The organism is Nocardiopsis sp. CC223A, assembly GCF_030766825.1.
Classification (GTDB): domain Bacteria; phylum Actinomycetota; class Actinomycetes; order Streptosporangiales; family Streptosporangiaceae; genus Nocardiopsis.
Map to the genome: position 1 here is coordinate 1 of NZ_JASFDV010000064.1, position 42,373 is coordinate 42,373.

Here is a 42,373-nt window from a genome sequence, read left to right on the forward strand (position 1 = left end):
CTCGGCTCGGACCTGCCCGGCGACGCCTCCCTGGGGTACTCCGGGGCGGTGGGCGCGGCGGTGGCGCTGGCCCTGGCCGACCTTGCCGGGGGCCCGCCGCCGGAGGGCGACACCGTGGACCAGCGGGTGTCCCTGGCCGCCCGCCCCGGCTGCGCGGTCCGGGTCAACCTGCGCACCCGCGGCACCACCGTGCTGCCCTTCGACCCGGCCGCCGAGGGCCTGTGCCTGCTGGTGGTGGACACCGGGGCGCTGCCCCGCCGCGACCCCCGGCCCGGGTACGCCGCCGACCTGGAGCGCGCCGAGAAGGCCCTGGGCCCGCTGCGGTCCGTCCGCGACCTGCCCGCCGCGCTGTCCCGGCTGCCCTCCCCCGCCCAGCGCCGCCGGGTGGAGTACGCGGTGACCGAGGTGCACCGGCTGAACGCGGTGGTGGGCCTGTTGCGCGCCGAGCGGTTCGGGGAGGTCGGCGTGATCCTCACGGCCTCGCACCTGTCGCTGCGCCGGTTCGGGCTGCCGCTGCCCGAGGTGGAGCTGGCGGTGGAGACCGCCGGGCGGGCGGGGGCGCGCGGGGTGCGGATGAGCGGCTGGGCGGGCACCTCCCTGGCCCTGACCGCCGACGACCGGGTGGCGGGCATCGGCGCCGCGCTGGAGGAGGCGTTCACCGGCCGGGGCCTGGCGGCGCCGCGGGTGCGTTCGGCGCTCCCGGCCGCGGGGGCGCACCGGCTGCGCTGACCCGCCGTTCGGGCACGGGACGGCCCGCGGCCGCCGTCCCCGCCCCCGAATCCCCTCCGGGACGTCCCCCGGTCCAGGATCGGGGGCGATTCATCGAACCCCGCTACTCTTTCTGCGATCCCACACAGTGGAGGCCGTGATCACGGACCTTCTGCGTCGCGGAGGAGATGGGCGGTTCGATGGCAGACCGACGGCACCCGGAGGGCTCAGACCCGACCGGTGAGCACGACAGACCGGGCGTCTTCCGGCGCAAGGGCGCCGGGGACGGGGCCGACGCGTTCGAGAAGCTGTACCGGGGCCGGGAGTCGGAGCAGCGGGTCGTCGGCGAGACCCGGCGGATGCCCGCCGCCGACGACGACGTCCCCCCGCTGCGGTCCGAGCGCCCGAAGCGGCGCACCCACCACGCCGGACGCGAGTACGACGGCACCGGCCGCACCCGGCGCCGCCGCGAGAGGACGGCCCGCAAAGCCCGCAACGTGACCGTGGTGACCCTGGTGGTGCTGCTGGCCGCGGTGCTGGTGCTGCCCACCTGGTTCTACCTGTGGGCCAACGCGCGCCTGCAACGGGTCGACGCCCTCCAGGACTACGAGGGCCGCCCCGACCGCCAGGACGGCGAGGTGTACATGATCGTCGGCTCCGACAGCCGCGAGGGGCTGGACGACGACCAGATCCAGGAGCTGTCCACCGGCCGGGCCGAGGGCCGCCGCACGGACACGATCATGCTGCTGTACATCCCCGACACCGACGACGCCGAGCCCACCATCGTCAGCGTCCCCCGCGACTCCTACGTGGAGTTGGCCATCCCCGGCTACGCGCCCAACAAGATCAACACGGCCTTCGCCGACGCCGTCTGCGGCACCGACGACGAGGGCGAGGAGGTCTGCGGCGGTCCGGCGCCGCTGGTGCGGACCTTCGAGCAGGCCTCGGGCGTGCGGGTGGACCACTACGTGGAGATCGGCATGGGCGGGTTCGTCGGCCTGGTCGACGCCGTCGGCGGCGTGGAGCTGTGCCCCGAGGAGCCGATGGAGGACCCCAAGGCGGGCCTGGACATCGAGGCGGGCTGCCAGACGATGGACGGCGGCACCGCGCTCGGCTACGTGCGCACCCGCGCCACTCCGCGCGCCGACCTGGACCGGATCGCCCGTCAGCGGGAGTTCTTCTCCGCGCTGGTGGAGAAGACCAGTGCGCCGGGCACGCTGTTCAACCCCTTCCGGTCGGTGCCGCTGGTGCTGGAGGGCACGGACATGTTCATGGTCGACGAGGACGACAGGCTGCGCCACCTGGCCACGCTGCTGCTGGCCATGCGGGGCGGCACGCGGACGACCGCGATCCCGGTGGACGCCACCCCGACGCTGCCGGACGTGGGCTCGGTGGTCCAGTGGGACGAGGCCCTCTCCCAGGAGATGTTCGCGGCGATGCAGGAGGGCGAGCCGATCCCCGAGAGCGCCTTCCAGGACTGACCCCCCTCGGGCGCCCCGGGACCCGGGGTGCAGGGCCCGGCTTCGCACGGTCGACGGCGGGGCCTTCGCGTCGGGCGGGCAGGGCCGTCGCAGGCACCGCCGGACGGAGGGCGCCCGGCCTCCCCGGTGGGGAAAGGCGAAGGGCCCGGTGCCGAAGCACCGGGCCCTTCTTCGTGACGTTCCGTACTGTGCGCGCCTACCCCCCAGCGGGCGCACGGCCGGCACGTCGGCTCGTGGGGCCTGAGCGGTGAAACCCGCTCTGGCCTGCCGGTTCTCACCGGCGTGACTCCACTGTAAGTCAAAGTTCGCACAAGGTGCGAATCGAGTTCACGTGTCCTATGTCGCACCGGCTCCGTGACCCGATGCGTTCATCATTCCACCCCGGGGAGCCCGATGTCCGCAGAATCGGGGAAACACGCCGAGGAATTTCATCGAGAGTGCCGGTGCTGTCACACAAAGCGTCCGGCCGCCCCTCGCGGGGGCGGCCGGACGTGGCGGAGATCACCGGCGGCGTCGGCTCAGGACGCCCGGCTCAGGCGCCCGGCGGGGTTCCGGAGGCTCCGTGGGAGATGTCAGAGGAACGAGGACATTAACGAAGGAGCCGAGGTTTCCCGCCCATGGGGGCGTCCGAGCCCCGGCCCGAAGCGAAGCGGAGGGCCAGGGTGAGCGCTGCCCCTAGGCCAGGCGCTTGGACAGGTTCTCGTCCAGGGCGGCGAGGAACTGCTCGGTGGTCAGCCACTCCTGGTCGGCCCCGACCAGGATGGCGAGGTCCTTGGTCATCTGGCCGCCCTCGACGGTCTTGATGACGACGTCCTCAAGGGTGTTGGCGAACTCCAGCAGCTTGGGGGTGTTGTCCAGCTTGGCCCGGTGCTCCAGACCGCGGGTCCACGCGAAGATGGAGGCGATCGGGTTGGTGGAGGTGGGCTTGCCCTGCTGGTGCTGCCGGTAGTGGCGGGTGACGGTGCCGTGCGCGGCCTCCGCCTCGACGGTGCGGCCGTCCGCGGTGCGCAGCACGGAGGTCATCAGGCCCAGGGAGCCGAAGCCCTGCGCGACGGTGTCGGACTGGACGTCGCCGTCGTAGTTCTTGCAGGCCCAGACGTAGCCGCCCTCCCACTTGAGCGCGGAGGCGACCATGTCGTCGATGAGGCGGTGCTCGTAGGTGAGACCGGCCTTGTCGAACTGCTCCTTGAACTCGGCCTCGAAGATCTCCTGGAACACGTCCTTGAACATGCCGTCGTAGGCCTTGAGGATCGTGTTCTTGGTGGACATGTAGACCGGGTAGTTCCGGTCCAGGCCGTAGTTGAGGCTGGCCCGCGCGAAGTCCTCGATGGACTTGCGGAAGTTGTACATGCCCATGGCCACGCCGCCGGCCTCGGGGAAGTTGGCGACCTCGAACTCGACCGGCTCGCTGCCGTCGGCCGGGGTGTAGGTCATGGTGACGGTGCCGGGGCCGGGGACCTTGAAGTCGGTGGCCTTGTACTGGTCGCCGTGGGCGTGGCGGCCGATGATGATCGGCTTGGTCCAGCCCGGGACCAGGCGCGGCACGTTCTCACAGATGATCGGCTCGCGGAAGACGACGCCGCCGAGGATGTTGCGGATGGTGCCGTTGGGCGACCGCCACATCTTCTTCAGGCCGAACTCCTCCACCCGGGCCTCGTCCGGGGTGATGGTGGCGCACTTGACGCCGACGCCGTGCTCCTTGATGGCGTTGGCGGCGTCGACGGTGATCTGGTCATCGGTGCGGTCGCGCTCCTCGATGCCCAGGTCGTAGTACTTCAGGTCGATGTCGAGGTACGGCAGGATCAGGCGGTCCTTGATGAAGGACCAGATGATCCGGGTCATCTCGTCGCCATCGAGCTCGACTACGGGGTTCTCGACCTTGATCTTGGCCATGGCTGTGTGGCTGTCCCTTCAGTCTTCGCCACCACCTCGTGCGGCGGTGGGCGGTACCCGGCTCGTGGCCGGGCGCCGGCGTCCGCGCGCGCGGCGATCCCCTGATCCCGCCCGGTCCGTGCTCTCCGGGGAGGGGGTGGCTCGTCGGTGTCGCGGTATCTCGATATCAAGCTTATTAGACGCCTACGATGACAATTGCGGCGCCACCCACGCGAGCACGATGAGCAGCACCGCCATGGTGATCAGCGTGACGAGATCGACCCAGCGGCGGCGGACGGCGAGCATGCCGATCCACTCGGCGGGCAGGAAGGCCCGGAAGGCGGCGGCCAGCAGCAGGGCTCCCGCGATGACCGCCGGCCCCCGCTTGAAGTAGGCCGCGGCCACGATGACGATCCCCGCGGCCAGTGCGGACAGCACGAGGACGTAGGGCACCTGGACGAGCCAGGTCGGGACCGCGCGCTCCTGCGGTGCGGGCGTCCCCTCGTCCGTGTCCGACAACTCCGCCAGCTCCACCCTGTTCACCGCGCTCCGTATCGCCTGGTCCACGATCTCCCACCCGGAACTGGCACAGACCGGCCACGCGTCGACGCGCGGATGTCCGAAACGGAGCACCCTGACGGAACGGCTCATGTTCCAGGTGGCTCCGGTCGCCGACCGTGCTTTCGGACCGGGAGAGTCAGGGCCATTGTAGTGATCCGTGTCGCCGCCGCCTCAGGGCTCACGGTAACGGCCGGTGCCCGCCGGAAGTCCGTAGGGGCCGTTTCCCGCTTCCGGTTCGGCCACATGGCCGTATTTCCGCGCCTTATCCGCCTAACTCCGGAGTAAGCGCGTAGAACGCCCGGCACCCGGGTAACCAACCTGGAGACGAGTGCACCGGTGAGCGAGGTCCACCCCCATGAAGCCCACCCCACGAACCACGACCCCTCGGCCCCACCGTCGTCCGCACACCCACCGGCAGCGTTGTCCGAGTCCGGGAGGAGCCACCGTGGACGGGCCCTATCTCCGGGTCGAAGAGTCCGGGGAGATCTGTGAACTCGCGGGCGAGGTCACCACGGTCGGCCGCGGTGAGGGCGCCGACATCCGCCTCGACGACCCCAGCGTCTCGCTCCTGCACGCCGAGCTGGTCCGGCGCGGCCCCTACGTGTACGTGGTGGACATGGGCCTGTCCCGCAACGGCACCCGGGTGAACGGCCGGCCCATCGCCCGCCGTGTCCTGGAGGAGGGCGACGTGGTGAGTTTCGGCACCGCCCGCTGCCGGGTCGGCGGCCTGCCCCAGGAGCAGATCAGCCCGGACGTGGAACTGCGCCGCAGCGCCTCCCCCGAGCTGACCCGCCGGGAGCTGGACGTGCTGACGGCACTGTGCCAGCCCGCACTGTCGGAGGAGGCGTTCGTCGCCCCGGCGACCGCCCGCGACATCGCCGAGGCCCTGGTGGTGACCGAGGCGGCGGTCAAGCAGCACCTGTTGCGGCTGTACCAGAAGTTCCGCATCCCCGAGGGCCAGAACCGGCGCACCCGGCTGGCCAACGAGGTGGTCGCCCTGGGCCTGGTGCGCCCGCTGCCGGTCGGCCACCGCACCCAGCGCGCCGCGGGCTGAAGGCACGGCGAGGGTCCCCGACCGTGGGGGCGCCCGAAGCCCGGTCCGAAGCAGACCGCGGCCACAGGCCGCCCGTTGGGTCATGTCCCCTGAAGCGGCGTGACTTTCGCGCGGGTGCGTCTTTACGGTTCGCCGCGATGGTCGGTCGGTGCCGGACGGCCATCGTGCCCTGTCGGCACGGTGACCCGGGTGGAAGCGCCGCCGCCGCGTATCCGTGGGAACGGGGCCGGAAGGAGTCACACCACCCGGCGAGGCACCATCATCCGTTGAGGGCGGTGGCGGGCGACGGGAGAGCGGTGGCGGACGACGGCCCGGGAGGAGCAAGGGCCCGCAAAGGCACGGGGCGGCGGTCCCTCCGGACCACCGCCCCGTACCGGTACCTCCGCGGCTACCGCGCGGCGGCCTGGCGTTCGGCGGCCTCGACCACGTTGACCAGCAGCATCGCGCGGGTCATCGGGCCCACCCCGCCGGGGTTGGGCGAGAGGTGCCCGGCGACCTCGGCCACGTCCGGGACCACGTCGCCGACCAGACCGTTCTCGGTGCGCGAGACACCGACGTCCAGCACGGCCGCGCCGGGGCGCACCATGTCCTTGGTGATGAGCCCGGGCACCCCGGCGCCGGCGACGATGATGTCGGCGCGGCGGGTGTGCTCGGCGAGGTCGCGGGTGCCGGTGTGGCACAGGGTGACGGTGGCGTTCTCCGACCGGCGGGTCAGCAGCAGCCCCAGCGGCCGGCCCACGGTGACCCCGCGGCCGATCACGACCACCTCGGCGCCCTTGAGCGGGACGTCGTAGCGGTTGAGCAGCTCGACGATGCCGCGCGGGGTGCAGGGCAGCGGCGCCTCCTGCATCAGCACCAGTTTGCCGAGGTTGGAGGGCTGGAGCCCGTCGGCGTCCTTGGCGGGGTCGATCAGCCCCAGCACCCGGTTCTCGTCCAGGCCCCGCGGCAGCGGCAGCTGCACGATGTATCCGGTGCAGGCCGGGTCCTCGTTGAGTTCGCGGACGGCCTGCTCCACCTCCTCCTGGGTGGCGTTCTCGGGCAGGTCGCGGCGGATGCTCGCGATGCCCACCTGCGCGCAGTCGCGGTGCTTGCCGCGCACGTAGGAGTGGCTGCCCGGGTCGTCGCCGACCAGGACGGTGCCCAGCCCGGGGGTGATGCCCCGGGCGTGCAGGCGCGCCACCCGCTCGGTGAGGTCCTCACGGATGGACGTGGCGACGGCCTTGCCGTCCAGAACGATCGCGCTCATGCCTGGGTCTCCTAGTGGAAGAAGTGCCGGGTGCCGGTCAGGTACATGGTGACCCCGGCCGCCTTGGCGGCCGCGATGACCTCCTCGTCGCGGACCGAGCCGCCGGGCTGCACGACCGCGCGCACCCCGGCCTCGGTGAGGATCTCCAGACCGTCGGGGAAGGGGAAGAACGCGTCGCTGGCCGCGACCGACCCCGCCACCCGCGCTCCGGCCCGGGACACCGCCAGGCGCGCGGAGTCGACCCGGTTGACCTGGCCCATGCCGACGCCGACGGTGGCGCCGTCGGTGGCGAGCAGGATGGCGTTGGACTTGACCGCGCGCACCGCGCGCCAGGCGAAGACCAGGTCGGCCAGGGTCGCCTCGTCGGCGGGCTCGCCGGTGGCCAGGGTCCAGCCGGCCGGGTCGTCGCCCGGGGCGTCGATGCGGTCGACCGACTGGGCGAGCAGGCCGCCGCTGATCTGCCGGGTCTCCACCGCGGGGCCGGTGGCCGCCCCGACCTTGAGCAGGCGGATGTTCTTCTTGCGGGTGAGGATGTCCAGGGCGGCGGGCTCGAACCCGGGGGCGGCCACGACCTCGGTGAAGATCTCCGAGACCTGCGCGGCCAGTTCCTCGCCCACCGGGCGGTTGGTGGCGATGACCCCGCCGAACGCCGACACCGGGTCGGCGGCGTGCGCCTTGCGGTGGGCCTCGGCGTTGTCGGCGCCCACGGCGATGCCGCACGGGTTGGCGTGCTTGATGATGGCGACGCAGGGGTCGTCGAAGTCGTGGGCGGCGCGCACGGCGGCGTCGGTGTCCACGTAGTTGTTGAACGACATGGCCTTGCCGTGCAGCTGCTCGGCACCGGCCAGGCCGTGCTCGGGCACGCCCGCCGGAACGTACAGGGCGGCGTCCTGGTGCGGGTTCTCCCCGTAGCGCAGGACGGCCTTGCGGGTGTGGACGGCGGCGCGGAAGTCCGGCCAGGAGGTCCGGGCGGCCTCGGCGTCGGGGGCGTAGGTGTCGGAGAACCACCCGGCGACGGCCGCGTCGTAGGCGGCGGTGTGCTGGAACGCCAGCCCGGCCAGGCGCTTGCGCTGCTCCAGGGTGAACCCGCCGCCGTGGACCGCCTCCAGGACGGAGCCGTAGGACGCGGGGTCGACGACGATGGCGACGCTGGAGTGGTTCTTGGCGGAGGCGCGCACCATCGCGGGGCCGCCGATGTCGATCTGCTCGACGCACTCCGCCTCGGAGGCGCCCGAGGCGACGGTCTCGCGGAACGGGTAGAGGTTGACCACGACCAGGTCGAAGGGGGCGATGCCCAGGTCCTCGATCTGGGACACGTGGTCGGGGTTGTTCTGGTCGGCGAGGAGTCCGGCGTGCACGGACGGGTGGAGGGTCTTGACGCGGCCGCCCATGATCTCGGGGAAGCCGGTGACGTCCTCGACACGGGTGACGGGGACGCCCGCGTCGCTCAGCCGCGCGGCGGTGGAGCCGGTGGAGACGATCTCCACCCCGGCCGCGGCCAGGCCCGCGCCCAGCGCCTCCAGACCGGTCTTGTCGTACACGCTGATCAACGCACGCCGGATGGCCTGCTGGGTCACCGGTCCTCCTTCGGTTCGGTCGCCTCCGCGACGCTCTGCTCGGTACGGTCGGCCCGGCCGAACCGCACCTTCCTGCCGTCGATGGTCCAGCCCTCGCGGGACAGGCGGCCGACCGTGTCGACCAGCATGCGCCGCTCCACGGCCTTGATGCGCTCGTGGAGGCTGGACTCGTCATCGTCGTCCTCGACGGGGACCGCCACCTGGTCGATGATCGGCCCGGAGTCGACGCCCTCGTCGAGGAAGTGGATGGTGGTGCCGGTGATGCGGACACCGTGGGCGAGCGCGTCACGCACCGCGTGAGCGCCGGGGAAGGAGGGCAGGAGCGCCGGGTGGATGTTCACGGCGGCGTGCTCGCCGACGACCTCGGGCCCGAGGATGCGCATGAACCCGGCGGAGACCACCAGGTCGGGGCGGTACTCCCCGATGCGTTCGGCGAGGTCGGCGTTCCAGCGGGCGCGGTCGGCGTAGTCGCGGAAGGGGACGGTGAACACGGGCACGCCGGCCTCGTGGGCCAGTTCGATGCCCCGGGTCCCCTCGCGGTCGGCACCGACGGCGACGATCTCGGCCCCGTAGGCCGGGTCCTTCGCCGCGTCCAGGAGGGCGGCCATGTTGCTGCCCGTACCCGATATGAGTACCACCACTCGCGCGGACAATGCTTCTCCCATGTACTAGAGAACGGTGCGGGAGTCCTCTCCCGTACTCCGGGGGCACCGGGGGACGGCGCAGCATCCGGAAAACGCGTACGCCCGGTACAGATCCCGGGCCTGGGCCGTGCGAGGGCCCGTCCGCACCGACACCCTATCGGGCCGGGTAGCGTCGGACCCACGAGAGGTGTCCTTGGGAGCGGCGTGTGACGTGGACCTCCGACCGGCCCCGACCCGTCCGGGCGTCGGCGGCGGCCGATACCCTCCGCTTCAAGGCGCAGTGTGACGCGGGCCCCCGTCGGGGGTGCCCCTCGAAGGAGTGGAACCTTGACCGACAATCGCCCGGAGCCGCTTTCCGAGGACGACCGCCCCGGCTTCGAACGTGGTGGGCTGTGGGGCCTGATCTTCGGGGTGGCCGGGTTGTTCCTGCCGCCCTACGGCGGGGTGCTGTCCGCGTTCGGCCTGGTCCAGGGCATCCAGGCGCGGCGGGCCGCCCGGCGCAACCGCTCCCAGGCCCCGATGGCGCTGGCCAGCATGGCGGTGGGTGTGGCGGGGATCGTGGTGTCCGTCGCGATGATCGCGGTCTCGGTGGTGTTCAACGACCAGTTGATCCGGTACCGGGACTGCTCGGCGCGGGCGCACACGGTCTCCACCCAGCAGGCGTGCGAGGAGGAGTGGATCTCCGGGACCGAGCTGCCCTCGTGGGTGACCGGGGCCTGAGCACGGTCCAGCGGTAGGGAAGGTCCCGGAGGGGGCGGCGGACAGGGGTCCGCCGCCCCCTCCGGCGTTCTTTTCCGGTCACTTTTCCCTGGGGAAACGGACCTTTCCCCAACCGGCGCGCACGCCCCAAGGGACTACACTTAGTATCCAATCGTTCACTAAAAGTGTTGCCAGATAGACACGGAAAGGTCTCGATGGACACCGTCGTCCCCGGATCCCCCGGACCGGAACTCAAGGAGTACACCGCCCTGCTCCGCCGCCGCTGGCGGGTGGTGGCCGCCGGGGTGTTCGGCGGCGCGGCCCTGGCGCTGGCCGGTGTGCTCGCGGTCCCCGCCTCCTACACCTCCACGGCCGCCGTCCAGGTGCTGCCGACCGGGATGGCCGAGTTCACCGGGGAGCGGTCCGGCCGCCTGGCGGGTGATGTGAACCTCGACACGGAGGCGCAGGTGCTGCGTTCGGAGGAGGTGTCCGCCGCCGCGGCCGCGCTGGTCACCGACGCCACCGGAGCCCCCGCCACCGCGGCAGACCTGCGCGAGAACGTCGACGTCACCGTCCCCCCCAACAGCAACGTGCTGGAGATCCACTACACCGCGGGCTCCCCCGAGGCCGCCCGCGTCGGCGCCGCCGCCTACTCCGAGGCCTACCTCGGCCGGCGGGCGGAACGGGTGGACGGCCTCATCGGCGCCCACCTGGAGGCGCTGGGCGGCGAGCGCGAACGCCTGGAGGAGGAGTTGGGCCGGGTGATCGGTGCGGCGGGGGCCGCCGACCCCCGCGCCGAGGCGCTGCGCCAGGACATCACCTCCGTGAGCGGCGACGTCGCCCCGCTGACCGCGCTGCGCGAGACCGTCGAGGCCGGGCGGACCATCACCCCCGCGGACCTGCCCGAGCAGGCCTCCTCCCCCAACCCGCCGCTGTGGCTGGCCGCGGGCACCGCCCTGGGCCTGCTGGCCGGGCTGGGAGCGGCCGTGCTCCGCGACCGCACCGACCGGCGCCTGCACGACGTCGAGGAGACCGAGCGCCTGGGCGGCCTGCCGGTCCTGCTCGACCTGTCCTCGTGCCGACCCGAACGCGGCGGACGCACCCCGGGGCTGCTGGACGCGGACCGGGCGGAGGGCCAGCGGGTCCAGTCCCTGGTCCACCTGATCCGCGCCCGCGCCGCCGGGGACACCGCGCCGACCCCGCTCGCCGAGGTCGGCGAGGACGGACTGGCGCCGGGAGAGGAGGGCCCGCGCGCGGGCCGCGTGCTCGTGGTCGCGGCCACCACTCCCGGCCGCTCCGGCACCGCCGCGGCCGTGAACGTGGCGGCGGCCCTGGCCCGGACGGGTTCGGAGACACTGCTGGTCTGCGCCGACCCGCGGTCGGACACCGTGGGCGAGCTGCTGGGCCTGCCCGAGGGCCCCGGGCTGGCCGAGGCGCTGGTGGACGGCGAGGACCCGTCCGGACTGGAGGTGCGCCCCGAGGCCGCGCCGCGGCTGCGGGTGCTGCGGCACGGGCGGCCGGGGGCGGCGGCGCCGGTGCAGGACACCGCGATGGCGGACCTGCTGGGGCTGCTGCGCGAGCACGCCGACCACGTGGTGGTGGCGGTCTCGCCGCCGAGCGAGCGCGCCGACGTCCACGCCGTGGCCGGGGCGGCCGACCTCCTGCTGCCCGTCGTCGAGTTGGGCCGCACCCCGCGTGCCGGGCTGGTCGAGCTGACGGCCGTCGCCGACCGGTTCTCCGTGGACGCCCCGGGCGTGATCGTGCTGCCCCGCCAGCCGCTGCCGGGCCCGCTGCCCGAGCCGGCCCCGGCGGACACGGACCGGGGCGCGGAACAGGATGACGCCGGACGGGACGGCACCGGGCGGTCCACGTCCGGAGCCGTCCGGGTGGACGAGCCCCCGCAGTCCCCCGAGACGCCGGAGGAGGGGACCGAGGACGAGGAGACCGTCGTCGTGCCCGCCGACTCCGCCGGGGCCCGGCGCTGATGGCGCGGGTCCCCTCGGCGACCGGGGCCGGTGCGGCCGCGTTCACCCCCCTCGCCCAGGGGCCGCCGGCCGCGACCGGGCGCCCGCTGCTGTGGCTGCTGGCCGGGTACCCGCTGTGGTGGGCGCTCGGTCTGGGCCAGTTCGCCTACTGGGTGTTCGCCGTCCCGATGGCCCTGGAGCTGGTGCGCCGCCACCGGACCGTCGGCCTGCGCGTCCCCCCGGCCTTCTGGCTGTGGGCGCTGTTCCTGGTGTGGTCGGTGCTGGGCCTGGCCCTGGTCCCGATGGACATGCCGGGCACCGTCCCGGGCAGCGGCGGCTACGGCGGGGCCCTGCTGCGGGTCGCCAACTACGCGGTGCTCACGGTGCTGCTGCTGTACGTCGGCAACCTCACCGAGCGCGAGCTGCCCACCCGCGCCGTGGTGGCGGCGCTCACCGTGCTGGGCCTGACCACGATCGCGGGCGGGTACCTGGGGATGCTGGCGCCCCGGTTCGAGTTCACCGCCCCGCTGGAGTACCTGCTGCCCGGCGGGCTGGCCGCCGACCCCTTCATGCGAACCCTGATCCATCCGGCGTCCGCGCAGGTCATGGACATCTTCGGCTACGACTCGGCGCGCCCCAAGGCGCCGTGGGAGTACACCAACGTGTGGGGGTACATGATGTCCCTGCTGCTGGTGTGGGCCGCCGTCCTCCTGCTCGACCGCCGGAGCGCACCGCTGTGGGTGCGTTGGGGGACGCCGGTGGCCATGGTGCTGTCGGTCGTACCGATCGTGCACTCGCTCAACCGGGCGCTGTGGGCGGGACTGGCGCTGTCGCTGCTCTACGCCGGGTTCGTCGCGCTGCGCCGGGGCCGGGTGCTGCCGGTGGCGGTCTGCGCGCTGGCGGCGGTGCTGGCCCTGGGGGTGTTGGCGCTGTCGCCGCTGGCCGACGTGGTGCGGGCGCGGGCCGACGCCCCGCACAGCGACGACGGCCGGGCCGCGACCAACGCGGCGTCGGTGGCCGCGGCCGACCTGTCCCCGGTGCTGGGCTGGGGCACCACCCGGGAGACCCTGGGCAGCTCCGACTCCATCGCGATCGGCCCCTCGGCCGGGTGCCCCGGTTGCGGGCACCACGTGATCGGCAACGCGGGCCAGCTGTGGATGACGCTGATCGCGAGCGGTTGGGTGGGCACGGCCCTGTTCCTGGGCTTCTTCGCCGCGGTGGCCTGGCGGTACCGGTCCGCGGCGACGACCGCGGGCCAGGGCGCCCTGCTCACCGTGCTGCTGCTGTTCTGGTACATGTTCTTCTACGTCGCGCTCATGTCTCCGCTGGCCGTGACCATGGTGGCCGTCGCCCTGCTGTGGCGGGACGAGGAGCCCCTGCTCCGCCGCGGGACCGCGCACGGGCGGGGGTCCCGGTGAACGGTGAGACGACCTATCTGACCGACCTCGCGGCCGTACTGTGGCCGTGCGGCGGACTGCTCGGCCACGGCGACGGCACCGCGCACGGCCGGGGCCGCGGCAACCAGTACCTGCCGGTGCCCAACGCCTACGACCCGCGGGTGATCCTGCCCGCGCACAACCGGTCGGCGGCCACCCGGGGCATCGCGTCCTTCTCCCAGGGGCATTCGTTCCGGGAAAAGCTGCGCCGGCTGCTGCTGACCGGCGCGTTCGCCACCGGGATCGCCCCGCTGCTGCTGCGCGACCGCCTGTACGTGGGCGCCGGGCCGGGCATCGAGCACGCGCTGGCCGCCGCGCTGGACCGCGAGCTGGCCATCGCCATCCACGTGGGGCCGCCGCGGGCCAACCGCAAACCCGTCCTGCTGCTGCTCACCCCGGGCGGACGCACCATCGGCTACGCGAAGGTCGCCGTCAACGACCTGACCGGGCGGCTGGTGGTGGCCGAGGCGCGGGCGCTGCGCCTGCTCGCCGACTCCCGGCTGCGCGACGTCACCGTGCCGCGCCTGATGTACCGGGGCGAGTGGAACGGCCGACCGCTGCTGGTGCAGGAGGCGCTGCCGGTCGGCGACCAGACCGACCGGCCCACCCGCCGCCAACTGCTGCGCTGCGTCTCCCAGATCACCTCGCTGGTGGAGGTGCGGCGGCGGCGTCTGTCGGAGAGCGCCTACCGGCGCGCCCTGGAGGAGCGGATCGTCGGCCTGGGCGCCCGCCCGGAGGCGGGTCCGCTGATGGCGGCGCTGTACGGCCTGCCCGATGTGGTGCTGCCCTTCGGGGCCTGGCACGGCGACCTGACCCGGTGGAACATCGCCGGGACCGCGCGGCGGTCGTTCGTGTGGGACTGGGAACGGCTGTCGCTGGACGCGCCCGCCGGGTTCGACGCCCTGCACTACGACCTGAACGAGTGCGTGCAGGCCGGCGTGCACCCCGGGGTGCACCGGTGGCTGGAGAGCGGGGCCCGGCTGCTGCGCGACCCGCTGATGACCGAACTGGGACTGGCCCCGCACACCGTGTCCACGGTGATGGCCCTGTACCTGATCGACCTGGCCACCCGCTATCTGCACGACCGCCAGGACGAGATCGGCGTCCACCTGGCCGCGGTGGACGACTGGCTGCTGCCCGCGCTGGAGGGGCTCCAGGAGCGGGCGGCTCACGAGGCCGCCCGTGCGAGGGACTGAGGCGGCCGCCGCTCCGGCCGCCCACCGCCCCGCGCTTGTCCCTGCCCGATCGACCCCGGAAACGACGAGGTACGTGATGCCACGGCGCACCGCAACCCTGCCCCGACGACTGGCCGCTCCGGTTCGGCGGGCGGTGCTACCGCTCGTCGACGCCTGGGGGGCGGTCACCGCGCCGGCCCGGGCCCTGCCCGACTTCCTCGTCTGCGGAGCGCAGCGCAGCGGGACGACGTCGCTGTTCAAGTCCCTGTGCCAGAACCCGGCGGCCACCGGTCCGGTGCTGCGCAAGGGGGTGCACTACTTCGACACCGGCTACCACCGCGGGATGTCCTGGTACCGGTCGCACTTCCCGCTGCGGGCGTCGTTGCGGGGACGGCCGCCGCTGCGGGCGTTCGAGTCCAGCCCCTACTACCTGTTCCACCCGATGGCGGCCGAGCGCATCTCCCGGGACCTGCCGTGGGCGCGGGTGGTGGTGATCCTGCGCGACCCGGTGGAGCGGGCGTACTCGGCGCACGCGCACGAGACCGCGCGCGGGTTCGAGACCGAGCCGTTCGCGCGCGCGGTGGAGCTGGAGGAGTCCCGGCTGGCCGGTGAGGAGGAGAAACTGGTCGCCGACCCGGGGTACGTGTCCCGCTCCCACCAGCACTACGGGTACATCGCCCGCGGCCACTACGCGGACCAGCTGGAGCGGATGGAGAAGCACCTGGGCCGGGACCGGATGTACGTGGCGGACTACGCCGAGCTGTTCGACGGGACCACCCGGGAGCTGCGGCGGATCGAGGACTTCCTGGGACTGCCGCCGGGACCGGACCGGGTGCCGGGGCGGCACAACGCGCGTGAGCGGACGGTGATGCCCGAGGGGCTGCGTGCCGAGCTGGCGGCCCGGTTCGCCGAGAGCGACCGGCGGCTGGCCCGGTGGTGGGGGCGGACCCCGTCGTGGTGCGCATGACCGAGCTGGCCGAGCGGGGGAACCCGGGGATGCGCCGCGTGCTGCGCGGCGGCGCGGTGAACATGGCGGGCGCGGTGGTGGGGGCCGGGCTGAACCTGGCCCTGATCGTGGCGATCACACGGGTGTTCACCCAGGAGGCGGCGGGGCTGCTGTTCTCGGCGACGTCGGTGTTCCTCATCGCGGCGGCGGTGGCCAACGTCGGGGCGCCCGACGGGCTGGTGTACTTCATCGCCCGGCTGCGGGTGCTGGGCGGGGCGGGGACGGTGCCGCGGCTGGTGCGGCTGGCGACGGTCCCGGCCGTGCTGGTGGCGTGCGCGGCGGCGGTGCTGATGGCGGCGTTCGCCGGGCCGATGGCCGACGCCCTGGGGACCGACGACGCGGCGGTGTACCTGCGGCTGCTGGCGGTGTTCCTGCCGTTCGCCGTGCTGCTGGACACGGCGCTGGCGGCGACCCGGGCGCACCACACGATGGCGGCGACGGCGCTGCTCGACAAGGTGGGGAGGCCGCTGGCGCAGGTGGGGCTGGTGGGGGCGATCGCGCTGTCGGGGTCGGCGGGGGCGCTGGCGCTGGCGTGGGCGGGTCCGTACCTGCCGGCGGCGGTGCTGGCGTGGTTCTGGCTGGGCCGGATCCTGCGGCGGGGGGCGCCGGCCGGGCCGGGACCGGAGGGCGCGCCGCCGACCGGGCCGGTGTCCCCGGCCGAGTTCTGGTCGTTCTCGCTGCCGCGGGCGGTGGCGGGTGTGGCGCAGATGGGGGTGCAGCGCGGGGGCGTGGTCCTGACGGCGCTGCTGGGCGGGTTGACGGGGGCCGCGGTGTTCACGGCGGCGACCCGGGTGATGGTGGTCGGGCAGTTCGGGGCGCAGACGGTGCTGTCCGCCGCGCAGCCGCGGTTCGCCGAGCAGCTGGCCACCGGCGACCACGACGGGGTGCGCGCGCTGTACGCGGCGGGGACGTCGTGGCTGATGTGCCTGACCTGGCCGCTGTACTTGACGGCGCTGGTGTTCGCACCCGAGGTGATGGGGGTGTTCGGCGCCGAGTACGCGGCGGGGGCGAGCGCGCTCGTCGTGATCTGCGCGGGCCAGCTGGCGGCGTCGCTGCTGGGGATGGGCGACCTCATCCTCACGATGACGGGGCGCACCGGGGTGAACCTGTTCAACAACCTGCTGGCGCTGGCGGTGAGCGTGGTGGGCTGCCTGCTGCTGGTCCCGGCGGCGGGGGCGACGGGGGGCGCGCTGGCGCTGGTGGCGGCGGTGCTGGTGCGCAAGGGGCTGCCGTTGTGGCAGTTGCGTTCGCACCTGGTGCTGCGGCCGCTGGGGCGGCCGGTCCTGGTGGCGATGGGCTGCTGCCTGCTGTGGTTCGGGGGGCTGCCCCTGGTGGTGGGGCACCTGCTCGGCGGGGGCACGGCCCTGGCGGTGTCGGTCGCCCTGGGCTCGATCGGCCACCTGGGGACGGTGTGGGCGTGCCGCGGGGTCCTCGGTCTGCGAAACTGACCGATGGATACTCTCAGTTATGGAATGATGACTCCATGTCTTCGCGACCGGTTCTCCTGGTGGCCTCCAACGGCGGGCACCTCACCCAGCTGTGCGCACTCCGTCCCTGGTGGGAGCGGCGCGAACGGGTCTGGGTGACCTTCCGGACCCCGGACGCCGAGTCCGCGCTGGCGGGTGAACGCGTTCACTGGGCGTACCACCCGACCACCCGCAACGTGGGCAACCTGCTGCGCAACACGGGGCTCGCGTCCCGTGTCCTGCACGCCGAACGGCCGGGCGTGGTGGTGTCCACGGGAGCGGGGGTGGCCCTGCCGTTCTTCGCCCTGGGGCGGCTGCGCCGCGTTCCGACCGTCTACATCGAGGTCTACGACCGGATCGACACCCCGACGCTCACCGCCCGGCTGTGCCGCCCCTTCACACGGCTGTCCCTCGCCCAGTGGGAGGAACAGCGCGCCTTCATGCCGACCGCCATCACGGTAGGACCGCTCCTGTGACCGAACAGACCACCCGCCCCGCGCCCCGGCCCGACGACAGCGACCACCCGGACGTCGTGGTGAGCATCGGGACCGACCACCACGCGTTCGACCGGCTCGTGCGCTGGATCGACGACTACGCCCTGACCCACCGGGACCTGCGGATCCTGGTACAGCACGGCCACAGCGCGCAGCCGCGGGCGGCGTCGGGGGCGCCGTTCCTGCCGGGCGAGGACCTGGGGGGACTGATGCGCGCCGCGCGGGTGGTGGTCACCCACGGGGGGCCGGGGACGATCGTGCAGGCGCGCCGGGCGGGGCACCTGCCGGTGGTGGTGCCGCGCGACCCGGAGCTGGGCGAGCACGTGGACGACCACCAGCTGCTGTTCGTGTCCCGGCTGGAGGAGGCCGGACGGGTGCGGGCGTGCTCCAGCCCCCAGCAGCTCTACGCCCTGTTGGACAAGGCGCTGGCCTCCCCGGAGGACTTCCGTATCGACCCCCAGGACGACGAGGGCGCGGTCCGCTCGGCGCTGCGCGCGGGCGCCCTCATCGACCTGGTCGCCCCCGGGACCGGGGACCCGGCCCCCGAACCCCGCCGTTCCACGGAGGAGGCGACCGACTGGCCCGAGGTCACCGTCGTCGTCCCCACCCGCGACCGGCCCGAACTCCTGCGCCGCACCCTGCGGGCGATCTCCGAGCAGGACTACCCGGGCACCATCACCACGATCGTGGTCTACGACAACGACCAGCCCGACCCCTCCCTGGCCCGCGCCGAGGGGACCCGGCCGATCCGGGTGGTGACCAACACGCTGACCCCGGGGCTGGCGGGGGCGCGCAACACCGGTGTCCTGGCGGCGCACACCGACCTGGTGGCCTTCTGCGACGACGACGACACCTGGCTGCCGGGCAAGCTGCGCGCCCAGGTCCGGGTCATGCTCCAGGAGCCGGGGACGGACCTGGTGTGCTGCGGCATCACCGTGGTCTACGACAGGGTCGAGGCGGTGCGGACACTGGACCGCACCAGCGTCACCTTCGGCGACCTGCTGGGGTCCCGGCTGACCGAGCTGCACCCCTCGACGTTCCTGATCCGCCGCCGGGCCATGATCGACGGCTGCGGCACCGTCAGCGAGGAGATCCCCGGCAGCTACGCCGAGGACTACGAGCTGCTGCTGCGGCTGGCCCGCCGCGGCCCCATCCGCAACATCCCTGAGACGGGCGTGCGGGTGCTGTGGCACCGCCGGTCGCACTTCTCCGGCCGCTGGCAGACCATCTCCACCGCGCTGCGCTGGCTGCTGGAGCGCTACCCGGAGTTCCGCCTGGTCCCCCGCGGCCACGCCCGCGTCGCCGGCCAGATCGCCTTCGCCGAGGCCGCCGCCGGCCGCCGCCGCGCCGCCCTGCGCTGGATCGGCACCACCCTGCGCAGCCGCCCCACCGAGCCCCGCGCCCACCTGGCCCTCCTGGTGGTGCTGGGCGTCCCCCCGGGCTGGATCATGCGCGCCCTGCACCTGCGCGGCAAGGGACTGTGACGTCGGCGTGCGCTGTGGGAACGCCGGCGGCTCCCCGACGGGAGTCCGCCGGGGAGCCGCCCCCTGCACCTTCCGCACCGTTCAGCGGTCGAGCGGTCAGCAGGGGCCGGGAACCGCGCGGGGGCCGGTGTCAGCGGGCGGCGTCCCGGGCCGACCCGTCCCCGCAGACCCGCTCGATCCACTCGATCAGGTCCAGCGTGACCTCGGCGCGGTTCGTCTCGTTGAACAGCTCGTGCCTGGCACCGGGGTAGATGCGGTAGGTCAGGTCCCGCAGGCCGGCCTGATGGTAGCGCTCGACCAGGCGGTCACTGAACTCCAGACCGTGGTTGAGCGGGTCACGGTCACCGGCGAGGATGTAGACGGGCAGGTCGGCGGGGGCGCCCTCGGGGTTCGCGAGCAGTGTCGCGGCAGCCGTCGCCAGCCCGCCCATCCCCGGCCCGTCCAGGGAGAAACCGCACAGCGGGTCGGCGATGTAGGCGTCGACCTGGTCGGTGTCGCGGCTCAGCCAGTCCGCTCCGGTCCGCTCCGGCTGGAACGGGGCGTTCAGGGCCGCCATCACGTCCGGCCCGGCCTCGCTCAGACTGGAGAGCAGGAGGTCCACGGCGGTGGTGCCGCACAGGGCGACCCCGTCGGCCAGCCCCGGGTGGGTCAGCAGGTACTGCTGGGCGGCGAAGGAGCCGAGGCTGTGCCCGAGCAGTACCAGCGGCAGGTCGGGGTGGCGTCCGCCGACGATGCGGGATAGGGCCGCGATGTCGTCGACGAGCAGGTTCCACCCGTCGTCCCCGAGCACGCCGGGACCGGCGTGCATGCTCAGACCGTGGCCGCGGTGGTCGTCGGCGTAGACGGCGTACCCCCGTGCGTTCAGCTCCCGGGCGAGCGGTGCGTAGCGTGCGGCGTGCTCGCCCATGCCGTGCGCGATCTGGACGATCCCGCGCGGCGGCTCCTGCGGCATCCACTCGTGCACGTGGATGGTCAGGCCGTCTCGGCTGGTGAAGGTGAACATCGGCGGCTCCTGTGGGAACGGGTACGGTTCGGCACACGGAGTGCGGGGACGGGCGGACGCCGGGCCCGACACCGCGGGGAAACCCGCCGTGAACCTCTCGGACATTGTGTGCAGACTCGGCCTCCGGGTCCTATGTGAGGTTTCACAGGCTCGGGCGCCGATGACTGGGACCGGGTACAGCCGGGGGCCGGGGGAGCGCCCAGGCCTGTCCACCACGGCTCCCGCCGTGGACGACGGCCTCCCTGTCGGGGAGTTCGCACGCGGTGTGTTCGAGCAGCACGGCGAGGTCGAGCATGGCGGCCTCCGGGGCGGCGGGCGGGCGGCCACCGCCCGCTCTCACGCCGACGGAGTGCCCGCCGTCAGTGCTCCGACCACAGAACCGGTGATGGGCCCGGTCACAGGCGGGACCCCTGGACGACGCGGTGGCCGCCGCCGATCAACCGGATGGCGATGACCAGTTCCAGCAGGTCCGCGAAGCTGCGCAGGTCGCAACCGGACCGCTCGGCGATCCGGTCCAGCCGGTAGTAGGCGGTGTTGACGTGCAGGTGCATCCGCTCCGCCATGGCCTTGGCCCTGAGGTCGTGCGCCGCGTACTCCAGGACGGTCTCCACCAGCACGCCGTCACGGGCCAGGTCCTCCTGGACGAAGCGGCGCAGGGACGGGCGGATGAGCCGCCGCGCGGTCTCGTCGTCGCGCAGTACGAGGTAGTCGAAGGTGGACATCAGCGGCAGGGGCACGACCCCGGGCAGACCGCCGAGGCTGTCCCTGGCCACGCACGCCTCACCGTAGGCCTCCGGCACCTCGGCGACCCCGGAGCGGATCGTGCTCACCCCCAGCGCCAGCCTGACGCCCTGGTGTACGAGGTCGGCCACCGTGGCGCGGAGCTGTTCGATGACGGCGTCGGCCGCCGCGGCGCCCACCGGAGCCAGTCCGATGACCTCCTGCTGGCGTACGACCGTGAGCCCGGGGGCGCGCAGGGCGAAGGCTCCCCGCAGGGCCGCCGAGACGTCCGGCAGGGTGTGCCGCTCGGGCAGGGGGGCGACGGGGAGGGCCGAGGCGACGACCAGGTGCGTGCCCGGCTCGAAGCCCGCCGTGCGCAGGACCGACCGTTTGGGCCCGGGCGGTATCTCGTGCCCGGCGAGCAGGTCCTCGAAGAGGTCCCGGCGCAGGCGGTCGTGCTCGGCGACCTCGTGCTGTTGGGCGTCCAGGTAGGCCTCGGCCGCCACGGAGCTGCCCACCTCGATCAGGTGCATCACCCTCCCCGCCAGCGACACCGCCGCGTCCCTGGCCCGGGAGTCGTCGCGGGCGGCGGCGCTGACGCCCTCCCACAGGACGAGCTGGCCGATACGGAAGGCCTGGAGGAAGTCGGGCAGGGACACCCCCTGTCGCACCCGCTTGCGGGCCTGCTCGGCGGTGATCGGGAAGTCGGAGGGCACGACCGTCCGCTCCTCCGTCACACTGTTCAGCAGGGCCCTGAAGACCAGGCCGACGTGGGCGGTGAGGTCGTCGCGGAGCTGCCGGTCGGCGCTGGCCCGGTAGGCGGGCACCTGCTCCCAGATCTGGTCGACCGCGTCCCGCGTGATCTGCTCGAAGGACGACTCGACCGCGTCGACCAAACGTCGCAGGCCCGGTTCCATCACGTCGGCTCCACTACTCGTCCTCGTCGGCGCGTACGGTCCCGGGCCGCCTCCCCGACCGGCGCCGTCGACGAGCGAGGAGCGTGCGAACCGATCCGTGTCAGGACACACTCGCACAGCTCCGGCCGTTCGCGCCCGCTCTGTTCCCTGGTTTCGGTCACGGACCCGGGTCCGTGACGGGCGGGGAGCCGGGAGGTGGGCAGTACGCCGCCGCGCCGGAGGCGGCCATGGAGGGCGTCGCAGGCCCGGTCGGCCCGGCGCGGGGCGGGCACCGGGTCGGCGCGGCCCGGGCACCCTGAACTCCCGGGTGCGCAAGGCCGTCGAGGTCGACCGCGCCGAAGACCTCTTCGGCCGAAGATCCCGCCGGTCAGGCCGTGGACACCGGCTTCCCGGTGTCCGCGGCCTCCGCGTCGGGCCAGGCCCCGCGCTCCACCAGGTGGGCGACCAGCGCCGCGATGTTCCACGCGTCGTCCTCGCCCCGGTGGTGGCGGCCCTCCAGCGGCAGCCCGGCGGTGTCCAGCGCCCGCGCCATGCCCGGCATCTTCTTGCGCATCCCGTACACCTCGGCGAAGACCCGCTTGGCGTTGACGTGCCGGTCTCCGAACGGGTAGTCCACCCCTGTCATCGCGCACTGGCGCTCGAACTGCCTGCGGTCGTAGTCGCCCCAGCTCGCCCACGGGCGTTCGGCCGACCGGTGCTCGGTGACCAGCCACCGGCAGGCCTCGTCGAACGTCACCGCGCCCTCGACCATCTCCGGGGTGATCCCCGTCAGCTCCGTGCAGAACGCGCTCACCTCGGACCGTCCCGGCCGGACCGGCAGCCCGTGCCGGGACACCCGCTCCCCCGTGGCGGCGTCGATGACGCTCAGCCCGATCTCGATGATCTCGTTGGCCGAGCCCGGCGGCGGCGCCCCCCGCCAGCAGGTGGCCTCGACGTCCACGATGTTCCACAGTTCCGTACCCATGGAGCGGATTCGACCACAGGGCGACGGCCGGTGCCACCGGGTTCTCGGTCAGTCCCGGTGTGCGTACTCCACCAGCCGCCGCACCCGGTCCGGCAGGTTCACGTACGGGTCCCGGCCCGCCATCTCGAACCCCTGCTGTGCGTACCGGTTGACCCCCACCCGGAAGTCGCACCCGTCCGACACCTTGCTGTCCCACACCTTCACGGCCCGGATCCGCTCGTACTCGGGCAGCACCCGCGGCACGTCCGCGTACCACTTCAGGGTCTCCCGCGCCCCGATGAAGGTCGTCCCCATCTCACCGATCATCACCGGCTTGGCCGGGTCGATCCCGTGCCTGGGCCCCTCGTTCTGGATCCACTCGTACGCCGGCCGCAGCGCGTCCTCGAAGGAGTCGACGTGGTCCCAGTGCGGCATGAGGTCGCACCCGGTCATGTTGTACGCCTCCCAGCTGATCCAGTCGACGTACTCGTTGCCAGGCCACAGTCCCGGCAGCCGTTCGAGGTTGCCCTCCCAGCCGGTCACGTTCCACACCCAGATGGCGTTGTCGGCCCCCTCCGCCTCGTAGAGGTCGACGATGTGCCGCCACGCCCGGGTGAACTCCCGCGGCGTCCCGCGCGTGTTGTAGCGCTTGTTCGCGTCCGCCTCGTGGTCGAAGGTGAGGAAGTAGGGCGCCTCCAGTTCCGCGACCGCGCGCGCCTGCTCGCGCAGCACCGCGTCGAACTCCCCGCCCAGGATCGCCCGGTAGGACACGGCCGGGTGCCCCGGGCGCGTGAACCTGCGCGCCTCGATGTTGGTGTGCACGAACCGGCCCTCGGCGAGGAAGCGCCGCTCCCGCTCCCCCGGGACCTGGGCCTGGTCGATGCCGCGCCAGGTGTACACGATGTCCATCCTGCGCCCGGCGGCGTCCTCAAGCCGGTCGAGGTCGTAGTCGTGGGGGCTGCCGCCCCACCACACCCCGCAGCTGGGTTCGAGGATCTCCGAGACCGTGCAGCGGTACTCGGCGTCGGCGGGCAGTCCCAGCATCGGCGCGGTGAACGAGTGCCGGGGAACCCCGGTCGGCTCGGCCGACCCGTCCCCGCTCCCGCCCGCGCCGGTGAGTGTGAGGGTGAGGAACACGGCCCCCACCGACGCCATCACCCGTACCGGTCCGCTGTCCACGCAACCCACCACCAGGAGTCTCCACAGAAAGTATTCGCATGGATACCATATGTCACGACACCCGGGCGCAACACCCCCAGCAGGCAAAACGGGCGAAGATCAGCGCATTTCCCGCTCGGCCTCAGTACCCGTACCGCCGCCGACCCGGCGCCGTCATCGCGGCCACCAGCCGTCGCCGCCACGGCGGCAGCGCCTCGCGCCACCCCTGGTCGGCGCGCACCCCCACCGGTCCGGCGGTGAAGCGCATCGGGTTGCCCGACAGGGCGTGCCCCCGTGACAGCGACACCCCGTCCTTCAGGTCCGGGCACTCCCCCCGGTACCCGGCGAACTCGGCGATGCGTGCGAACTCCTCGTTCGGCGCGGCCGTGAAGTCCTCGTAGCGCACCCGCAGCGTGGGGGTGCCGCGCCGGGCCAGGGCGTCGAAGCAGGCGTTCTGCGCCATCCACTGCACCGCGGAGCGCCCCGCGGAGTAGCGGGCCATCTCCGGTTCGCTGCTGTCGGGCGAGGCGTCCGGCCGGGGCACCCGCTTGCTCCAGGAGTGCGCCACCGCCCGGGGGTCGCGGACCACGTGCAGCAGCCGCATCCGCGCCCCGTACCGCCAGCGCAGACAGGCGGCCAGGGAGGCGTGCTTGCTGGCGTCGATGATCACCGAGGAGCCGCTGACCAGGGCGATCGCGGTGTACAGCCGGTGGTACAGCTCGGTGTAGCGGGCACTGCGCTCGGCCAGCGCCCCCTCCTCCGAACCGTTGAGCAGGACCGGCAGGAAACGGGTCCGGTCCACGCGGTCCTTGAGCCCCAGCACGCGCCGCACGTCCAGCCGCTGCCAGCCGCCGAACGCCTCCTTGCCCACGTCGGTCCAGAACCCGCAGTCGGCGAACGGCAGCCCGCACCCGCAGAACTCGTTCTCCATCACCCCGCGCCGCCACAGGTGCACCGTCTCGCCGACCGAGCAGAACCCGGGCAGCCCGCCCAGCAGCCGCTCGATCAGGGTCGATCCGGAGCGGCCCATGCCGCCGACGAACACCAGCCGGTATGCCTCTTCCACACATCCAGGCTATTACTTTCAGTGACCACTTGGTCCCACTGCGAGATAATCCCTCATGCGGGCATACGACGGCCCCGGGCCGGGGGTTCGCGTCCCGGGCCGGGGCCGTCATCATTCATCCGGGGTCAGGGGCGGGGTGTGGACGGGCGGGGTCTCCACATCCCGGTCCGGGTCACAGGCCCTGGACGTTGAGCAGGATGTTCACGGTGCCGGACGGGACACCGGTCAACCCGTCCCGCCCCCCGTTGGCGACGAGCCAGTCCTGGATGGCGGCCTGCCCGGCGTCGCCGTTGGCGCTCTTGTACAGCGCGGCCGCACCGGCCACGTGCGGGCTGGCCATCGAGGTGCCGGAGAGGGCCTCGACGCCGCCGCCCGGAACGGTCGACTCGATCGCGACGCCCGGGGCGTACAGGTCCACCGGGGAGCCGTGGTTGGAGAAGTCGGCCGCGGCGTCGTTGCGGTCGGAGGCGCCGACGGTGGTGACGCCCTCGGCGCGGGCCGGGGAGACGTTGTTCGCGTCCTGGCCCTCGTTGCCCGCGGCGACCGCCACGAACACACCGGAGTCGGCCAGGGCGTTGACGGCGTCGTCCACGGCCTGGGAGGCGGGGCCGCCCAGGGACAGGTTGGCGACGGAGCCGTCGGGGGCGTTGGCGGCCACCCAGTCGATGCCCGCGATGACGTCGTCGTAGCCGCCCGAGCCGCTGTCGCTCAGGACCTTGACGCCGAACAGGTCGGCCCCCGGGGCCACACCGTAGGTCGCGGAGCCGATGGTGCCCGCGACGTGGGTGCCGTGGCCGTTGCCGTCGAACCCGTCGCCGCCGTAGGCGTCGAAGGCGGAGGCGGCCCGGCCCTCGAAGTCGGGGTGGTCCGGGTCGATGCCGGTGTCGATGATGTAGGCGGAGACGCCCGAGCCGTCCGCCGTAGTGGAGTAGGAGTCGTCCAGGGGGAGGTCCTCCTGGTCGATGCGGTCCAGACCCCAGGTGACGGAGGTGCGGGCGACGCCGACCTGCTCGACGTAGGCCACGCCGTCCCGTGCCCGCAGCTCCCGCACCTCGGCGGCGGTCAGGGTCGCGGAGTAGCCCTGGAAGACCTCCTCGTAGGTGTGGTTGACGTCACCGGACCGGATGCCCAGGGCGCCCGGGGTGACCGACGCCGTACCCATGGTCTCCTCCAGGACCACGAACCACTCGCCCGGGACGGCGTCGGTGCTCGCGTGGAGGGGGGCCAGGTCGTCGGCGCCCGCGGAGACGGCACCGGACAGGACCAGGGGGACGGAGAGCGCACCGGCGGCGACGACGCCGAGTACGGCCCTGCGGGGGTAGTGCTTCTGCACTCTTCTTCTCCTCGATGGGGGTATGGGGGTGTTGCGGAAACAGCGCGGTATAACCGACCGTGATCAACCGGTCGCTCCTTTGCCGCGGTGTGCAACCTTAATGACCGGGTGTCCTTTACGCCAGAGTTCAGCGAATCTTTTTCGCCGTTCGCCTCGTCGGTACGCCCGGCCCCGAAGCGCGTGTCGCACCGGATCGACCTGCGATCACTCCGGAACGCAATACCGCCCGACGCTTGTGCGGTGGGGTTTCGCGTTTCCCGGGAGAAGAAATGGGACGGCGTACCGCCGAAACTGGAACATGGTTTTACGATCGGAAACAAAGCAGAAATACGCGAATAACTCGTCCACCGTCTCGGGAAACCGGTCGAAACCGGCGGGACCCCCACACGGCCCGCACACGGTCCGCGCACACTCCGTCACAGCCCACCACCGGGTCCGTACACGACGACGGGGCCGCCCGATGGGCGGCCCCGTGCGTGCTCGGTGACTAGTCGGCCCGGACGACCATCCCGGCGCCGACCGTGGCGTTGGTGGCCTCGTCGATGAGGATGAACCCGCCCGTCTGCCGGTTGCGCGAGTACTCGTCGACGAACAGCGGCTGGGTGGAGCGCAGCCGCACCCGCCCGATCTCGTTGAGCGCCAGGTGGTCGGCCTGTTCGTCACGGTGCAGCGTGTTGACGTCCAGCCGGTAGCGCAGGTCCTTCACCATGACCTTCGCCGTGCGGGTGGTGTGCTTGACGATGAGCTTGGAACGCGGCGTCAGCTTGCGCGCGTCCGTCATCCAGCAGACCATCGCCTCGATGTCCTGGGACGCCGTGGGCATGTTGTTGGGGCGGCAGATCATGTCGCCCCGGGAGATGTCGATCTCGTCCTCCAGCAGCAGGGTGACCGACATCGGCGCGAACGCCTCGGCGACCTCCCCGTCCGCCGTGGCGATCTTGGCGATCCGGCTGGTCAGCCCGGAGGGCAGGTGCACCACCTCGTCGCCCGGCTTGAGCACGCCCCCGGCGAGCTGGCCCGCGTAGCCGCGGTAGTCGTGCAGCTCGGGGTCGTCGGACCTGTGCGGCCGGATCACGTACTGCACCGGGAACCGCGCGTCGATGAGGTTGCGGTCCGAGGCGATGTGCACGTTCTCCAAGTGGTGCAGCAGCGAGGGGCCGCTGTACCAGGACATGTTCTCCGAGCGCTCCACCACGTTGTCGCCGTGCAGGGCCGAGATGGGCACGAAGGTGAGGTCGCGCGCGTCCAGCTTGGCGGCGAAGTCGGTGAACTCCGCCTTGATCTCCTCGAACCGGTCCTGGTCGTAGTCGACCAGGTCCATCTTGTTGACCGCCAGGACCAGGTGCGGGACCTGGAGCAGGGTGGTGAGGAAGGCGTGCCGGCGGCTCTGCTCCTGGAGGCCCTTGCGCGCGTCCACCAGGATGATCGCCAGGTCGGCGGTGGAGGCCCCGGTCACCATGTTGCGGGTGTACTGGATGTGCCCGGGGGTGTCCGCGATGATGAACGTCCGCTTGGGCGTGGCGAAGTACCGGTAGGCCACGTCGATGGTGATGCCCTGTTCGCGCTCGGCCCGCAGGCCGTCGGTGAGCAGCGCGAGGTTGGTGTGCTCCTCACCGCGCGCGGCGCTGGTCCGCTCCACCGCGTCGAGCTGGTCCTCGAAGATCGACTTGGAGTCGAACAGCAGGCGGCCGATCAGGGTGCTCTTGCCGTCGTCCACGGAGCCCGCCGTGGCGAACCGCAGGATGTCGTTGCTCATGCTCGCTGGTCCTATGTGGGAAGGGATGCGTCCGAAGGACGGGAGTGGTGGCCCATCGGCGACGGGCGGGCTAGAAGTAGCCCTCGCGCTTGCGGTCCTCCATCGCGGCCTCACTGGCGCGGTCGTCGGCCCTGGTCTGTCCGCGCTCGGTGATCCGCGTCGCGGCGATCTCGGCGATGATGTCGTCGAGCTCCACGGCGGTCGACTTGACCGCGCCGGTGCAGGTGAGGTCGCCCACCGTGCGGTAGCGCACGGTCTCGGTGAAGGGGACCTCGGCGTCGTCGCGCGCGATGATCGGGGAGTCGGCGAGCAGGATGCCGTCGCGCTCGAACACGCTGCGCTCGTGGGCGAAGTAGATGGAGGGCAGCTCCAGCTTTTCCCGCTGGATATAGGCCCACACGTCCAGCTCGGTCCAGTTGGAGATCGGGAAGACCCGGATGTGCTCGCCCCGGTCGATGCGGGTGTTGAACACGCTCCACAGCTCGGGGCGCTGGTTCTTGGGGTCCCACTGGCCGAACTCGTCGCGGAAGGAGAACACGCGCTCCTTGGCGCGGGCCTTCTCCTCGTCGCGGCGGGCGCCGCCGAAGGCCGCGTCGAACCCGTGCTCCTCGATGGCCTCCAGCAGGGCGGCGGTCTGTAGGCGGTTGCGGCTGGCCCAGCGGCCGGTGGGCTCGGCGACCTTGCCCGCGTCGATCTGCTCCTGGACGGAGGCGACGACCAGGCGCACCCCGGCCTGCTCGACCCGGCGGTCCCGGAACTCGATGACCTCGGGGAAGTTGTGGCCGGTGTCGACGTGCATGACCGGGAACGGAACGGCGCCCGGCCAGAAGGCCTTCTCGGCGAGGCGGAGCATGACGATCGAGTCCTTGCCGCCGGAGAAGAGCAGCACCGGCCGCTCGAACTCCGCGGCCACCTCGCGCATGATGAAGATCGCCTCGGCCTCAAGGACGTCCAGCTGGGAGAGCTGGTAGCGCCCGGGCGTCTGCTGACTCGCCTGACCCATGAATCCGCCTTAGAGATACCGCTGGGGGCACCGGTTCGACCGACGGCGGAGGGTCTTTCGTCTAGCCCCCCGCGTGCGGACCGGCGCTGTCCAGGTCCGCGCCGTCGCGGATGCTTGCCAACAACATACCCGACAATTCCGATCGACATACAAGGACATCGGGGAGTAGCGGGTCGGCTACGTTATAGCGCAGGGGAGAGCCGTCGATCCGGGAGGTGTGCAGGCCGGACGCCTGGGCGACCGCCACCGGGGCGGCCGTGTCCCACTCGTACTGGCCACCGGCGTGGACGTAGATGTCGGCCATGCCCAACAGTACCGAACAGATCTTGGCGCCCGCCGACCCCATCGGGATCAGCTCGGCGCCCAGCTGGGTGGCCATCCGCTGCGCGAACGCGGGCGGGCGCGAGCGGCTGACCGTGATCCGCAGCCGCTGTCCCGACGGGCGCTCCTCGGGCAGCCACGGCGGGTCCACCGTCGACAGGGTGCTGCCCTGGGCGGGCAGCGCGACCGCCCCGGCGACCAGCGCGCCGTTCTCCCACAGGGCCACGTGCACCGCCCAGTCGACCCGGCCGGCCTCGGCGAACTCGCGGGTGCCGTCCAGCGGATCGATGATCCACACCCGGCGGGCGCGCAGCCGGGCGTGGTCGTCCGCACCCTCCTCGGAGAGCACCGCGTCACTGGGGCGCAGCCGGCCCAGCGCGGAGAACAGGAACTCGTGCGAGGTACGGTCGCCCAGCGTGCGCAGGACGTCGGGCTCGTCGAAGCCGTGCCGGGCGCGCAGGCGCAGCAGCAGCTGCCCCGCCTCGCTCGCCAGGTCGCGGGCCACCTCATGATCGTTTCGGATGTTCTTCACCGTTCAGTACGCCCCCGCCCCACGGATCACCGCTGACCACGTCTTCCACAGGATCTGGATGTCCAACGTCAGCGACCAGTTTTCCACGTAGCGCAGATCCAGACGGACCGATTCCTCCCATGAGAGGTCGGATCGGCCGCTGACCTGCCACAGCCCCGTCAGCCCCGGTTTGACCACCAGCCTGCGGCGGACGTCGTGCCCGTAGCGGGCGACCTCCTCCGGAAGCGGCGGCCGGGGGCCGACCAGGGACATCTCGCCCCGGACCACGTTGACCAGCTGGGGCAGCTCGTCGAGCGAGTACCGGCGCAACCAGGCCCCGATCGGGGTCACCCTGGGGTCCCGTCGCATCTTGAACAGCACACCGTCGTGCTCGTTGCGGGACCGCAGCGCCGCCTTCAGCGATTCGGCCCCGACCACCATGGTACGGAACTTGTACACCGGGAACTCGGAGCCACCCCGGCCTACGCGCGTCTGGGTGAAGAAGACCGGGCCGCCGTCCTCCCACCGGATGAGCACGGCGAGCACCAGGAACAGGGGGGACAGCAGGGCCAGGGCCAGCGCCGCGGCACCGCGGTCGAAGACGCTCTTGAGGATCCGGCGCGCCCCGGCGAGCTCGGGGTGCTCCACGTGCAGCAGGGGGAGCCCGGCGACGGGGCGGATGGTGGTGCGCGGCCCGGCGACCTCCATGAGGGCGGAGGCGACGAGGAGTTCGGTGCCGGACTTCTCCAGCCGCCAGGCCAGGCGGCGCAGCTCGACGCCGTCCATCTCGGGGCAGGCCAGGACCGCGACGGTGGCGGCACCGACCAGGGCTGCGGCGTCGGCGGCCCCGGTGAAGGAGCCCAGGACCGGGCAGCCCTCGACCTCGGCGGCCCCCGCCGCCACCTCGTGTTCGGGCAGGCAGACGCCGACCACGCGCATACCGTGGTAGACCTCGCCGCGGAAGCGCCGGATGAGGTCGCCGGCGGCCGACCGGTGGCCGACCACGACGACCCCGTTCATGCAGTCGCCGAACCGGCGGCGGCGGTGCAGTGCCTTGCGCCGGGCGTAGCGCAACGCGAGGGTGGCCGACAGCACCAGCGGCAGGGTGACCAGGACGTAGCCGCGGGCGAGGTCGAACTTGACCGCGTAGGCGACGATGGCGGTGCCGGCGGCCAGGGCGAGTCCGGCCACGGCGACCCGGCGGTACTCCTCGGTGCCCACCCCGAGGAAGCGGCGGGCGTAGCCGCCGGACAGGCAGACGAACAGGCACCACAGCGGCGGCAGGGCCAGGGAGAGCCACAGGTAGGGGACGGTGGTGGCGGCGGCGAGCGCCCCGTGGAAGCGGACACCGGTGCCGATCAGGCCCGCGCCCAGGGCCGCGACCAGGTCGAGCACCAGCAGTCCGGCCACATAGGTGCGCATCCACGGCCGGGGCGGCAGGGGCAGGGAGCCGACCTCCGGCATGGCGGACGCCGGTACCGCCACCATTCGCTCCCGGACATCCTTCACCCCACTACTTGCGACCATGTATCCCCCAAGACCGACGCCGGTCCGAAAGTCATCACTGCACGTCATCGACCGAGAGGCGGCATGCCACTCTGACAGTAACTAAAAGTAGTGGAAAAGTCGCTCTGTGTGTCCTCTTGTCGACGAAGAAAGGCCGGTCGACGCGGGAATGTGTCCCTCCCGATACCGACCGGCCCGTGATCCGGACTACTGACGGACCACCCGACCACCTGACCGAAACCCCTCAGCCGTGTCACACCACCAGGGGGCGGGTCCGGATCTGGAAGACCGAGGTCCACACGGCGGCGAAGGTCACCGCCCGCACCGCCCGGTGTCGGGTGGGGGCCGAGCCCCACCGGGAACCGCACCGCTCCACCGGGCAGACCGAGGACTTCCGCCCCCGGCTCGCTCGGGCGCGGAGCCGCGGCGAGGCGTCCGGCGTCAGCCGACCGTCCACCCGGCCGGGACCCGGCCACAACAGGCGGGAGACGACTCCCGGACACGGGAGATGAGGACGCCCGCGGCCTGCACCCCCGTGTGCCCGGGGCGCGGGGAACGCCCGCCCCGCCCCCGGAGCCGGGGGGAGACGATTCGCCCTCCGGTCGGGGCCGGGCGGGTGGGCGGCGGCCCGGGGGCCGTCAGGCGGCCGTGTGGTAGATGTTCTGGGCCCGCTCCAGGCCGTCCGTCAGCACCGTGCGGACCGCGTCCGCCGCCCGGTCGACGTTGAGGTCGAGTTCCCCGCGCTCGGTCGAGGAGAAGTCACGCAGCACGTACGCCGCCGGGTCCATCCGGCCCGGCGGCCGGCCCACCCCGAACCGGACCCGCAGGTAGTCCGGTCCGCCCAGGGAACCGGTGATGGACTTGAGCCCGTTGTGCCCGCCCGAGCCGCCGCCCTTCTTGAGCTTCAGGGCGCCGAAGTCGATGTCCATCTCGTCGTGCACGACGACGACCCGCTCCATCGGCACCTTGTAGAACTTGGCCAGCGCCGACACCGGCCCGCCCGAGAGGTTCATGTAGGTGCGCGGCTTGGCCAGCACCACCGCCACGCCCTCCAGGCGGGTCTCCACCACCTCGGCGTGCGCCTTGTGCGCCTTCCAGCGCTCGCCGCCCGCCAGCGCGTCCACCACCATGAAGCCCGCGTTGTGCCGGTTCCCGGCGTACTTGGGCCCGGGGTTGCCCAGCCCGACGACCAGCCAGCGCTCGGTCTCCGCCATGTCCTTCTTCCTCCACCGTCCCCACACGGGGACGAGCCTACAGACGAAAGACCGGGCGCGCGGCTCCGGTGGAGCCGCGCGCCCGGTCGACGTACGGTGCCGAGGATTACTCGGCGGCGGCCTCGGCGGCCTCGGCGGCCTCGCCCTCGGCGGCCTCCTCGACGCGCGGCGCGGAGACGTTGAGGACGATCGACTCGGGGTCGGTCACCAGGGTGGCGCCGGCCGGCAGCTTCAGGTCGGCGGCGGTCACGGTGGTGCCGATCTCCAGGCCGTCGATGTTGAACTCGACGCCCTCGGGGATGTGGGTGGCCTCGGCCTCGATGGTCACGGTGACGAGCTCCTGGGTGAGCACACCGGCGCCCTTGATCTCGCCCACCAGGTTCACCTGGAGCTCGACCTCGACCTTCTCGCCCTTGGAGACGACGAGCAGGTCGACGTGCTCCAGGAAGCCCTTGATGGCGTCGCGCTGGACGCTCTTGGGCAGGGCCAGGTTGTCCTTGTCCAGGCCCTCCAGGCGGAGCAGGACGTTCGGGGTCTTCAGGGCGAGCATGAGATCGTGGCCCGGCAGGTTCAGGTGGCGGGGCTCGGTGCCGTGGCCGTAGAGGACGGCCGGCACCTTACCCGCGCGGCGGGCGCGACGGGAGGCGCCCTTGCCGAATTCCGTGCGGGGCTCGGCAGCGATACGTACCTCGGACACGACAAAACTCCTCGGGTTCAACCCCGCAGCACGGGGAACACGACTCCAGTAGTACGAACGATTCCCGCTCTCAGCGGGGAAGCGGCGGGGTCTCCCCGGTAGGGGACGCGACCGCCCTGGTTCCAGGCGTGCCCGGCGAGTCGCCACCGGACCCGACCGGCCCGGGAACGCTCGTCGCGCACCCCTGCCCTCGCGTCCGCACGAAGCCGAACGAGGCTCCGCTCGGGCACGGGGACACTCGGTCAAGTCTACTGGTTCCGGGGACGACTCCGTACATGCCCCACCGCGGCCCCTTCGCCGCACGCGCGGCCACCGGGGGCGGTGTGCCGGTGAGGGAAGGGACACGCGGGCGGGGGATACGTCCGGATATCCCCCGCCCCACGGGCTCCCGCGGAACTCCGCGGGCCCGGGGCCCTACTCGAACAGACTCGTGACCGAGCCGTCCGTGAAGACCTCACTGATCGCACGCGCCACCAGCGGCGCGATCGACAGCTGGGTGAGCTTCTCGAAGGACCGCGACTCGGGCACCGGCAGCGAGTTGGTGATGACCACCTCGGAGATGCGCGAGTTCTGGAGGCGCTCCGCGGCCGGGCCGGACAGCACACCGTGCGTGGCCGCCACCAGGACCTGCTTGGCGCCCTGCTCGAACAGCGCGTCGGCGGCCTTGACGATGGTGCCGCCGGTGTCGATCATGTCGTCCACCAGGACGCACACGCGGTCCTTGACCGTGCCGACGACCTCGTGGACGCGGACCTGGTTGGCCACGTCCGGGTCGCGGCGCTTGTGGATGATGGCCAGCGGGGCGCCCAGCCGGTCGGCCCAGCGGTCGGCGGTGCGCACGCGGCCCGCGTCGGGGGAGACCACGGTGATCTCGGAGACGTCGACCCGGTTCGCGATGTGGTCGGCCAGGATCGGCAGCGCGAACAGGTGGTCGACCGGTCCGTCGAAGAAGCCCTGGATCTGGTCCGTGTGCAGGTCGACGGCCATCATGCGGTCGGCGCCGGCGGTGCGGAACAGGTCGGTCATCAGGCGGGCCGAGATGGGCTCGCGGCCGCGGTGCTTCTTGTCCTGGCGGGCGTACCCGAAGAACGGGGTGACCACGGTGATGCGCTTGGCGGAGGCGCGCTTGAGCGCGTCCACCATGATCAGCTGCTCCATGATCGACTCGTTGATCGGGTCGGCGTGCGCCTGGATCACGAAGGCGTCCGAGCCGCGGACCGACTCCAGGTAGCGGACGAAGATCTCACCGTTGGCGAAGGTGTCGAACCGGGTGGGGACCACCTCGATCCCCAGTTCCTTCGCGACCTCTTCGGCCAGACTCGGGTGCGTGCGCCCCGAGAACAACAACAGGTTCTTCTGACCGGTGGCCTTCATGCCGCTCACGTGTTTCTCCCCCACAGTCACTACTGATCGCCGGCTCTGTGCCGCCCTGCGTCCTCGACGCCCTCCGTGCCCCGGGCCGACCGCGCCCGCAGCGCCGCCTCGGCCGAGGCGGTCCCCGGGCGCTTGCGCTCGGTCCACCCCTCCACGTTGCGCTGCCGGTGCCCTTCGGACACGGCCAGCGCACCGGGCGGGACGTCGTCCCGGACCACGGCCCCGGCCCCGGAGTAGGCGCCGTCGCCCACGGTGACCGGGGCGACGATCGTGTTGTCGCTGCCGATGCGCACGTGGTCGCCGATGGTGCTCCGGGACTTGTCGACCCCGTCGTAGTTGACGAACACCGACGAGCAGCCGATGTTGCTGCCGACGCCGATGTCGGCGTCGCCGACGTAGGTCAGGTGCGGGACCTTGGAACCGCTGCCGATGTTCGCGTTCTTGACCTCCACGAACGCACCGGCCTTGGTCCGGTCGGCCAGGCGGGTGCCCGGCCGGAGGTAGGTGTAGGGACCGACGTCGGCCCCGGGGCCGATCTCGGCGCGGTCCGCGGTGGTCCGGCGGACCTCGGCCCCGTCGCCCACGACGGTGTCGGTCAGGTCGCTGTCGGGACCGATGACCGCGCCCTCGCCGATGACGGTGGCGCCGCGCAGGCGGGTGCCGGGCTCGACGAGGGTGTCGCGGCCGATCCGCACGTCCACGTCGATCCAGGTCGTGGCGGGGTCCACGACGGTGACCCCGGCGAGCATGTGCGCGCGCAGGAGGCGGTCGTTGAGCAGGCGGCGGGCCTCGGCGAGATGGACGCGGTTGTTGACGCCACGGACCTCGTCGGCGTCCTCGGCGGCCCAGGCGCCGACCCGGTGGCCGTCGCCGCGCAGCAGCGCGATGGCGTCGGTGAGGTACTCCTCGCCCTTGGCGTTGTCGCTGCCGATGCGCTGCACGACCTGCGCCAGCAGGGCGCCGTCGAAGGCGTACATGCCGGAGTTGATCTCGTCGACGGCGAGTTCCTCGGGGGTGCCGTCGGCCTGCTCGACGATGGAGGTGAAGTCGCCGTCGGCGTCGCGAACGATGCGCCCGTAGCCGTGGGGGTCGGGGACGCGGGCCGACAGGACGGTGACGGCGTTGCCCTCCTTCTCGTGGAAGGAGACCAGCTCGGCGAGCGTGGCGCCGCGCAGCAGCGGGGTGTCCCCGCAGGTGAGAACGACGGTGCCGGTGGGCTCGATGCCCTGGCGGGCCAGGTCCTCCAGGGCCATGCGCACCGCGTGCCCGGTGCCCTTCTGTTCCTCCTGGATGGCGGTGACCGCCTGGGGGGCGATCTGCGCCAGGTGCTCGGCGATGCGCTCGCGGGCGTGTCCGAGGACGACGGCCGTGTGCAGCGGGCCGAGTTCGCGGGCGGCGGCCAGCACGTGGCCGACCAGGCTGCGGCCGCCGATCTCGTGGAGCACCTTGGGGAGTTGGGACTTCATCCGGGTGCCCTCGCCCGCGGCGAGGACGATGACGGCAGCCGGGCGGTTCACGCTCACTGGAGGAGACCCCTCGTGATAGCTGGCTAGGAAGAAGACGATCTCGCGGTCGGCGTTCGGCGGGGCGTTCCTCGTACCGTGCACGGCGCTGACCCGCCGTGCGGCCGACATGGGAAGGATACATCCGCGTCACAGGCCCCCGGCGGCGGAGACGGGCCCGGCGGAGTGGGCGGTCGGGCCCGCCGGCCGCTCACGGGCTCTGTTGCGGCAGGGGCCGGAGCGGGGATGTGATGTGCGCCGCTCCGGTCGGCGCCCGGTCCTCCCGGTGCGCGGTGCTCGCGGTACACCCGGTGGGCGCGGTGGCCGCCGACGACAGGGCGGCGGCCGCCGGCGACGCGTCTGCTCCCGGACCAGGGCTCGAACCTGGACGATGGGGACCAAAACCCCACATGCTGCCGATTACATCATCCGGGAACACGCCGGGCGCGAGTCCCCGCGCCGACATGACGGTCACCAAGATAGCGCCTTCGCAACGGCCCTTGCCAAACCTACGGGTTCGTAGGTTACGGTTACGTAGGTATAGGTAGGGCCGTCGCGGCGGATGCCCGCGCACTCCCGGCACGCCCTGACCTCACAGACGAACAAGCGACGAACGAACGACGTTTCCGATTCACGAGGCAGGGATTCATGACCGCCGCACCCGAGACGCCCACCGGGGGGACGGCCGCCCCCGCGGCCGAGACCACCGCCACCAAGCGCACCCCGATCCCCGAGTACGAGCCCGAGCTGCGCGGGCGCGCCGAGCGCTTCACCGTGTTCGCGTTCGTGTTCATCCCGCTCATCGCGCTGCTCGCCTCCGTCCCGTTCTTCTGGGGCTGGGGGCTGAGCCTGGTCGACATCGCCATCGCCACGGTCTTCTACCTGATCAGCGGGCTGGGCATCACGGTCGGCTTCCACCGCCACTTCACCCACGGCTCGTTCCGCGCCAACCGCCCGCTCAAGATCGCGCTCGCGGTCGCCGGGTCGCTGGCCATCGAGGGCAGCGTCGTCAAGTGGGTGGCCGACCACCGCCGCCACCACAAGTACGCGGACGCCGAGGGCGACCCGCACTCGCCGTGGCGGTTCGGCGACGACTGGAAGTCGGTCGCCAAGGGCCTCTACTACGCGCACATGGCGTGGATGTACCTCGACGAGAAGAAGACCTCGCCCCGCCGCTTCGCCCCGGACCTGCTCAAGGACAAGGACATCGTCCTCGTCGACAAGCTGTTCCTGCCGCTCGTGATCTTCTCGCTGGGCGCCCCGGCTCTCATCGGCGGCCTGGTCACCATGTCCTGGTGGGGCGCGGCCACCGCGTTCTTCTGGGCGAGCCTGGTCCGGGTGGCGCTGCTGCACCACGTGACCTGGTCGATCAACTCCATCTGCCACACCATCGGCGAGGAGAACTTCGAGGTGCGCGACCGCTCCCGCAACGTGTGGTGGCTGGCCATCCCGTCGTTCGGCGAGTCCTGGCACAACCTGCACCACGCCGACCCGACCTGCGCCCGGCACGGCGTGTTCAAGGGCCAGATCGACATCTCCGCGCGCGTCATCTGGTTCTTCGAGAAGTTCGGCTGGGCCACCAAGGTCCGCTGGCCCGACAACGAGCGACTCGCCGCCAAGCGGGTCAGCGTTTAGGATTCTTGACCATCATGGGAGCAGCCGACAGCGAGCAGAGGATCCGTGTGCGCCGCAAGCGCATGACGGGCGAGGAGCGTCGGCGGCAGCTGCTGGAGATCGGCCGGGAGCTGTTCGCCGAACGCGGGTTCGACGCGACCTCCGTGGAGGAGATCGCCGCACGGGCGGGCGTGTCCAAACCCGTGGTGTACGAGCACTTCGGCGGCAAGGAGGGCATCTACGCGGTCGTCGTCGACCAGGAGATGCGCACCCTGGTGGGCATGGTCTCGGAGGCGCTCACCGCCGACAGCGCCCGCAACAAGATCGAGAAGGCGGCCCTGGCCCTGCTGCGCTACGTCGAGGAGAACACGGTCGGGTTCCGGGTGCTGACCCGTGACTCGCACGTGGCCTCCGGAACGGGGAGTTTCGCCGGCCTGATCAACGACATCGCCAGCCAGGTCGAGTACATCATGGTGGACGAGTTCGCCGAGCGGGGCTACGACCCCGCACTCGCCCCCATGTACGCCCAGGCACTGGTGGGCATGTGGGCCCTGACCGGCCAGTGGTGGCTGGAGGTGCGCAGGCCCAAGCGCGAGGTGGTGGCGGCGCACCTGGTCAACCTGGCGTGGAACGGGCTGTCGAGCCTGGAGGCCAAGCCCAGGCTGCGGACCAGGCGAAGCCGCTAGGGCGTGTTCCGTGGACGCCGCTCGTCGCGAGCGGGGTCCCGGTGCATGCACCGCAGGGCCGGAGAAGGAGTCGGGGCGGGTTCTCCTGTCGACCGGTGAGAACTCGGCGGGGGATGTGCCGGGGCGCCGCGCGGCAGGGTGGGCACCCGCGGAACACGCCCTGGGAGGAACGGCCCGGGCGCGGGATCTCTCGTGGGGCGGGTGTGCATCGCATACCCGCCCCACTATCTTGATGTCAAGAGATATGCTGGACCCATGCGCGATGAGGTGGATGGGCTGATCGAGGCGTGGCGCGCCGAACGGCCGGACGTGGACGTGACGCCGCTCGAAGTGCTCAGCCGGGTGTCCCGGCTCGCCCGACACCTGGACAGGGCCCGGCGGACCGTGTTCACCGAGCACTCCCTGGAGCCCTGGGAGTTCGACGTCCTGGCCGAGCTGCGCCGCTCCGGCCCGCCCTACGAGCTGAGCCCCGGCCGCCTGCTGCGCGCCACCCTGGTGACCTCCGGGACCATGACGAACCGGGTGGACCGGCTGGCCGCCGCGGGGCTGGTGCGGCGCCGCCCCGACCCCGCCGACAAGCGCGGGGTGCTGGTGCGGCTGACCGACAAGGGCGCCGAGCGCATCGACGCGGCGCTGGAGTCGCTGCTGAGCTACGAGGAGACGCTCCTGGCCCCGATGCCCGCGCGGGAGCGCGAGCAGCTCGCATCGTTACTGAGATGCCTCCTGGTGCCCCTCGACACCGAACCTTCCAGTCGGTAACTGTTGTTACCCGGCGGTATCCGTCCTCTCACCGGGGCCGCCACGGGCGCGCATCCCTTGGTCTTCATCTGGTTGGAGAACGACAGTGAGAATCCGGTGGAACGTCCGGTGCGCCGCTCTCGTCGCGGTGGCCGCGACGGCCGTGGCGGCGGCCGGCTGCGCGGGCGGCGACGGAGAGGACGTGTCGGCGGGGGCACAGGAGCGGTACTACCTCTCCCTGGGCGACTCGCTGACGGTGGGCGTGCAGCCGGGCGAGGGCGGGCCCGCCGAGACCTCCGACGGGTACACGGACATCCTGTACCGCACCCTGTACGACGCCGATTCCACGCTGCGCCACGAGCGCAGCGGCTGCGGCGGTGAGGACACCACGACGTTCCTCGAAGGCGGGATCCCCCGCTGCGACGAGCGGTACGGGGGCCGCTCGCAGCTCGAAGCCGCCGAGGAGTTCCTCGCCGACCACCGGGGGCGGGTGGACCTGGTCACGGTGGCCATCGGCGGCAACAACTTCACCCGCTGCGTCGTGGGCATCGAGAACGTGGAGAACGGCGGGCGGCCCGTCGTCGACACCGGTTGCGTCGACGACGGCCTGGAGCGCATCGAGACCGAGGTGCCCGTGATCGCCTCCCGGCTGCGTGCCGCGGCCGGCCCGGACACCCAGGTCATCGCGATGACCTACTACAACCCGTTCCTCGCCGCGCTGCTGCTCGAACCCGAGGAGCCCGCGGAGGACGAAGAGGACGAGGAGGCCCCCGGGGACGCCGGGGCCGACCCGGAAGCGGGTCCGGGCCTGGGCGAGGTCGAGGGCGAGATCCCCTTCGACGCGACCTTCGCCGGGTACGCCACCGAGGTCCTACAGGCCATGAACGAGTCCCTGCGGGAGTCCTACGCCGCCGAGGACATCGAGGTGGCCGACGTGGAGGCGGCGTTCGACTCCGCCGACTTCGACGTCCCGGAGGAGGGCGCCATGCCCACCAACCTCCAGGCGATCTGCGACTACACGTGGATGTGCGACCCGGAGCTGGGCCCGGACATCCACACCAACAAGGCCGGGGCCACGGTCATCGCCGAGGAGTTCGCCACCCTGGTCCGCTGACCCCGCCCGCGCACGCGGCGAAGGCGCCGGAGCCCCACGGTCCGGCGCCTTCGCCGTGCGCGGACCCGCTTTCCTGGACCTGGACGTACATAATCCTGTACCTTGAAATCACCGCATAGGCCGCCGGGAGGACAAGAAATGAAGACCATGAGCTACACCGAATCCCGCGCCAACTACGCGGCCACCCTCGATGCCGTCGTCAACGACAGAGAAGAAGTGGTGATCACGAGAGCCGGACACGAGCCCGTGGTCATGATCGCCCTGTCCGAGTACGAGGCCCTCAGGGAGACCGCCTACCTCCTGCGCAGTCCCGAGAACGCCCGGCGCCTGGTCTCGGCCATCGAGGAGCTGGAGGCCGGCCACGGCATAGAGCGGGAGCCGGCCGAATGACGCTGATCTGGGCCCGGGGAGCATGGGAGGACTATCTCTGGTGGCAGGGGCAGGACCGAAAAATCCTCAAACGCATCAACACCCTCATCAGGGACATCGAGCACAACGGCAACGAGGGTGTGGGCAAACCCGAGTCCTTGCGCCACGGCTTCCAGGGGTACTGGTCCCGACGGATCACCGACGAACACCGGCTGGTGTACAAGATCTCCGGTGATGAGATCCGCATCGCCGCCTGCCGCTACCACTACGGCAAATAGGACGCCTTCGCCGTACGCGGTCAGGGGGTGTGGCGGGCGAGGGGGCCGAAGCGGGCGGTGACGGCGCCGAGGAGGAAGTGCGCGGCCTGGTGCTCGGTCAGCGGGATGACGCCCACCGGCATGGTGACGCGGTAGGGGTGCTCGTCGTCGGGGCGGATCTCGAAATCCTCGATCAGCCCCTGGGACAGCAGCAGGGTCAACCCCTCCCGCACCTTCCCCGCCCGGTTGTCCGAAGCCCACATGACCATGCCGCCACCGTAACCGGCGGACGGGTCGGACACACCGCGTCGGACAGAATCCCCGGCAAAGCATGCCCACCGTCCTTTTCCGGACATTCTGGGCACACTCAGTGGTCGACGGTCACCACGATCTTGCCGACCCGGGCGTCCACCTGCTCCATGTACCGGTGCGCGTCGGCGATCCCGGCCAGCTCGAAGCGGTTCGGGTCCACCGCGGGCCCGAAATCGCCCGAGCGCAGCCCCGCGGCCACGAACGCGACGGCCCGCCGCGCCCGCTCCGGATCCCGCACGGTCTCCGGCAGCGTGTAGGTGCGCATGTTCAGCGCGGGCATGCCCAGGCCGAAGGCCGGGTAGGGGGTCTCCTCCCCGCTCGCCATCCCGTACAGCAGCAGGGTTCCGCCGGGCGCGACCGCGCGGGCCAGGTCACCGACGCCGGGCCCCGCGACGGCGTCGAACACCAGCGGGGCGCCCCGGCCGCCGGTGATCTCCAGGACCCGGTCGGCCACGTCCTCCTCCGCGCTCACGACGGCCTCCGCCGCGCCCGCCGCCAGCAGGGCCCGCCTCTTGGCGGCGCTGCGGGTGACGGCGATCGGTACGGCGCCGACCCGCGCGGCGACGCGCAGGGCGGCCAGGCCGACCCCGCTGGAGGCCGCGGTCAGCACGACCGCGTCTCCCGGCCGCAGCCCGCCGACCTCCACGAGTCCGCCGTAGGCGGTGAGGTAGGGCATCCACACGGCCGCGCCGCCGACGGCGTCGAGCCCCTCCGGGCGCCGGACCAGGGCGGATGCGGGCACCAGAGCCCGGTCGGCGTAGACGCCGTAGTCGTTCTGGGAGAAGACCGGCAGCACGCTGACCTCGTCGCCGGGCCGCAGTCCGGTGACGCCCGGCCCCGGTGCCACGACGGTTCCCGCGGCCTCCAGGCCCAGGCGGGCCGGGAACCGGCGCACCGGTTCGATGTAGTGGCCGGAACGGAAGAGCGCCTCGGCCCGGTTGAGTCCGATGGCGTCGACGCGGACGAGCACCTCCCCCGGCCCCGGGTCACCGGGCGGGATGTCCGCGAGGGCCAGCACCTCGGGGCCGCCGTACTCGTGGAACAGCACAGTCCTGGACATCGCGCGTCCTCTCACGCCGGGGGGCCGGGGCCGCCGCCATTCGAACACAGAAGTACGACCAGCGTCAAACTTTGATGGTGATCGTACCAGTAGGGTCGGAGGATGGCCGAGTACCGGGAGTGGCGGGGGCACTCGGGGATCCTCTGGCGGGTCTCCGGCCCCGGACCCCACCGGGTGCTGCCCGACGCCGCGATGGACCTCATGTGGCACCGCGGCCGCCTCGTGGTGGCCGGGCCCGACACCGCCGCGCAGGTCGCCTCGCCCGGGCCGGGCGGAGCGACCTGGGGGCTGCGACTGGCCCCCGGGGCGGCGCACGCACTGCTGGGCGTCCC

The 42,373-nt window shown here is 72.3% G+C and carries 38 protein-coding genes and 1 pseudogene; 18 read left to right on the forward strand and 21 right to left on the reverse strand.

What is annotated here, in order from left to right; all coding sequences use genetic code 11:
- Together QJS33_RS22330 and QJS33_RS22335 are read left to right on the forward strand one after the other, a co-directional pair.
- A pseudogene (locus QJS33_RS22330) lies at nt 1-729 on the forward strand (GHMP kinase); the annotation flags it as partial.
- Nucleotides 730-908: 179 nt separating this feature from the next.
- On the forward strand, nt 909-2,189 hold the full coding sequence (locus tag QJS33_RS22335) for an LCP family protein (protein ID WP_306369999.1): 1,281 nt from the start codon (nt 909-911) through the stop codon (nt 2,187-2,189).
- A 675-nt stretch (nt 2,190-2,864) separates the two neighbouring features.
- Here QJS33_RS22335 and QJS33_RS22340 read toward each other — a convergent pair.
- Nucleotides 2,865-4,082 (reverse strand): NADP-dependent isocitrate dehydrogenase, encoded by a 1,218-nt coding sequence (locus tag QJS33_RS22340; RefSeq protein WP_306370000.1) that lies wholly within the window; start codon nt 4,080-4,082, stop codon nt 2,865-2,867.
- Between the two features lie 183 nt (nt 4,083-4,265).
- The gene (locus QJS33_RS22345) at nt 4,266-4,604 is read right to left on the reverse strand and encodes a DUF3017 domain-containing protein (protein ID WP_372339700.1); all 339 of its coding nucleotides are present in this window, start codon (nt 4,602-4,604) and stop codon (nt 4,266-4,268) included.
- A 463-nt stretch (nt 4,605-5,067) separates the two neighbouring features.
- Here QJS33_RS22345 and QJS33_RS22350 point away from each other — a divergent pair, with 463 nt between their 5' ends.
- Nucleotides 5,068-5,676, forward strand: a complete 609-nt coding sequence (locus QJS33_RS22350) for an FHA domain-containing protein (protein ID WP_306370001.1) — start codon at nt 5,068-5,070, stop codon at nt 5,674-5,676.
- A 388-nt stretch (nt 5,677-6,064) separates the two neighbouring features.
- On the opposite strand, the gene QJS33_RS22355 is transcribed toward QJS33_RS22350, so the two are convergent.
- Genes QJS33_RS22355 through purN form a run of 3 tightly spaced genes read right to left on the reverse strand, consistent with a single transcriptional unit; the run spans nt 6,065 to nt 9,140 of the window.
- Nucleotides 6,065-6,922, reverse strand: coding sequence for a bifunctional methylenetetrahydrofolate dehydrogenase/methenyltetrahydrofolate cyclohydrolase (locus tag QJS33_RS22355; protein WP_306370002.1), 858 nt, complete (start codon nt 6,920-6,922; stop codon nt 6,065-6,067).
- Between the two features lie 11 nt (nt 6,923-6,933).
- Complete coding sequence (purH, locus tag QJS33_RS22360) at nt 6,934-8,499, reverse strand: bifunctional phosphoribosylaminoimidazolecarboxamide formyltransferase/IMP cyclohydrolase (RefSeq protein ID WP_306370003.1); 1,566 nt, start codon at nt 8,497-8,499, stop codon at nt 6,934-6,936.
- Nucleotides 8,496-9,140 (reverse strand): phosphoribosylglycinamide formyltransferase, encoded by a 645-nt coding sequence (gene purN / locus QJS33_RS22365; RefSeq protein WP_306370004.1) that lies wholly within the window; start codon nt 9,138-9,140, stop codon nt 8,496-8,498. The genes purH and purN overlap by 4 nt, the downstream gene beginning before the upstream one ends.
- A gap of 330 nt (nt 9,141-9,470) precedes the next feature.
- On the opposite strand from purN, the gene QJS33_RS22370 reads away from it, so the two are divergent.
- From QJS33_RS22370 to QJS33_RS22405, 8 genes are all read left to right on the forward strand, one after another.
- Entirely contained in the window at nt 9,471-9,863 is a 393-nt protein-coding gene (locus tag QJS33_RS22370; RefSeq protein ID WP_306370005.1) for a DUF4190 domain-containing protein, read from the forward strand.
- Between the two features lie 194 nt (nt 9,864-10,057).
- Nucleotides 10,058-11,827: a chain length determinant family protein gene (locus tag QJS33_RS22375; RefSeq protein ID WP_306370006.1), complete on the forward strand. Its 1,770-nt coding sequence runs from the start codon at nt 10,058-10,060 to the stop codon at nt 11,825-11,827.
- On the forward strand, nt 11,827-13,224 hold the full coding sequence (locus QJS33_RS22380; RefSeq protein ID WP_306370007.1) for an O-antigen ligase family protein: 1,398 nt from the start codon (nt 11,827-11,829) through the stop codon (nt 13,222-13,224). Before QJS33_RS22375 ends, QJS33_RS22380 begins: the two co-directional genes overlap by 1 nt.
- Nucleotides 13,221-14,438, forward strand: coding sequence for an aminoglycoside phosphotransferase (locus QJS33_RS22385; protein WP_306370008.1), 1,218 nt, complete (start codon nt 13,221-13,223; stop codon nt 14,436-14,438). The genes QJS33_RS22380 and QJS33_RS22385 overlap by 4 nt, the downstream gene beginning before the upstream one ends.
- A gap of 76 nt (nt 14,439-14,514) precedes the next feature.
- The gene (locus QJS33_RS22390) at nt 14,515-15,384 is read left to right on the forward strand and encodes a sulfotransferase domain-containing protein (RefSeq protein WP_306370009.1); all 870 of its coding nucleotides are present in this window, start codon (nt 14,515-14,517) and stop codon (nt 15,382-15,384) included.
- The gene (locus QJS33_RS22395; protein ID WP_306370031.1) at nt 15,381-16,871 is read left to right on the forward strand and encodes a lipopolysaccharide biosynthesis protein; all 1,491 of its coding nucleotides are present in this window, start codon (nt 15,381-15,383) and stop codon (nt 16,869-16,871) included. Before QJS33_RS22390 ends, QJS33_RS22395 begins: the two co-directional genes overlap by 4 nt.
- 35 nt (nt 16,872-16,906) lie before the next feature.
- Nucleotides 16,907-17,365: a UDP-N-acetylglucosamine--LPS N-acetylglucosamine transferase gene (locus tag QJS33_RS22400; RefSeq protein ID WP_306370010.1), complete on the forward strand. Its 459-nt coding sequence runs from the start codon at nt 16,907-16,909 to the stop codon at nt 17,363-17,365.
- Complete coding sequence (locus QJS33_RS22405; protein ID WP_306370011.1) at nt 17,362-18,867, forward strand: glycosyltransferase; 1,506 nt, start codon at nt 17,362-17,364, stop codon at nt 18,865-18,867. Before QJS33_RS22400 ends, QJS33_RS22405 begins: the two co-directional genes overlap by 4 nt.
- 130 nt (nt 18,868-18,997) lie before the next feature.
- On the opposite strand, the gene QJS33_RS22410 is transcribed toward QJS33_RS22405, so the two are convergent.
- The 14 genes from QJS33_RS22410 to glmU form a co-directional block, all read right to left on the reverse strand.
- Entirely contained in the window at nt 18,998-19,870 is an 873-nt protein-coding gene (locus QJS33_RS22410) for an alpha/beta fold hydrolase (RefSeq protein ID WP_306370012.1), read from the reverse strand.
- Between the two features lie 395 nt (nt 19,871-20,265).
- Nucleotides 20,266-21,507: a CdaR family transcriptional regulator gene (locus QJS33_RS22415; protein ID WP_306370032.1), complete on the reverse strand. Its 1,242-nt coding sequence runs from the start codon at nt 21,505-21,507 to the stop codon at nt 20,266-20,268.
- A 367-nt stretch (nt 21,508-21,874) separates the two neighbouring features.
- Nucleotides 21,875-22,471 (reverse strand): 3'-5' exonuclease, encoded by a 597-nt coding sequence (locus QJS33_RS22420; RefSeq protein ID WP_306370013.1) that lies wholly within the window; start codon nt 22,469-22,471, stop codon nt 21,875-21,877.
- A gap of 48 nt (nt 22,472-22,519) precedes the next feature.
- Nucleotides 22,520-23,629, reverse strand: a complete 1,110-nt coding sequence (locus QJS33_RS22425) for a glycosyl hydrolase (protein WP_306370014.1) — start codon at nt 23,627-23,629, stop codon at nt 22,520-22,522.
- A gap of 121 nt (nt 23,630-23,750) precedes the next feature.
- Entirely contained in the window at nt 23,751-24,638 is an 888-nt protein-coding gene (locus QJS33_RS22430) for a sulfotransferase domain-containing protein (protein ID WP_306370033.1), read from the reverse strand.
- A gap of 208 nt (nt 24,639-24,846) precedes the next feature.
- Nucleotides 24,847-26,007, reverse strand: a complete 1,161-nt coding sequence (locus tag QJS33_RS22435) for a S8 family peptidase (RefSeq protein ID WP_306370015.1) — start codon at nt 26,005-26,007, stop codon at nt 24,847-24,849.
- A 487-nt stretch (nt 26,008-26,494) separates the two neighbouring features.
- Entirely contained in the window at nt 26,495-27,763 is a 1,269-nt protein-coding gene (gene cysN, locus QJS33_RS22440; protein ID WP_306370016.1) for a sulfate adenylyltransferase subunit CysN, read from the reverse strand.
- A gap of 70 nt (nt 27,764-27,833) precedes the next feature.
- Nucleotides 27,834-28,766: a sulfate adenylyltransferase subunit CysD gene (cysD, locus tag QJS33_RS22445; protein ID WP_306370017.1), complete on the reverse strand. Its 933-nt coding sequence runs from the start codon at nt 28,764-28,766 to the stop codon at nt 27,834-27,836.
- A 61-nt stretch (nt 28,767-28,827) separates the two neighbouring features.
- Nucleotides 28,828-29,619 carry a 3'(2'),5'-bisphosphate nucleotidase CysQ gene (locus tag QJS33_RS22450; protein ID WP_306370018.1) on the reverse strand — a complete coding sequence of 264 codons (792 nt, stop codon included), beginning with the start codon at nt 29,617-29,619 and terminating at the stop codon, nt 28,828-28,830.
- A 3-nt stretch (nt 29,620-29,622) separates the two neighbouring features.
- Nucleotides 29,623-31,062: a sugar transferase gene (locus QJS33_RS22455; RefSeq protein ID WP_306370034.1), complete on the reverse strand. Its 1,440-nt coding sequence runs from the start codon at nt 31,060-31,062 to the stop codon at nt 29,623-29,625.
- Between the two features lie 680 nt (nt 31,063-31,742).
- The gene (gene pth, locus QJS33_RS22460) at nt 31,743-32,318 is read right to left on the reverse strand and encodes an aminoacyl-tRNA hydrolase (protein ID WP_306370019.1); all 576 of its coding nucleotides are present in this window, start codon (nt 32,316-32,318) and stop codon (nt 31,743-31,745) included.
- Nucleotides 32,319-32,424: 106 nt separating this feature from the next.
- Nucleotides 32,425-33,015, reverse strand: a complete 591-nt coding sequence (locus tag QJS33_RS22465; protein WP_306370020.1) for a 50S ribosomal protein L25/general stress protein Ctc — start codon at nt 33,013-33,015, stop codon at nt 32,425-32,427.
- Nucleotides 33,016-33,429: 414 nt separating this feature from the next.
- On the reverse strand, nt 33,430-34,398 hold the full coding sequence (locus QJS33_RS22470) for a ribose-phosphate diphosphokinase (protein ID WP_306370021.1): 969 nt from the start codon (nt 34,396-34,398) through the stop codon (nt 33,430-33,432).
- A gap of 20 nt (nt 34,399-34,418) precedes the next feature.
- Entirely contained in the window at nt 34,419-35,912 is a 1,494-nt protein-coding gene (gene glmU / locus QJS33_RS22475; RefSeq protein WP_306370035.1) for a bifunctional UDP-N-acetylglucosamine diphosphorylase/glucosamine-1-phosphate N-acetyltransferase GlmU, read from the reverse strand.
- Nucleotides 35,913-36,539: 627 nt separating this feature from the next.
- Here glmU and QJS33_RS22480 point away from each other — a divergent pair.
- The 6 genes from QJS33_RS22480 (at nt 36,540) to QJS33_RS22505 (ending at nt 40,690) form a co-directional block, all read left to right on the forward strand.
- Nucleotides 36,540-37,526: an acyl-CoA desaturase gene (locus QJS33_RS22480; protein WP_306370022.1), complete on the forward strand. Its 987-nt coding sequence runs from the start codon at nt 36,540-36,542 to the stop codon at nt 37,524-37,526.
- 14 nt (nt 37,527-37,540) lie between these two features.
- Nucleotides 37,541-38,191 (forward strand): TetR/AcrR family transcriptional regulator, encoded by a 651-nt coding sequence (locus QJS33_RS22485; protein ID WP_306370023.1) that lies wholly within the window; start codon nt 37,541-37,543, stop codon nt 38,189-38,191.
- Nucleotides 38,192-38,446: 255 nt separating this feature from the next.
- Nucleotides 38,447-38,950, forward strand: coding sequence for a MarR family winged helix-turn-helix transcriptional regulator (locus tag QJS33_RS22490; RefSeq protein WP_306370024.1), 504 nt, complete (start codon nt 38,447-38,449; stop codon nt 38,948-38,950).
- 85 nt (nt 38,951-39,035) lie between these two features.
- Entirely contained in the window at nt 39,036-40,043 is a 1,008-nt protein-coding gene (locus QJS33_RS22495) for a GDSL-type esterase/lipase family protein (RefSeq protein WP_306370025.1), read from the forward strand.
- 138 nt (nt 40,044-40,181) lie between these two features.
- On the forward strand, nt 40,182-40,433 hold the full coding sequence (locus tag QJS33_RS22500; RefSeq protein WP_306370026.1) for a type II toxin-antitoxin system Phd/YefM family antitoxin: 252 nt from the start codon (nt 40,182-40,184) through the stop codon (nt 40,431-40,433).
- Nucleotides 40,430-40,690 carry a Txe/YoeB family addiction module toxin gene (locus QJS33_RS22505; RefSeq protein WP_306370027.1) on the forward strand — a complete coding sequence of 87 codons (261 nt, stop codon included), beginning with the start codon at nt 40,430-40,432 and terminating at the stop codon, nt 40,688-40,690. Before QJS33_RS22500 ends, QJS33_RS22505 begins: the two co-directional genes overlap by 4 nt.
- Before the next feature lie 20 nt (nt 40,691-40,710).
- Here QJS33_RS22505 and QJS33_RS22510 read toward each other — a convergent pair whose 3' ends face one another.
- Together QJS33_RS22510 and QJS33_RS22515 are read right to left on the reverse strand one after the other, a co-directional pair.
- A complete protein-coding gene (locus QJS33_RS22510) occupies nt 40,711-40,938 on the reverse strand; it encodes a hypothetical protein (protein ID WP_306370028.1) in 228 nt (75 codons plus the stop codon).
- Between the two features lie 98 nt (nt 40,939-41,036).
- Nucleotides 41,037-42,041, reverse strand: a complete 1,005-nt coding sequence (locus tag QJS33_RS22515) for a zinc-dependent alcohol dehydrogenase family protein (RefSeq protein WP_306370029.1) — start codon at nt 42,039-42,041, stop codon at nt 41,037-41,039.
- Nucleotides 42,042-42,143: 102 nt separating this feature from the next.
- Here QJS33_RS22515 and QJS33_RS22520 point away from each other — a divergent pair.
- The coding region (locus QJS33_RS22520; protein ID WP_372339701.1) for a DUF6597 domain-containing transcriptional factor at nt 42,144-42,373 on the forward strand (230 nt) is incomplete at its 3' end.

Coding starts and splice junctions, on each gene's coding strand:
- QJS33_RS22335 (WP_306369999.1), top strand. CDS start 909: ATGGCAGACCGACGGCACCCGGAGGGCTCAGACCCGACCGGTGAGCAC.
- QJS33_RS22340 (WP_306370000.1), bottom strand. CDS start 4,082: ATGGCCAAGATCAAGGTCGAGAACCCCGTAGTCGAGCTCGATGGCGAC.
- QJS33_RS22355 (WP_306370002.1), bottom strand. CDS start 6,922: ATGAGCGCGATCGTTCTGGACGGCAAGGCCGTCGCCACGTCCATCCGT.
- QJS33_RS22375 (WP_306370006.1), top strand. CDS start 10,058: ATGGACACCGTCGTCCCCGGATCCCCCGGACCGGAACTCAAGGAGTAC.
- QJS33_RS22380 (WP_306370007.1), top strand. CDS start 11,827: ATGGCGCGGGTCCCCTCGGCGACCGGGGCCGGTGCGGCCGCGTTCACC.
- QJS33_RS22390 (WP_306370009.1), top strand. CDS start 14,515: ATGCCACGGCGCACCGCAACCCTGCCCCGACGACTGGCCGCTCCGGTT.
- QJS33_RS22395 (WP_306370031.1), top strand. CDS start 15,381: ATGACCGAGCTGGCCGAGCGGGGGAACCCGGGGATGCGCCGCGTGCTG.
- QJS33_RS22400 (WP_306370010.1), top strand. CDS start 16,907: ATGTCTTCGCGACCGGTTCTCCTGGTGGCCTCCAACGGCGGGCACCTC.
- QJS33_RS22410 (WP_306370012.1), bottom strand. CDS start 19,870: ATGTTCACCTTCACCAGCCGAGACGGCCTGACCATCCACGTGCACGAG.
- QJS33_RS22415 (WP_306370032.1), bottom strand. CDS start 21,507: ATGGAACCGGGCCTGCGACGTTTGGTCGACGCGGTCGAGTCGTCCTTC.
- QJS33_RS22420 (WP_306370013.1), bottom strand. CDS start 22,471: ATGGGTACGGAACTGTGGAACATCGTGGACGTCGAGGCCACCTGCTGG.
- QJS33_RS22430 (WP_306370033.1), bottom strand. CDS start 24,638: ATGGGCCGCTCCGGATCGACCCTGATCGAGCGGCTGCTGGGCGGGCTG.
- cysN (WP_306370016.1), bottom strand. CDS start 27,763: ATGAGCAACGACATCCTGCGGTTCGCCACGGCGGGCTCCGTGGACGAC.
- cysD (WP_306370017.1), bottom strand. CDS start 28,766: ATGGGTCAGGCGAGTCAGCAGACGCCCGGGCGCTACCAGCTCTCCCAG.
- QJS33_RS22455 (WP_306370034.1), bottom strand. CDS start 31,062: ATGCCGGAGGTCGGCTCCCTGCCCCTGCCGCCCCGGCCGTGGATGCGC.
- pth (WP_306370019.1), bottom strand. CDS start 32,318: ATGGCGGAGACCGAGCGCTGGCTGGTCGTCGGGCTGGGCAACCCCGGG.
- QJS33_RS22480 (WP_306370022.1), top strand. CDS start 36,540: ATGACCGCCGCACCCGAGACGCCCACCGGGGGGACGGCCGCCCCCGCG.
- QJS33_RS22485 (WP_306370023.1), top strand. CDS start 37,541: ATGGGAGCAGCCGACAGCGAGCAGAGGATCCGTGTGCGCCGCAAGCGC.
- QJS33_RS22490 (WP_306370024.1), top strand. CDS start 38,447: ATGCGCGATGAGGTGGATGGGCTGATCGAGGCGTGGCGCGCCGAACGG.
- QJS33_RS22500 (WP_306370026.1), top strand. CDS start 40,182: ATGAAGACCATGAGCTACACCGAATCCCGCGCCAACTACGCGGCCACC.
- QJS33_RS22505 (WP_306370027.1), top strand. CDS start 40,430: ATGACGCTGATCTGGGCCCGGGGAGCATGGGAGGACTATCTCTGGTGG.
- QJS33_RS22510 (WP_306370028.1), bottom strand. CDS start 40,938: ATGGTCATGTGGGCTTCGGACAACCGGGCGGGGAAGGTGCGGGAGGGG.
- QJS33_RS22515 (WP_306370029.1), bottom strand. CDS start 42,041: ATGTCCAGGACTGTGCTGTTCCACGAGTACGGCGGCCCCGAGGTGCTG.